The sequence below is a fragment of the Winogradskya consettensis genome (assembly GCF_018332715.1).
In the GTDB taxonomy this organism is placed as follows: Bacteria; Actinomycetota; Actinomycetes; order Mycobacteriales; family Micromonosporaceae; genus Actinoplanes; species Actinoplanes consettensis.
Genome location: NZ_BOQP01000006.1, coordinates 1 through 54099, shown reverse-complemented (window position 1 = coordinate 54099; position 54099 = coordinate 1). Strand labels below are relative to the sequence as shown.

Genomic DNA, 54099 nt, shown 5'->3' with positions numbered 1-54099 from the left:
CAAGTCCTGCTGCCCGCCGAACCCGGGCATCTGAAAGGGCAACTGATCGATGCGCACTGACTGGGCCACGTTGCCCGAGGCCGTCACGAAGAAGGTCGCCGACCGGGTCGGCGATTCCGACATCTCCCCCGCCGCGACCGGTGACCACGCGGAGATAGCCGCAACTGTCACCGGGACAGCCGGGAAGGTGTTCCTCAAGGCGGCTCATTCTGACTTCGGGGTTCGGTCGTTGCGCTTCGAGCTGCGGGTGAGTGAGGCCGTCAGCGGGCCGCACTCGCCCGCGGTCAGGTGGCACTTCGAGGCGGCCGGCTGGCTGGTCGTAGGCTTCCAGCACTGCGAAGGCGCACACGCCGACCTGTCGCCCGGCAGCCCTGACCTGGATCTCCTCGGCGAAGCGCTGACGGCGCTGGGCAAGACCCGGGCGCCAGATGTGGGACTGTTCAGCCCGAAGGGGCGGCTTGGGTTCGAGCATCCGGCGATGGACGGCGACACGCTCGTGCACACCGACCTCGGCCCGGCCAACCTCATCGTCACCGCGCACGGCCTGCGGATCGTCGACTGGGCCATGGCGACCAAGGCCGCGCCGTGGGTCGAGCTTGCCATCCTCGCCCAGTGGCTGATCGGCTGCGGCCACACACCCGAGCAGGCTGAACTATGGTTGGCGCGGTATCCCGCATGGCGCGAGGTCGGTCCTGACGTCCTCGACGACTTCGCGGCGAAAAACGCCGCGAAGTGGGCATCGAAGGCCCAGCCAAACTCGCCAGCTTGGATGCACGATCTCGCGGACTGGACCGGCCAGTGGTCGGATCATCGATGCAAAGGCGACCGTAGGACTCAACTCTTGCACCCCGGTGGAAACTCGAAGAAGTGCTCTGCGGAGTCGGAAGCGGCCGACCCAGGGGAGGCGCTGGCCTGTGGATTCTGAGTCCCGCCAGCCGTGCCGTTTGCAAGGTCGCCGGAGGCAGCCGGGATGAGCAACATCCCGGCCGCAGTCATCACCATCGCCGCCTCCGAGCACCGCTCCCAGCTCCGCAACCGCGAGGCCGGCCTCGGCGTCTACTGCTCCAGAGGAATCGCGACTGCGCCTGGGAATGCGGGGTTTTCGGCTTCGTCGAGCATGGCGGCGGCGACGGTTGCCCGGCTGACCCGGGCGGGGAAGAACCGTGCTGGTGCTTCGCTGAGGCCGACCGTGCGGCGGGTTTCGCTGAGCGGGCCGGTCGACAATGGGCCTGCGTGGAAGACCGTGCCGCCGGCCGCGAGGATGGCGGCGTCGGCCGCGACCTTGTCGGTGAGCTTGTCGCCCATCAGTTTCAGCAGGGTGCGGGTGGCGGGACCGGCCGCGCGGGCGGAGGGTCCCGTGCCGAACGCGCCGAGCCAGATGATGCGCTGGGGCAGGGCGGCGACGACCGATCGGGCTCCGGCGGTGAGGGCGCCCGGCTTGTCACCGCTGGCGATGCCGAGGCCGGAGAGGACGGTTTTCCGGCCGTCCAGGGCCGCCGCGATCGACTCCGGATCGCGGACGTCGGCGGTCAACCGGGTCAGCCGTGGTGAGTCCGCGACGGTGATGTTGGCGGGGGTGCGCGCGATCGCCGTGACCGTGTGGCCGCGCAGCAGCGCCTGGCGGGTGAGTTCGAGGCCGGTCGCGCCGGAGGCGGCGAGGATGGTGAGTTCCATGTCAGTGCACTTCTCCCGCTTGCAGCAGAGCCAACAATTCTTTGTGTACGCCCGGAGCGCCGGCAACGATGTCGCAGTGTCCCGGCCGCCAGGGTTCTCCCCGTAGATCCGTCACCACGCCGCCCGCTTCCGTGATGAGCAGGACGCCCGCGGCGACGCCGACCAGGTCGCACTCGTACTGCCAGTAGGCGTCGACGTGACCCGCGGCCACGTCCAGCTGCGGGAACGTGCTCGGCACCGTGGAGCGGACGAACAGCACCTCGTCGAGCAGGGTCGCCACGGCGTCACCGAAGCGGCGGTTCTGGGTGCGGGGCTGGGTCATGGTGACGATTGCGGCGTCGAGTTCCGTCTTGGCCGACACGGTCAGGGGCTTGCCGTTGAGGAGGGTTCCACCGCCGCGCACCGCGGTCCACGTCCGGTCGCCGACCGGCTGGTGGACGACCGCCAGCACCGGCACGTTGTCGCGGATCAGGGCCACGGTCACCGCCCACTCGTCCATGCCGTGCACGTAGTTGACGGCACCCTCGGTCGGATCGACGGCCCACCATTCGCCGGGTGGGAGCTTCGTCATCTCCTGGTCGTCGCCGGCCCAGCGCGCTTCGGGCCGGAGGTCGGCGAGGGCGGGTTGCAGGATGGCGGTGACGAGTTCGTCCAGGCGTCTGCCGGCTCGAGCCATGTCCGCTTTGGTCGCTGGTCGCGCTGTGGTGGCGTACCCGTCGAGCAGTGCCTCACCGGCCTGGAGAACGACGGCCTCGACCTGATTGAGCAGCTGTTCCATCGGGGTTCCTTTCACTTGAGGATGTCGAGTGCGGCCGCGTGCAGGCCCGGGGCGGCGGCAAGGTAGCCGGCACTGGAGATCTCCCACGGCTTGCCGTCGAGGTCGGTGACGGTCGCGCCGGCTTCTCGCACGATCAGCACGGGAGCGATGTGCGAGCGCAGGTTCTCGAACTGCCAGTGCAGGTCCATGCGGCCGGCGGCGACCTGGGTGAGCTGGTGACCGACCGGCACCGAGGCGCGTACGTAGAGGGCGTGACGCATCATCGCCGCGATGGCGGCACCGACCCGTTGCACGTGCGCCGGGTCGCGGTTGGGCTGGGCCTGCCCGGTGCCGGTCAGGGCCACGGACAGGTCGGTCTTCTCAGAGACATGGATGGGTACGCCGTTGAGCAGAGCCCCCTCGCCCGCGACCGCGGTGAACGTCTCACCGGTCGCCGGTGCGTGCAGGATCGCGAGGACGGGCCGGCCGTCGCGCACCAGGCTGACGCCGATGTTCCAGTCGGCCATGCCGTAGATGGCGTTGAGGTTGCCGCCGACCGGGTCGACGACCCACCAGTCGCCGCCGGGCATCGGGCCGGAGCCGTGCTCGTCGGTGTTCCAGCCGGAGCCGGGCAGCGCGGCGGTCAGGGCGGGCCGGAGCACCTCGGTGACGGCGTCGTCGTTGGCCTTGAGCGCGGCCATCAGGGCCTCGGAGTTCACGGGCCTGGAGTTGATGAAGCGCAGGTGCTTCCCGGCTTCCTGGACGGCTGTGGTCGCCGCTTCGAGCAGTTCGTGTGGCATGCACCAACCATCGAGCCCACCGACGATTAAGTCCAGTGCACTCTTGTTACGCTAAGATTTACCACCATGCAATTGGACCTGAATCTGCTGACGGTGCTCGACGCGCTCCTGGAAGAGGGCAGCGTGCTCGGCGCCGCCGACCGGCTGCGGCTGTCCTCGCCCGCGGTCAGCCGCTCGCTGGGCCGGATCCGCCGGCTGACCGGCGACGACATCCTCGTGCGCACGGGCCGCACGATGACCCCGACGCCGTACGCGCTGGGCGTCCGCGAGCAGGTCGGCGATCTCGTGCGGCAGGCCCGCGACGTGCTCGCCCCCAGCCGGGAATTCGACCCCGCGGAGCTCGACCGCACGTTCACGCTGCAATGCCACGACGCCCTCGCCACGTCGCTGGCACCGCCGCTGCTGGACGCCATCGCCCGGCTCGCGCCCGGTGTGCGGCTGCGCTTCCTGGCCGAGCCCGCCTCCGACAACGACGATCTGCGTCACGGCCGCATCGACCTGGTGATCGGGTCAGCCGCCCCCGACCTGCCCGAGTTCCGCTTCTTCACCTCGGGAACGGAAGGCCAGGACCGGGTCGTCGCGATCGTGCGCCGCGACCATCCGTACGCGGGCAGGCTCGACCTGGCCGCCTACGCCGCGCAGCCGCACATCCTGGTCTCCCGCCGCGGCCGGCTCACCGACCCGATCGACGAGATGCTCGCCACGCACGGCCTGCGCCGCCGCGTCCTCGCCTCGGTCGGCACCGCCGCCAGCGCCCTGCTCGTCGTCAGCCGCAGCGACGCCGTCCTGACCGCGCCCGAGGCGACCTGGCGTCCCCTGATCGAGACGTTCGACCTGAGGACCGAACCGCTTCCGCTGCCCGTGCCGCCCCCGACGATGATCTGCAGCTGGCACCAGCGCTACGACACCGACCCCGCCCACGCCTGGCTCCGCGCCCAGGTGCGCGCGGCCCTGGGTTAGGCGTTGTTGGGGGCGACGGCTTCCCTGTTCTCGGCGGCCAGGGCCGGGCCGAGAAGCTCTTCGCAGACGCGGATCAGGCGGGCGCGCAGGGCCGACGCGCGCCGGGCGAACTCGCGCTGGCGGGCTACGTACTCCTGCTTGCCCTCCGGGGTCTCGATCTTCACCGCGGGCTCGTCGTAGGACGTGAGGTCGTACGGGCTGGCCTGCATGTCGAGCAGGCGGATGTCGCCGGCCAGGGCGAAGCAGTCCAGGGCGAGCGCGCCCGGGACCGCGGGACCGAGTTTGGTCGCCCACTTGTGGCAATCCATGGCGGCGTGCAGGCAACCCGGCTGGTCGAGGTCGACCTGGGTGGCTCGAGTGGGCTGCAGCCGGTTGAGGCCGACCGCCTCCGGGGTGAAGAAGCGGAACGCGTCGAAGTGGGTGCAGCGGATCGGGTGCTGCTCGACGACCTTGTCCGTCTCGGCCTGTCCCAGGCGCAGCGGCAGCTGGTGGCGGCGGTGCTCCGGCTGGCGGTAGACCATCGCCCACTCGTGCAGGCCGAAGCAGCCCGAGAACGCCGGGCGGGACTCGGTCGCCGTGAGCAGGCCGTGGATGTAGCGGACGCTCTCGCCGCGGACCTGCATGTAGGCCTCGACGTTGAGCGTGACCACGCCGTCGGGCAGCGTCGCGTAGAACTTCCACGCCGCCTGCTCGGCGAGGCCGTCCGGCGCCTGGCCCAGCCCGGTGCCGACGCCGGGGTGCCAGCGGCGCAGCTGAGCCGGGCGGGTGCCGTAGTAGTCGTAGAGGAAATCCTCTATGGCGTGCTTCTCGCCGGCCGACTTGCGCGCGCGATGACCTGCCGTCATCTCGTCAGCACGCTCCGCATGGGCGCGGGCCAGCGGGATCCAGCTGACGCTGGGCAGCACGGTAGCCAGCGCCTGCCTCTCGCTGATCCCCATCGCACCAGCGTATCCAGCAAGTCCAGTCCTATCGAGCCCTGGCGCCGCCGGTTGTGAGGAACGCCCGAACGAGGTCCGCCACCTCCGCGGGCGCGTTCTCGTCCGGCGCGTTGTGGTTGAGTCCCGGCGAGACCGTGTGCGCCGACCCGGGAATGAGCGCGGCCAACTCCGACTGCACCTCGCGCAGCCACCGCGGGCTCCTGCCGCCGGCGATGATCAGGGTAGGCGCGGTGATGGCGGCGTACTCGCCGCCGCCGGAGTTCAGGGCGAGGACTTCCCGCAGCTCGGACGGGAGGGTGGCGAGCAGCGCGCGGGTCTCCCGGCCGTCCGCGGTGTGCAGCATCAGCCAGGCGACCGCGGTGAACACCGGCATGGGAAGCAGTCCCATCGGTGCCAGCCCCAGGCCGCCGATGAACGTCGTCATCGCCGCCGCCTCGCGCCCGGCGGCCAGTTTGCGCTCCATGCCGGACAGGATCCCGGGGTTGATCCGGCCGTCCAGATTGAGTCCTGCCTCATAGATCACAAGCCGGTCGAGCCGGCGGCCGAGGGCGAGCCGCAACGCGACCAGCCCGCCGTAACTGTGGCCGAAGACCTCGGCGGCGCCGGTGGCGTCGAGCACGGCCGCGGCATCCTCGACCTCACGATCCATCGAGTACGCAGGGCCTTGCGGCCCGCTGTCCCCGCGCCCGCGACGGTCGACGAGGTGGACCGTACGCACCTCGGCGAGCGCCGCCGCGAACCGCGTGTAGTGATGGGCCATCCGCAGCCCGCCCGGGATCACGACCAGCCCCGGCCCGGTGCCGGTGGTGGTCACGGAGATCGGGGTGCCGTCCCTGCTCTGAATAGTTGGCATGCTGAGAAATGTAGTACATCTGCTACATGATTGATAATGTGCTGGACATGACGACAGTGACGGGAGCGCTCGAGGCCGGCATGCCGATGCCGGTCGACGAGCGCGTGCTGGACGTCCGTGACCTGCGGATGCGTTACGGCACGACAGACGTGCTCCACGGCGTGACGTTCTCGGCCCGGCGCGGCGAGGTCATCGCCCTGCTCGGCCCGAACGGCGCGGGCAAGACCACCACCATCGAGATCCTCGAGGGTTTCCGAGGGCGCTCCGCCGGTGACGTGACCGTGCTCGGCGAGGATCCGGGCGTCGCGGGGGAGAAATGGCGCGCCCGGCTCGGTGTCGTGCTGCAGTCCTGGCGTGACCACGGCAAATGGCGCGTCCGGGACCTGCTCCACCACCTCGGCACCTACTACGCCGACTACTCGACGCCCGCGATCCCACGTCCGTGGCCGGTCGACGACCTGATCGAGAAGGTCGGCCTGACCGCGCAGGCCCGCCAGCGGGTCTCCCGGCTCTCCGGTGGCCAGCGCAGGCGCCTCGACGTCGCCATCGGCATCGTCGGGCGCCCAGAGCTGCTCTTCCTCGACGAGCCCACGGTCGGCTTCGACCCCGCCGCGCGCCGCGAGTTCCACGACCTCGTGCACCGGCTGGCCGATGTGGACGACACCACGATCCTGCTCACCACCCACGACCTCGACGAGGCCGAGAAGCTCGCCGACCGGATCCTCATCCTCGCCGGTGGCCGGATCATCGCCGACGGCTCGGCCGACCAGCTCTCGCTGCTGGTGGCGGGGGAGTCCGAGATCCGCTGGACCCGCGACGGCGCTCGATACGTGCATGCGGCCGTCGATGCCACCGCGTTCGTCCGCGAGCTGTTCCGGCAGTACGGCGACGCCATCGCCGACCTGGAAGTGCGCCGTTCCAGCCTGGAGGAGACCTACATGACCCTCGTCCGTGAGTCCGAGGCCGGCCGTGCGGCAACGGCGGCCAGCACGTTCCAGGAGGCGTTGTGAGCAGCATCTCCACGGCCGCGCGCACGGGTTTTGCCCGCGGTGGCTACGAGTTCCGCCAGACCCTGACGACCCCCGCCGACCTCTGGCAGTACATCTTCCCGACCGTCGCGCTCTTCGTCACGGTGTTCTTCATGCGCGGCGCGACGGTGCCCGGCACGGACATCTCGCTCGGCGCCCGCACCCTGCCCAGCGCGTTCGGCATGGGGATCGCCTTCACCGGGCTCATGACGGTGGCGATCATGCTGGTGACCGATCGCGAGGACGGCACCCTGCTGCGGGCCAAGGCCACCCCCAACGGCATGTCCGGTTACCTGGTCGGCAAGATCGTGCTGGTCGGCGGCATGACCGCGATCAGCTTCCTGTTGCAGCTCGTGCCGGGCCTGTTCTTCGTCGACGGGCTGCACGTCGACGCGGTCGGCTGGTTCACCCTGCTCTGGCTCGTGCCGCTCGGGTTCATCGCCACCATGCCGATCGGCGCGGTGCTCGGGTCACTGCTCGACGGGCCCCGCAACATGGGGCTGATGATGCTCCCGCTGATCGGCCTCATCGCCATCTCCGGCATCTTCTACCCGATCATGGCTCTGCCCGGGTGGGTGCAGGGCGTCGCACAGGTCTTCCCGATCTACTGGCTAGGGTTGGGTATGCGCTCCGTCTTCCTGCCCGACGCCCTCACGGCGGCCGAGCTGGGCCACTCCTGGCGGCACCTGGAGACCGTCGGGATGCTGGGCCTCTGGGCCGTCGCCGGCCTGGTCGTCGCGCCGATGATCCTGCGCCGGATGGCCCGCCGCGAGTCGGGCAGCGCGGTCGCCGCCCGGCGTGAGAAGGCCATGCAGCGGATCAGCTGAGAGACGGCACATGAGCTCCGAGATCACGTACAACCGCATCGCCATGCTGCGCGCCGAGCGGGGCATCTCCCGGCGGCAGCTGGCCGATGCCCTGGGCGTGCACTACCAGACCGTCGGCTATCTGGAGCGCGGCGAGTTCAGCCCGTCGCTGCACCTCGCGCTCCGGATCTCCACGTATTTCGAGGTGCCGGTCGAGATCGTCTTCGCGCTGGAGCCCTTCCCCCGGCTCGGGACGGATCCGGTGTCCCGTAGCGCGTAGCCTCGTTCCTGCGTACAAGCAAGTTCAAGGGATGGGGTTCACCCGTGCGTTTCGCTCGTTTTGTTCATGCCGGTGGCGTCTCCTTCGGGATCGTCGAGGGAGAGGCGCAGTCGGGTCTCACGATCGCCGAGATCGACAGCATCCCGTTCCAGAACGTCCGCCCGACCGGGAACCGCTGGGCCCTGGCCGACGTGCGGCTGCTCGCGCCGATCTTCTCCAGCAAGGTGATCGGCATCGGCCGCAACTACGCCGACCACGCCGCGGAGCTCGGCAACGAGCTGCCCAAGGAGCCGCTGATCTTCATCAAGCCGTCCACCTCGGTGATCGGCCCCAACGACGCGATCCGGATCCCGTCGGTCGCCAAGCAGGTCGAGCATGAGGCCGAGCTCGCCGTCGTGATCGGCGCCAGCGGCGCCCGCCGGGTCGACCGCGCCGGCGCCCAGAAGGCCATCTTCGGCTACACGGTCGGCAACGACGTGACCGCCCGTGACCTGCAGCGCAGCGACCCGCAGTGGACCCGGGCGAAGGGCTTCGACTCGTTCTGCCCGCTCGGCCCGTGGATCGAGACCGACCTCGACGTCAGCGATCTCGAGGTGCGCTGCGAGGTGGGCCGCAACCCCGACGCCATGGAGGTCCGCCAGCTCGGCCGCACCAAGGACATGGTCTTCGACGTCCCGACCCTGGTCTCCTACGTCTCCCACGTCATGACGCTGCTGCCCGGCGACGTCATCCTCACCGGCACCCCCGCCGGCGTCAGCCAGATCGTCTCGGGCGAGACCGTCTCGGTCAGCGTCCAGGGCATCGGCGAGCTGCGCAACCCGGTCGTCTCGCTCGACTAGGGCGTTTCATCACGACCCCCACTCCGCGCGGCAGGAGTGGGGGTTTTCAACTTTTCCAGCGCTGATCGATCGCCGTCGGTGGCGGGGCGGAAGATCAGCAACCACTGGTCCGGGTCGTGCGCGGGCGTGAGCGCCTCGAAGTTCAGGGTGATCTCACCCACGTCGGGATGGCGCATCACCTTACGGCCCCGGCCGTTGACGGTGACGTCCGGCTCGGCCCACAGCCGCGCGAAATCGGCGTCGCGGGTGCGAAACTCGGCGATGAGCTCGTTGAGCGCCCGATCCTCGGGGTGCGCGGCCCACGCGGTGCGCAGGTGGGCGATCCCGTCCCGCACGACGCTTTCGCGGTCCAGGTAGAACGCCCGGACCTGCGGGTGCAGCAGACACAGCCACACCAGGTTGCGCTGCGCCGGCGGCAGGGCGCCAAAATCCACCAACAGCGCTGCCATGTCGTCGTTCCAGGCGAGGATGTCGAAGCGGTGGTTGAGCAGCATGGCCGGCATCGGCGACAGCTCGGCGACGAGCCCGGCCAGGGACGGCGACGCGGTGGCGGCGGGGCTGTCCGCGGTGCGGGGGCGCTGCTGGGCCAGGTCGAACAGGTAGGCGCGTTCGTTGGGGGCCAGGCGCAGAGCTCCTGCCAGGGCTTCCACCACGTCCGCTGACGGGCGGAGACCACGGGCCTGCTCCAGGCGTACGACGTAATCGGTGCTGACCCCGGCCAGTTCGGCGACCTCTTCGCGGCGCAGACCCGGGGTCCGCCGGGACTGCCGGCGCCGGGGCAGGTCGAAGTCGCGCGGGTCCAGGCGTTCACGCCGGGACCGCAGGAACGTGGCCAGCTCCCGCGTCCTGTTCGTCCTTTCCGGTCCAACCGGAGGGTAGGACCGGTATTCCCAGGAACTCGCCTCCCTGACCCCCGCCTCCCCGCGATCGCAGACTCGTGTCCGCAAGGTTCTGCGACCACAGGAGGACACGATGGCACTCACCCTCGACACCTACCGGCTGCTGGGGCGCTCCGGGCTGCGGGTCTCACCGCTGGCGCTGGGGGCCGCCACCTTCGGCACCGACTGGGGCTGGGGCGCCGACCGGGACGAGGCACGCAAGCTGTTCGATCTGTACGTCGGGCGCGGCGGCAATTTCATCGACACCGCCACCACGTACACCAATGGCAGTTCTGAACGGCTGCTGGGCGAATTCAGCAAGGAGAACCGCGAGAGCCTCGTGCTGGCTACGAAATACACGACGCTGCGCCGGCCCGGGGACCCGAACTCCGGGGGCAGTCAGCGCAAGAGCCTGACCGGCTCGGTGGAGGCCAGCCTGCGCCAGCTGAACACGGACTACCTCGACCTGCTCTACCTGCACGTCTGGGACTTCCGGACCCCGGTCGAGGAGATCCTGCGCGGCCTGGACGACCTGGTCCGGCAGGGCAAGGTGCTCTACGTCGCGATCTCCAACACACCGGCCTGGCAGGTGTCGCGGATGCAGGCGATCGCTGACCTGCGTGGGTGGTCACCGTTGGTCGCGCTGCAGATGGAATACAACCTCATCGAGCGTACGGGCGAACGCGACCTGATCCCGATGGCACGCGAGATGGGCCTCGGGGTGGTCCCGTGGTCACCGCTTGCCGGCGGTGTCCTCACCGGCAAGTACAGCCGAGACGATCTGACCGTCGCGGACGACGGCACCCGCAGGAGCTTCACCATCGCCAACGGCGGCCTCACCGAACGCAACTTCGCCATCGTGGACGTCGTGAAGCAGGTCGCCGCGGAACTGGGCCGGACTCCCGCCCAGATCGGCCTTGCCTGGACCCTGCAGCAGCCGGGTGTGACGGCCCCGATCATCGGCGCCCGCACGCCCGCGCAACTGGAGGACAACCTCGGCGCCCTGGACGTCGAGTTCACTACTGCGCAGCTGGCCCGGCTCGACGAGGCCAGCGCGATCGACCTCGGCTTCCCGCACGCCATGCTCGCCGGCGACCACATCCGCGCGGTGACCGTGGGCGATCTGAAGGTCGAGACGCGCTAGGCCCCGGCGTCGGCTGCAATGCCGTTCAGGAGCAACCGCAGACCGTACGCGAAAGCCGCCGCAGCCTGCTCCTCGGTGCCCCCGCCATACCCGTCCGCGTGCCACAGGCGGGTCATGGTGGGGTGCTCCTCCGCGTCGAACCACTCCTCCCAGAAACCGCTCCGCGCCAGCCACCACGCGTCGTTGGAGAGCCCGCTCTCGCGGCGCAGGATCTCGTTCTCGCCCTCCTGCCGGGCCGCCGACGTGACGAACATCGCGATCGCGTTCGCCGCCTCGTTGACGCGGGTCAGGGGCAGTCCGGTGCTCGCTACGGCGGCGAGGACGAACTCCTTGCTCCGGAACGTGCCCGGGCCCAGCGGCGGGCGGACCGCCGGCACCCGGCTCAGCCAGGGGTGCTTCCGGTACGTCGTCAGGGTGCTCTCGGCGTACCCGAGAATGCGGTCCTGCCAGGATCCTTCGCCGGACAGCTCGGGACTCCGCAGGACCTGGTCGACCATGAGACCCACGAGCTCGGTGCGGGACGGCACATAGGTGTAGAGCGTCATCGTGCCCACCCCGAGCCGGGCCGCGACCTTCGCCATCGAGGCCGCCGCCAGGCCCTCGGCGTCGGCGATCGCGATGCCGGCGTCGATCACCGCGTCCACGCTCAGGCCCGGGCGGCGACCCGTGCGGGCGGCACCCGCCGGGCGGTTGCCCCGCCACAGCAGCGGCAGGATCCGATCCGGGTTCATGACTCTCCCCTCAGTTCTCGTATTCCCTACGGGAATGAGGATTCTGGTCACCGGAGCGACGGGCGGGGTCGGACGGCTCGTTGTCGACGAGCTGGTGGCGCTCGGCGCGCAGGACATCCGGGCGCTGACGGTTGATCCGTCGAAGGCCCGGCTGCCCGACGGGGTCGAGGCCGTGCGGGGCTACCTCGGTCGTCCTTCGACATTGCCCGCCGCGCTCGCCGGGGTCGACCGGATGTATCTCGCACCGCTGGTCAAGACGAACGCGGAGGTCTGCCGGCTGGCGGCCGCTGCCGGGGTGCGGCGCATCGTAGACCTCGCCGGCGCCAAAGGCGGTCACTGGCAGCCGATCGAGGACGGCGTCGAGGCCTGTGGTGTGCCCTACGTGCATCTCGAGCCGGGCGAGTTCATGAGCAACGCCGAGACGTGGGCTCCGCAGATCCGGGCGGGAGACGTCGTGCGCGACGGCTACGGGAAGTCGGGTGACGCACCCATCGCGCATGAGGACATCGCCACGGTGGCGGCTCGCTGCCTGGTCGAGGAGGGTCACGAAGGCTTGTCGTACGAGCTGAGCGGCCCCGAAACCCTCACCCGCCAGGACCGCGTCGCCCAGCTCGGGGCAGCGCTGGGTCGCGACCTCACCTACATCGACCTGCCCCACGACGAGTTCGTCGCCCACCTCGCGCAGACCATGGGCGACTTCGCCACCTGGTACGCCGACGGCATGGCCGCCATGATCGACCACCCCCAGCGTCCGGTCCCCACGATGCCCCAAATCCTGGGCCGGCCTGGGACGACGTTCGCCTCGTGGGCCCGCGACCACGTCGATACCTTTCGGTAATCGCGAGGTTACGAAAACGCGGGGTGGTGACCCGATTTGGTGGGCACCATGGGCTCAGGTAGAGTTTGTTCTCGGCGAGGCAAGCGCAAGCGGGCCTCACCAAATGGGGTATGGGGTAATTGGCAGCCCGACTGGTTCTGGTCCAGTTAGTCTAGGTTCGAGTCCTGGTACCCCAGCGCTACGATCTCCCCGCGAGATCGAGGCGCTGGACTTCTGATAGAGTTCGGCACCGTTAGTTAGTAACACGCAGTAAGCACCACGTAGTAACGGAAGTACTGGGTCCCGTCGTCTAGCGGCCTAGGACGCCGCCCTCTCAAGGCGGTAGCGAGGGTTCGAATCCCTTCGGGACTACCAGATTGAAACGGCTCGCCTCTTCGGAGGCGGGCCGTTTTGCTATGGGCAGAGTGGCGCATCCCCCGCTGGGTCCCGTGGGGCGTGACACTGTCAGTGTGGCGGATCACTTCGTGCGGCGCGTGGATTTTGGGTATTTCGTTCGGCCTGCTGAGGAGACGGGGACGGGGTCTTCACGGGTGGAGCCTTGTCTCGGGTATCTCATCGGGCATCCAGACGGGCTTGTGCTGGTGGATACCGGCATGGGGGTGCATCCCGAGGTTGATGCGCATTACCGGCCGCAGCGGGTTGGGCTGAATGAGGCGCTGGCGGCTGCCGGGGCCCGTCCCGATGAGATTCGGTACGTGGTCAACTGCCATCTGCATTTCGACCACTGTGGCGGGAACATGGAGTTGCCCGGCCGGCCGAATTTCGCGCAGCGGGCGGAGTTGGAGCTGGCGCGGACCAGTGATCAGTATTTGCCGGAGTTCGTCGACGTTCCCGGGGTTGCCTATGAGGAACTCGACGGGGAGGCGGAGATCCTGCCCGGGGTGGTGATCGTGCCCACGCCCGGGCACACCGCGGGGCATCAATCGGTGGTGGTGCGGCGCACTGATGGCACGGTCATCGTTGCCTGGGCAGAGCCATGACCATGCCGTCGGGTTTACCGGCGACGTGCTGGCGCATCGGGCCGCGAGCGACAAGCCGGCGGAGCCGCTGCCAGTCGCTCCCGCGTGGATTCCGCGGCTGCTGCAGTTCGACCCGGCGCGCGTGGTTTTCGCGCACGACAACGCGGTCTGGGAGCCCTGAGGACGACCGGCTATTGCCTCCTTACGCCCGCCGCGGACCTGTTGCCGGCGGCTGCCGGTTGGGGCTGATCCCTTTGCTTTCTGGGCGTCGCAGTCCGTTGCAGGCCGCTGCGAGGCTTACAGGCCGCTGAGGCGTTGGCCGGCGCGGACGACGGCCATGGCGTGGCGTTCGCCGGGGCGGCGGCCGAGGCGTTCGATCGGACCGCTTATTGAGATGGCGGCGATGACCCGGCCCGTGCGGTCGCGGATCGGGGCGGAGACGCTGGCCACACCGGGCTCGCGTTCGGCGACGCTCTGGGCCCAGCCGCGACGGCGGACCTCGGCGAGGGTGCGTCCGGTGAATTTGCAACGGGGGAGCAGGGGCATGACGGCTTCCGGGGGCTCCCACGCGAGCAGGATCTGCGCCGCGGAGCCTGCCACCATCGGCAGGACCGAGCCGACCGGGACGGTGTCGCGCAGGCCACTGGCGCGTTCTGCCGCCGCCACGCAGATGCGTTCGTCGGCGCGGCGCAGGTAGAGCTGGGCGCTCTCGCCCGTCGCGTCGCGCAACGCCGACAGCAGGGGCTCTGCCGCGGTCAGCAGGACGTCGGGTGCTGCGTTCGCCAGCTCGCCCAGCCGGGGCCCGGGGCGCCAGCGGCCCTGGGTGTCCCGTACCAGCATTCGGTGGATCTCCAATGCCTGTGCGAGACGGTGTGCGGTCGCCCGGGGAAGCTTCGTCCGGTCGACCAATTCGGCCAGGCTGGCGCCGTCGACGCAGGCCGCGAGGATGACTACCGCCTTGTCGAGAACGCCTACGCCGCTCATACTGTGTCCCACAAGCCGAAACATACCTCCCAGAATTTAGGATGTCCAGATGGTGGGAGTCACTCCGAATCCCAAATCAGAGGAGCCCAGGACCCTGGCCCAAAAGGTGTGGTCCGACCACGAGGTGCGGACCGCCGAGGGCGAGCCTGATCTGCTCTACATCGACCTGCACCTGCTCCACGAGGTGACCAGCCCGCAGGCCTTCGACGGCCTGCGCGTGGCCGGCCGCCCGGTGCGGCGCACCGATCTCACGCTCGCGACCGAGGACCACAACACCCCCACGGGGTACGCGGACCCGTCGTTCAACACCCGGCGCGGCGACCTCCTCACGATCGCCGATACGACCTCGCGTACGCAGATCGAGACGCTGCGCAAGAACTGCGCCGAGTTCGGGGTGCAGATCCGCTCGCTCGGTGACGCGCAGCAGGGCATCGTCCACGTGATCGGCCCGCAGCTCGGGCTGACCCAGCCCGGCATGACGATCGTCTGCGGCGACTCGCACACCGCGACCCACGGCGCGTTCGGCGCGCTGGCCTTCGGTATCGGCACCAGCGAGGTCGAGCACGTGCTCGCCACCCAGACGCTGCCGCAGTCCAAGCCGAAGACGATGGCGGTCACGGTCGTCGGCGACCTGCGCCCGGGCGTCAGCGCCAAGGACCTGATCCTGGCTCTCATCACGCAGGTCGGCACCGGCGGCGGCAACGGCCACATCGTGGAGTATCGCGGCGAGGCAATCCGCAAGCTCTCCATGGAGGGCCGGATGACCATCTGCAACATGTCCATCGAGTGGGGTGCCAAGGCCGGCATGATCGCGCCCGACGAGACCACGTTCGCCTACCTGAAGGGCCGCGAGCACGCGCCCCAAGGTGCTGAGTGGGACGCGGCCGTCGAATACTGGCGCTCGCTCGTGACCGACGAGGGTGCGGAATACGACACCGAGGTCATCCTCGATGCCGCCGCGATCAGCCCGTTCGTCACGTGGGGCACCAACCCGGGCCAGGGCGCACCGCTGAACGCGGCCGTGCCGGACCCGGAGGAGTTCATCGACGAGTCGGAGCGCAACGCCGCCCGCCGTGCGCTGGACTACATGGGTCTCGAGGCGGGGACCCCGCTCAAGGACGTGCCGGTCGACGTGGTGTTCGTCGGATCCTGTACCAACGGGCGGCTCGAGGATCTGCGCGCCGCCGCCGAGGTCATCCGGGGTCACCGGGTGCACCAGGACGTCCGCATGATGATCGTGCCGGGGTCCTACCAGGTGCGCGAGGCCGCCGAGCTGGAAGGCCTGGACAAGATCTTCGTCGACGCGGGGGCCGAGTGGCGCTTCGCGGGCTGCTCCATGTGCCTGGGCATGAATCCGGACACGCTCAGCCCCGGCCAGCGGGCCGCCTCCACGTCGAACCGTAACTTCGAGGGCCGGCAGGGCCGTGGTGGGCGTACCCATCTGGTCTCGCCCGAGGTCGCCGCCGCCACCGCCGTGGTCGGCAAGCTGGCCGCGCCCGCCGACCTGTAAAGACGGAGCCATCGCCATGGACAAGTTCACCACCCACAGCGGCACCGTGATGCCGCTGCGCCGTTCCGATGTGGACACGGACCAGATCATCCCGGCCGTCTATCTGAAGCGGGTCACCCGGACCGGCTTCGAGGACGGGCTCTTCAGCGCCTGGCGCGACGACCCGTCGTTCGTGCTCAACAACCCCGCGCACAACGGTGCCACCATCCTGGTCGCCGGCCCCAACTTCGGCACCGGCTCCTCGCGCCAGCACGCCGTCTGGGCGTTGCGCGACTGGGGTTTCAAGGTGGTCATCGCCGCGCGATTCGGCGACATCTTCCGCGGCAATGCCCTCAAGGAGGGTCTGCTGCCGGTCCAGCTCGACCAGAAAGCTGTAGAAGCGCTGTGGGATCTGGCCGACAGCGAGCCGGACAAGCAGATCACCGTGGACCTCGCGGAGCGCCAGGTGCGTCTGGACGACGCCGTCTGGCACTTCCCGATCGACGACTTCAGCCGCTGGCGCCTCATGGAGGGCCTCGACGACATCGGACTCACCTTGCGTCATGAGAGTGACATCACCTCGTACGAGGAAAGGCGTCCAACCTTCAAGCCGGCCGTGATCTGAGCGCAAAACCCTTCCAGCACAACGAATTTCGCCCTCGCCGGTTCTCCGGCGGGGGCGAATTCCGTTGCGACACAACGATTTTTTTTGAGGGAATGTTTGTGTCTGCTGGTCAGAGGGCATACGGTGCGCGCAGAATGGCTCGCATTGGGCCAGTTCTCACGTCCGGGAGGAAAACCGTGAACAAGGCCGAGCTCATTGAGGCGCTCGCCGCCCGACTGGGGGACCGGAAGACGGCGACAGCGGCGCTGGATGCGGTCATCAGTGAGGTGCAGACCGCCGTCACCAAGGGCGACCGTGTTGCCATTACCGGTTTCGGTGTCTTCGAGAAGCGGGCGCGAAATGCGCGCACCGCTCGGAATCCACGCACCGGCGAACCAGTCAAGGTGAAGAAGACGTCCGTCCCCGCATTCAAGCCCGGTACGGGCTTCCGGGAGATGGTCGCGAGCGGCAAGGTCGCCAAGGCGACAACCGCCAAGAAGACCACCGCGGCGGCGAAATCCACTACGGCGACCAAGGCCACTCCGGCCAAGGCGACCGCGACAAAGACAGCGGCGGCGAAGAAGACCACCGCTACCAAGGCAGCGCCGGCGGCCACCAAGGCCACCGCTACCAAGGCGACTGCCACCAAGGCGACGGCGACCAAGACCGCCACCGCCACCAAGGCCACGCCTGCGAAGACGACGGCCACCAAGGCGACGGCAACGAAGTCGACCGCCGCGAAGAGCACGCCTGCGAAGACGGCCGCCACCAAGACGGCGCCGGCCAAGAAGACTGCGACGGCCACGAAGACGGCGGCGGCCACCAAGACCGCCCCCGCCAAGAAGGCGACCGCCACCAAGACGGCGGCCACCAAGGCGGCTCCGGCGAAGAAGGCGACCGCCACCAAGACGGCGGCCACCAAGGCGGCTCCGGCCACCAAGGCGGCTCCGGCGAAGAAGGCGACCGCCACCAAGACGGCGGCGGCCACCAAGGCCACTCCGGCCACGAAGGCCACCACGGCACGCACCAGCGCGGCTCGTAAGACCCGCTGAGGCACGCTCAACGGCTCGTAGCAGCGAAGAAAGGCGTCCACCCTAAAGGTGGACGCCTTTCGCGTGTTCCGGCGCTGTGCGGGCCGCTGAGCCTACGGTCCGCAGCATGGAGCGTTATCGCGGCCGCAGTTTCCGGGCAAGGCCGCGCGGGCTCGTCGCGCGGGCGCTGATCGCCGCCGCCGTCTTCGCCGCCACAGTGGTGCCGAGCTGGACCCTGGGCGACGCGGCCGAACGCTGGACCGGCTGGGCGTTGCTGGACTGGCTGGTGACCTGTGCGCTGTCCGGCGTGGTCGTCTTCGCGCTCGCGCCCTACGGCTCCTATCGCCGCCGCGACGCGGTGCTCGGGCTCGTACCCTTCTACGGCTGGTATCTGACCAGCGTGCTGTCGTGGCGGGTGGCCCTGCTGCCGTTGCGCGACTGGGAGCCCCGCCAGGACGAGCTGTGGCGGGCCCGCTGGCTCACCGGCGACCTCATCGGTTTCTGGCGGATGGACCCGCTGCCGCCGCCGTCGCCGCGGCGGCAGGGGGTCAGATCCGGCTCAGCGCCACGAGTTCCCCGCCCGACCAGGTGAGGACCCAGCCGTCGCCCTTGGCCGTCTTGTAGGGCTGGTCGTCGCCGGCGTTCTCGAGGAGCGCGAGCAACCCCGGGATCACCTTTCCCTGACTGCAGACCGCGACGGCCGGACCGTCACGCAGCTCCGCCAGCCGGGCCGCGGCCAGCTTCACCCGGGCCGGCACCTGATCGGTGTCGTCGGTCTCGGCGAAGGCATTCTCCGTGACGATCGGCAGGCCGAGCCGCTCCGCGAGCGGTTCGAGGGTCTGCCGGCACCGCAGCGGGGTGGCAGCGACGAGCGACTCGGGATGGAACAGCTCGGCCACCGCGGCCATCGTCTGCGCCTGGGCCCGGCCCTTCTCGTCGACCGGGCGCAGGGCGTCGTCACCGGAGAAATGCTTGCGCTTTCCGGCGTTCGCATGGCGGATCAGCAACGTCACCGCGGTGACCGGCGGCAGGGCCGCGGCGTGCTCGACCAGCTGCCGGTCGTCCGGATAACTCAGCTTGGCCACCGCGTCGGCCGGCGACAACCACAGCACCTCGTCGACCTCGGTCGGGTCCTGGGGATCGGCTGCCGGGCCGTCGCCGGCCCGCATCAACCAGAAATCCACGGTCTTGGGTACGCCGTTGGCCATCGTGTAGGCGATCCCGGGCAGCCGTAACTGCGGCTGGGCACGCACCCCGGTCTCCTCGTGGACCTCCCGGACGGCGGCGACGAGCGTGTGCTCGGAGCCGTCGAGCTTTCCCTTGGGAAGACTCCAGTCCGAGAGGTACGGCCGGTGCACCACGCAGATCTCGATGCCTGCACTGCCGGGGCGCCAGACGACTCCACCGGCGGCGCGAACTGTCTTCGGCACCGGGTCAGCCCGCCTTGCCGATGATGCGGCGCAGCAGCGCCTCCTGCAGGTGGACGTGCGGGCTGGCGGGCGTCGACGCGCGCCGGTGCCAGGTGCCGTCGCCGGCGAGATCCCAGCCCTCGCTCTGCTCGCTCATCGACAGCTCGAAGACGTTCCGCAGATCCTGCTGCGCCGACGGCAGGGTCACGCGGACCAGCGCCTCGACACGGCGGTCGAGGTTGCGGTGCATGAGGTCGGCCGAGCCGATCCAATACTCCGCGGAATCGCCGACGCCGAAGCGGAAGACCCGAGAGTGCTCCAGGAACCGGCCCACGATCGAGCGGACCCGGATGTTCTCCGAGAGTCCGGCGACCCCGGGACGCAGCGCACACATGCCCCGGATCACCAGGTCGATCTGCACGCCGTCGTGCGAGGCACGGTAGAGCGCGTCGATGGTCTCCTCGTCGACCAGGGAGTTCACCTTGAACTGCACCAGGGCCTCGCCGCCCTCCCGGGCGATCTGCGCCTGCTCCTCGATGCGTTCGATCAGCCCTTTGCGTACGCCGTGCGGCGCGACCAGCAGCCGCCGGAACGCGGTCTGGCGGCTGTAACCGGTCAGCACGTTGAACAGGTCGGTGACGTCGGCGCCCACCTCGGGGTCGGCCGTCAGCATGCCGAAGTCCTCGTACAGCCGGGCGGTCTTGGGGTGGTAGTTGCCCGTCCCGATGTGGCAGTAGCGGCGGATCTGGTTGCCCTCCTGGCGTACGACCAGAGCGGTCTTGCAGTGGGTCTTGAGCCCCACCAGGCCGTAGACGACGTGGCAACCGGCCCGTTCCAGGGTGCGCGCCCAGCCGATGTTGGCGACCTCGTCGAAGCGGGCCTTGACCTCGACCAGCACCACGACCTGCTTGCCGGCGGCGGCCGCGTCGACCAGCGCGTCGACTATCGGGGAGTCGCCGCTGGTGCGGTAGAGGGTCTGCTTGATGGCCAGCACGTTCGGGTCCGCGGCGGCCTGCTCGATGAAGCGCTGCACGCTCGTCGAGAACGAGTGGTAGGGGTGGTGCACGAGGATGTCGGCCTCGCGCAGCCGGTTGAAGACGCTGCGCGGGACCTCGCCGTCGGCAAGCTGCGGGTGCGTCGCCGGCACGAACGGGCGGTCCTTGAGATCGTCGCGGTCGCACTCGCCGAAGACCTGCCACAGCGAGGACAGGTCGAGCAGGCCCGGCACCCGCAGGACGTCCTCGTCGTACATGTCGAGCTCGCGGGCGAGCAGGTCGAGGACGTGATCGCTGATGGAGGCGGCGACCTCGAGGCGCACGGGCGGACCGAACCGGCGCTGCGCCAGCTCGCGCTCCAGGGCCTGCAGGAGGTCCTCGTCGCGGTCCTCGTCGACCTCGACCTCGGCGTTGCGGGTGACCCGGAACAGGTGCCACTCGAGGATCTGCATCCCCGGGAAGAGCTGGTCCAGCTGCTCGGCGATGAGCTCCTCGACCGGCAGGAAGCGCGCGCCCCGGCTGTCGTTCTGCACCGTCACGTAGCGCGGGACGTTGTTGGGGACCTTTATCCGGGCGAAGAGCTCGCCGCTGCTGTCCTGCGGGTCACGCAGCACCACGGCCAGGTTGAGCGACCGGCTCGAGATGTAGGGGAACGGGTGTGCCGGGTCGACCGCCAGCGGCGTGAGGACCGGGAAGACCTGCTCCCGGAAGTACGTGCGGAGCCGCTCGCGCTCCGGGGCGTTCAGATCCGTCCAGCTGACCAGCTCGATGCTCTCGGCCGACAGCTTGGGCCGGACCTCGTCGGCGAAGCACGCGGCGTGCCGGGTGACCAGGTCCGCGGCGCGTTCGGTGATCATCTCGAGCTGGTTGCGCAGCGAGCTGCGGTCACCGCCACGCATCGGCAGGCCGGCCTTGAGCCGCCGCTTCAGCCCGGCGACCCGGACCATGTAGAACTCGTCGAGGTTGCTGGCGAAGATCGCGAGAAACTTGGCCCGTTCCAGCAGGGGCGTGCCGGGGTCCTCGGCCAGGGCGAGCACCCGGGCGTTGAAGTCCAGCCAGGAGAGCTCGCGGTTCAGGAAGCGGTCGTCGGGCAGTTCGAGCACGTCGTCCTCCTCCTCAGTAGGTTTTTCGATGCCGGCCGTTTCGATGGCAGCAGGCATGGGTGCCACCTCCGCGGTGCCGGAGCTCTCCCCTCGACGGAGGAATCGCCCGTTGGGGCCGCGTCGGCGAGAGGTCGCCGCGGGCACGGTTGTCTCGGGTGTCCGGTGCGGGGTGGTCATGAGTCCATCATTGCCCGTCGCAAGTGAACGGGAAATGAATGTGGCTCATGAGATTCCAGGAATTTGGACCTTGGTCACACCACCGTCGTCACCGGTGGCGATGTCGACGCGCTGACCGAGGCGGAGCAGGCGCAACCCGGAGGCCCGGAAGGCCTCGGCGGGGAACGCCAGCTCGCTGCCGTCATCGAGCAGCAACGTGCCGGAATGGGCCTGGGGGTCGAAGGTCGCGACGGTGCCCTGCATGACCCAGACGCTACCGGGGCCGCCCGGCGGTCATGCGCGAAGCATCACAGTCCGCTGTGAGTCCGACATCACGCAGTAGCCTGCAGGTGTGGTCGCCCGGACCGAGGATCAAGACGGCTCGCAGGTCGGCGGCCGTGTCGACGTCCTGCCGCAGACCCGGCCACCCGCCGGGGAGCGCGGCGGCTCCCGAGGCGGCGTGTGCCGCCGCCGACCCGACACCGAAATGCGGGGCGAGCGGGATGCCCGGAGCGGCCGCCAGCAGCACCGTCCCCGAGCCGGCCTCGTCCGCGACGAAGTGGCGACCCGGCCCGGCGGCGAGCAGCGCGGCTCCCAGCTCGTCCGGGCGCAGCGCCGGGAGATCGCCGGTCAGCACCGCCCGAGGCCGGCTCAGCCCCGCGACCGTGTCCGCGCCGAACCGCATCGCGGCGTTCAGGCCGCCACCCGGATCGGGCACCACCCGGGCGCCGAGCTTGGTCATCGCGGCGGTCACGCCGGGATCGTCGGTGACCACCATCACGTCGGCGACCTGCTCACACGCGCCGATCGCGGTCACGGTGTCCCGCAACATCGCCAGGACGAGCTCCTGGTGGCGGGCATCGGCCACCGCGCCGCGCAGCCGGCTCTTCGCCGTGCTGAGCTGCTTGACGGGCACGACCGCCGTCCAGTCCGCTGCTGACACGCGGACAATCCTGCCACCGACCCGGCGCGCCGGACCCGCCCTGGCTCCCGGGACCGGGAGCAGGCATGATTTCGTCGCAGGCGTGGGGGAAGAAGGGGTAACCGTGGCTCAGCGCAAGCTCGGGTTCTGGCGGCGGGTGGCGGTCGTGCTGGTCGTGTCGACGATGCGTGTCTGGACGAAGCGCACCTGGACGGGGATGGAGAACATGCCGCCCGGCGGTGGCTTCATCGTCACGCCCAATCACATGTCGCAGTCCGACCCGCTGGTGGTGGCCCACTACCTCTACGCGTCGGGACGCTGGCCGCGCTTCCTCGCCAAGGCGAGCATCTGGAAGATCCCGGTGCTCGGCTTCCTGCTCACGAAGACCCTGCAGATCCCGGTGGTGCGGGGCAGCGTCGAGGCGGCCCGGTCGCTGGACACCCTGGTCCACGCCATCCAGCAGGGCGCGGTGGTGGTGATCTACCCGGAGGGCACCACGACCCGCGAGCCCGACCTGTGGCCTATGCGGGGCAAGACCGGCGCCGCCCGCCTGGCCCTGGTGACCGGCGCGCCCGTCGTGCCGATGGCGACCTGGGGCACCCAGGGCCTGCACGACGTGCGTACCAACAAGGTCTCGCTGAAGCCCCGCCGCGAGATCAGCGTGACCGTGGGCAAGCCGGTCGACCTGGCCCGTTTTTCGGGTGAGGCCCCGACCCGCGCGGTCCTGGAGCAGATGACCGAGCAGATCCAGCTCGCCACCCAGGACCTGCTCGCCGACCTGCGCCACGAGCCGGCTCCGACGGGGATCTACAACGCGCCGGCCGCACGCCGCCACGACAACGGAACGACGGGACAGCCCTTATGAGCAAGGCCGCGATGCTGGGGGCCGGGGCGTGGGGGACGGCGTTCGCCAAGATCCTCGCCGAGGCCGGCGCCGACGTCACGATGTGGGCGCGGCGTGAACCCGTGGCGGCCGCGATCCGGGAAGGGCACGTCAACGAGGGCTCGCTGCCCGGTGTGAAGCTGCCCGCCCGGGTGACCGCGACCAGCGATCTGGCCGCGGCCGTCGCCGACGCCGAGCTGGTGTTCCTCGCCGTGCCGTCGCAGACGTTGCGCGGCAACCTCGCCGACTGGGCCCCGCACCTGCCGCCCGACTCGACGCTCATCTCCCTGATGAAGGGCATCGAGCTGGGTACGACCAAGCGGATGAGCCAGGTCATCGTGGAGACCGCGCGCGTCGACCCGAGCCGGGTGGTGGTCGTCTCCGGGCCCAACCTGGCCCCCGAGATCGCCGCCGAGCAGCCCGCGGCGACCGTGATCGCCGGCACCGATCCGGGCCGCGCCCAGCAGGTCCAGCAGGCGGTGGCGCTGCCCTACCTGCGGCCGTACACGAGCGACGACGTGATCGGGTGCGAGATCGGCGGTGCGGTCAAGAACGTGATCGCCCTCGCCTACGGCATGGCTTCCGCGATGGGCATGGGCGACAACACCAAGGCCTCGCTGATCACCCGGGGGCTCGCCGAGACCACCCGGCTGGGCGTGGCGCTCGGCGCCGACCCGATGACCTTCGCCGGGCTCGCGGGCCTGGGCGACCTGGTGGCGACCTGCTCGTCGCCGCTGTCCCGCAACCACACTTTCGGCGAGCACCTGGGCCGCGGCGAGTCGCTGGAGGAGGCGCAGCGCGCCACCAAGCAGACCGCCGAGGGCGTGAAGAGCTGCCTCGCGATCCGGGACCTCGCCCGGGCGCACGGCGTCGAGATGCCGATCACCGAGCAGGTCGAGCGGGTGTGCCACGAGGGTGTGGACCCGCGGGTCGCGGTGAAACTGCTGATGGGCAGGGAGATGAAGCCGGAATGAGCATCGACAAGGGTGACGGCACGCTCGTCGTGCACGCGGGACTGCCGGCGCCGGTGCCGGGGGAGCCGTTCCTACCGGGGCCGGTCTTCGCGGCGCCGTTCCACCTCGACCCGGTGACGGGACCGACCGAGAACGGCTACGGCCGCCCGGACAACCCGACCCGGCGCGCGCTGGAAGGCGCCATCGGTGAGCTCGAAGGCGGTTCGGTCCGCGCCTTCGCCACCGGTCAGGCCGCCATCACCGCGCTGCTGCTGTCGGTGCTGCGCAGCGGCGACACGGTTGCGCTGCCCTCGGACGGCTACTTCACGGTCCGCGCGTTCGCGGAGGGCACGCTGCGCGACCTCGGGGTCAGGACGATCCTGGTGCCGACGGCGGGGCCCTACCCGTCGTTCGAGGGCGTACGCCTCGTCCTGCTCGAAACCCCGGCCAACCCCGGCCTCGACGTCTGCGACCTCGCCGCGGTCTCCGCCCTCGCGCACGAGGCCGGCGCCCTGGTCGCCGTGGACAACACCACGGCCACGCCGCTCGGGCAGCGCCCCCTGTCGCTCGGCGCCGACCTGGTCGTCGCCTCCGGCACGAAGGCCCTGACCGGCCACTCCGACGTCCTGCTCGGCTATGTCGCCGGCAACGACGACGACCTGCTCGCCAAGGTCACCACCTGGCGGGCCCAGACCGGCGGCGTCCCCGGCGCGTTCGACTGCTGGCTCGCCCACCGCTCGCTGGCCACCCTGGACCTGCGCCTCGCCCGCCAGACCACCAACGCCGCCGCGGTCGCCGGCTTCCTGGCCACCCGCGCCGACGTGACCGGCCTGCGCTGGCCCGGCCTGCCCACGGACCCCTCCTACGCCGTGGCGGCCGCCCAGATGCGCCGCATCCCCGGCATCGTGTCCTTCGACCTGGGCAGCGCCGAACGGGTCGCCCGCTTCCTCGCGACCTCCGAGCTCGTCTTCGCGGCCACGTCCTTCGGCGGGCTGCACACCACGGCCGACCGGCGCGCACAGTGGGGCGACGACACCCCGCCCGGCTTCCTGCGTCTCTCCTGCGGCATCGAGGACACCCCCGACCTCCTCGCCGACCTGACAGCGGCTCTCGACGCGGCCTGACCCGGCCGGACTGTGACCCGGCCGGACTGTGACCCGGCCGGACTGTGACCCGGCTGGGCCGTGACCTGCCGACGGCCTTCGGCGTTGCCTGATCTACGTTTTTGGCATGGAGTGGAGCAGTTTCAACGGCACCGAGGTCACCGCGCTCGCGCAGGGGGAGAGTTTCTTCCTCGCCCCGGGGGAGCGGGAGTGTCCCGCGTGCGGTAGCCGCAGCGTCCGGGCGTACGTGAATGCTCCGGAGAACGCCCGCCGCCCGACCCTGGTGAGCTACGTCTGGTGCTCGGCCTGCCACCGGTTCGTCGGCACCCGGGCCAAGCACCCCGAGGGCCTGGTCTTCTCCGACCCGCTGGCCATGCTGGACGCGACGCAGCGCCGTGAGCTGGAGCGCAGCCTCGTGGGCTTCCTCGACCACCTCGACCAGCTCTGGAACGACGGCGTCCTTCCGCAGTCCTTCGCGGCCGCGTAGAACACTGACCGCTTGCGATCTTGGCCGCACTGGCTCTATGGTTCGTTACATGAGTAATGAACCACTGAAGTAGGGAGGCGGCGAAGTGTTCGACGACCGCAGCCCGATCTACCAGCAGATCGCCGAGAGCATCAAGGACGACGTCCTGCGCGGGACGCTCAAGGAGGACGACCAGGTCATGTCCACCAATCAGTACGCCGCCTTCTTCCAGATCAACCCGGCGACCGCGGCGAAGGGCTTCGCCCAGCTGGTCGAGGAGGGCGTGCTCTACAAGAAGCGGGGCATCGGGATGTTCGTCAGCCCCGATGCGCGCGCCAAGCTGCGCGGTCAGCGGCAGGAACGGTTCTTCACCGACGTGGTGGACCGGATGCTCGACGAGGCCCGGGTCATCGGGGTCTCGGTGGAAGAGATCAAGAAGCACATCGACGGGGGCAACCGATGATCTCGCTGCGTGACCTGACCGTGCGGTACGGCGCGACGACCGCTGTCGACTCGATCAGCGTGGACCTGGCGCCCGGCAAGATCTACGGGCTGCTGGGGCGGAACGGGTCGGGCAAGACGAGCCTGCTCAGCGTGCTCTCCGCGTACCGTAAGCCCTCCTCCGGAAGCGTGACCATCGACGGCTCGGACCCTTTCGAGAACCGTGAGCTGATGCGGGACATCGTTTTTGTCCGTGATGCCCTGGACGCGGTCGAGGGTGATCGGGCCGGCACCCTGCTCGACCTGCACGCCCGGATGCGGCCCTCCTGGGACGCGGAGCTCGCGGCGAAGCTGGTCGCGACGTTCGAGCTCGACCTGCGCAAGCGCGTCGGGGCGCTGTCCCGGGGCCAGCGCTCCAGCCTCGGCGTGGTCATCGGGCTCGCCTCCCGCGCGCCGCTGACCATCCTGGACGAGGTCTACCTCGGCATGGACGCGGCCGCCCGCACGGCTTTCTACCGCGAGATGCTCGCCGACTACCTGGAGCACCCGCGGACGATCATCCTCTCCACCCACCTCATCCAGGAGGTGGCCGACCTGCTGGAAGAGGTCGTCATCATCGATCGCGGCCGGCTGGTCGTGCACGAGGACACCGACACGTTCCGCTCGCGCGGGGTGGCGGTGACCGGGCCCGCCGATGTCGTCACCGTTTTCGCCGAAGGGCGCACCGTGCTCGCCGAACAGAGCCTCGGTCGCACCCGCCAGGTCACCCTCTACGGCGGTCTCGACGCCGATGATCGGGAGCGGGCCGAGTCAGCAGGGCTCACGCTGACACCGGTCGGCATCCAGGACCTGTTCGTTCACCTCACCTCGCCCGAGCACAACCTGGAGGCAGTCCGATGAATCCCCGGCGTCAGGTCACCGAGCACCTGCTGCGGACGTACAAGTCGGCCCTGATCGGGTTTGCCGGCGTCTTCGTCGTCGGTGTCGTGATCGCCGACATCGTCGCCGCCCGGGTCGCGGATCCGGCACCCGGCATCTGGATGTACGTCGCCATCGCGTTCCGCTACTGGGTCGGGATCATCGCTGTCATCTTCATCAGCAACAACCTGCGCCAGTTCGTCGCCGTCGGCGTGACCCGGCGCGACTTCATGGCCGGGGCGACCGCCGTGGGCGTCCTCGCGTCGGTGGCGTTCGCGGTGTTCGTTCCGCTGGGCCACGGCATCGAGTACGCGATCCACGGCGGCTCCGGCTTCTCGGCCGCGACGGGGTTCCGGGAGTTCGCGGCGACGCTGGTGTCCTGTCTCGCGTCCTTCGTCGCCGGGTCAGCGGCCTGCGCCGGCATCTACCGTTTCGGGGCGTGGGGCGGGCTCGCGCTGGTGATCCCCGCGCTGCTCCCGGCGGCCGCTGCCACGATCTTCCTCACCACGGACAGCGACGGCCAGATCGCCGCCGACCACCTGTCGTTCCCGCTGGCGCTGGTGGTCTGCCTGGTGGCGACGGCGGCAGTCGCGGTGCTCAGCCACTGGGAGCTCAAGGACGTGACGATCCGCCGCTCGGCGCTCGGTTAGCGATCGCGAATTCCAGGAGCCACACCCGCTGGGCCTCGTTGTCGGGAACCGGTAGACCCCGGGCCTCGGCGACGAGCGCCAGCGAACGCTCCGCCTCCACACCGAGCAGCAGCAGCGTCACGCAGGCCAGCAGCGTCGACCGGCCGATCCCCGCGAAGCACTGCGTCACCACGAAGCGGCCCGCCCGGATGTGCGCGGACAGCCGTATGCCCAGCTCCAGGACGTCGCCCGGGACACCCCGGTCGGGAATCGGCACCGAGAGGTATTCGATCCCGGCGGCCGCGGCGGCGTCCGCGACCCCGAGCAGACCGAGCCTGCGCTCCTCACCCGGCGTCAGCGCGGAGACCAGGACGTCGACGCCCGCCTCGGCCAGGCCGGCCATCTCGTCCTTCAGCCGGTCGCCGCCGCGGGGGTGTGCCATGGTCGCGAGCCGGCCCGGCCCACCCCAAGCGACTACATGCAGTGCTGGTTTCATCGACTCCCTGTCTCGTTACCCCGTGCTGGCGCCTGCCGCCACCGCAAACTTGTCTACGGAGAGTAGGGTCACCCCCGTCGCGAACCGCGGCCCTGCAGAAGTCCGGCAACGAGAGGCCATTTCCATGACGACCCCTCGCAAAACCCGTGTGGCGATCGTGTTCGGCGGCCGCAGCACCGAACACGCCATCTCGGCGGTCAGTGCCGGCAGCCTCATCGCGGCCCTCGACCCCGACGAGTACGAGGTGGTGCCGGTCGGCATCACGCGTGACGGCGCCTGGGTCCTGGCGGACGGCGATCAGCAGAACCTCGCCATCGAGGGCGGCAAGCTCCCCGAGATCACCAGCGCGTCCGGGAAGTCCGTGGTGCTCCCGGCCGACCCCACCGCCAACGGTCTGCTGGTCGTCGACCCGGCCGGCGGGGTCGCCGCACTCTCCGGCGTGGACGTCGTCTTCCCGGTGCTGCACGGTGCGTACGGCGAGGACGGCACGATCCAGGGCATGCTCGAGATGGCCGGGATCCCGTACGTCGGCGCCAACGTCTTCGCCTCCGCGGCCGGCATGGACAAGGAGTTCACCAAGAAGCTCGCCGCCGCCGAGGGCATCCCCACCGGGCCCTATGTGGTGCTGCGGGCCGGTGTCTCGCTGAGCGAGGCCGACAAGGAGCGGCTCGGACTGCCGGTCTTCGTGAAGCCGTCCCGGGCCGGCTCGTCCTACGGCATCAGCAAGGTCTCCGACTGGGCCGACCTGGACGACGCGATCGCCGAGGCCCGTCAGATCGACCCCAAGGTGCTCGTCGAGGCCGCCGTCGTGGGCCGCGAGATCGAGTGCGGCGTGCTCGAGGGCGAAGCCGGTGGTGCCCCCGAGGCGTCCCTGGTCGCCGAGATCCTGGTCAACGCGACCGGCGACGACTTCTACGACTTCGAGGCCAAGTACCTCGGGGCGGGCACGCCCTACCAGCTCCCCGCCGACCTCAAGCCCGAGGTCGCGGACAAGGTCCGGGAGTACGCCTGCCGCACCTTCACCGCGCTCGACTGCGCCGGCCTGGCCCGCGTCGACTTCTTTGTCACGGCCGACGACGAGATCTACCTCAACGAGATCAACACGATGCCCGGCTTCACGCCGACCTCGATGTTCCCGCTGATGTGGGCCGCGACCGGCCTGGAATACCCCAAGGTCGTCGACCGGCTGATCCGCAACGCGCTACGCCGCGGCGTCGGCCTGCACTAAGCGCATCCGTTGGGCACGCCCTGGGCGAGCGACTTGTCCGTCTCCACGACGATGTCGGAGAATTCGTTCGCCCACTGGGCCGCCTGGTCGTACTGCTTCGGCACCGTCACGGTCACCGGGACCTCGCGGTCCATGGTGGTGAACGAGGTGACCTCGGCCTGCTGATCGGCGTACCAGCAGACCCTGTTCATGTTCATCAGCTCGGAGTCCATCGGCACGCAGCCGGAACCCGCCGCGTCCATGGTCTCGCAGGTCTTCGGTTGCGTGCCGCCGCAGGCGACGGTGATCGCCGGCTCGCCGTAGGCGGCGTTCTGCTCCGGCCCGGCGCTGACCTTGCGGCTGACCAGGTCGCGCACCTTCGCCGGCAGCTGCGACGTCACCGCGAGACAGACCTCCGCCTGCCGCGCGGAGAGCTTTGGCGCGGCCATCTCAACCGCAGCACTGGGTACGACGGCGGGCTGCGACGCCACCGGATCGGCAGCCTTCTTCGCATCCGGGACGATCTGGGAGAAGATCCCGAACGCGACAAGAGCCGCCACCGGGACGGCGACAACCGTGGCCCAGAGCGCGGCCTTGCGCGTCGTCCTGTCCTCTGCGGGGCTTTCCTCGGTGCGGGACTCCACGTCGACCATGGGTCAGAGATTTACCACGGAGCACGTCACCGTCCGGGTGATACCCGGCACCAACTGGATGTTGCTCACAATCATCCGGCCGAGCTCGTCGACCGTGTGCCCCTCGGCGAGCACGACGACGTCATAGGGACCCGTCACCGCGTCCACCCGGACGACACCCTGAATTTTGTCGATCGCGGCGGCCACGTCACGGGCCTTTCCGACCTCCGTCTGGATGAGGATGTATGCCTGGACCACGATTCGACTCCTATCCGCCACACCGGCGACTCGAACGTGAAACTACAGTACGGAGCGCGGTCCTTGCGGGGCGCATCGCTGGCACCGCTCACCTGAGCACCTGATCACGAAGGGGACGGTAGACAGTTGAGCATCGCGGAGGCCGGAGAATTCGGACTCATCGCCCGGATAACCGCGCGCCTGGAGTCCGGCCCGGCGAGCCTGCTCGGGCCCGGTGACGATGCGGCCGTGGTCGCCTCGCCCGACGGCCGGACGGTGGCGTCCACCGATGTCCTGGTCGAGGGCCGGCACTTCCGCCGCGACTGGTGCAGCGCCGCCGACGTGGGACACCGCGCCGCCGCCGCCAACCTCGCCGACATCGCCGCGATGGGCGCGCGGCCCACTGCGTTGCTGGTCGCGCTCTGTGTGCCGCCGGATCTGGACACCACCTGGGCCGAGGACCTCGCCGGCGGGCTGTCGGCCGAAGCCGCCCGGGTCGGCGCGAGCGTCGTCGGTGGTGACATGTCGTCGAGCCCCACCCTGACGATCGCGGTCACGGCGCTCGGAGACCTCGGTGGTCAGGCCCCGGTGGTCCGCAGCGGCGCCCAGCCGGGAGACGTGGTGGCACTTGCGGGGCGTACGGGCTACGGCGCCGCCGGCTACACGGTGCTCTCGCGCGGGTTCCGTACGCCCAAAGTGCTGGTCGAGGCCTACCGCCGCCCGGAAGTCCCGTATGCCGCGGGCCCCGAAGCGGCCCTGCTCGGCGCGACGTCGCTGATCGACATCTCGGACGGCCTCCTGCAGGACCTCGGCCACGTGGCAACCGCCAGCGTGGTCGGCATCGACATCAACCGGGACGCGTTCGAGGTCCCCGGCCAGATGCGGGACGCGGCGTCGGCGCTCGGCGTGGACCCGTACGTCTGGCTGCTCGCCGGCGGTGATGATCATGCTCTGGCCGCGACCTTCCCACCCGGGGTGACCCTGCCGGACACCTGGCGGATCATCGGCAGCGTGCACGAGGGCACCGGCGTCACCGTCGACCGTAAGCCCTGGCAGGGCGGCATGGGATGGGATCACTTCCGCTGAGATAGTTTTCCCCCGTGGAAGAAATCGAGATCCGCGAGGCTCGCTTCGACGAGCCCGCGGTGCAGGCGCTCATCGCCCTGGCGATGGCAGAGCTCAGCAAAAGGTACGGCGGCAGCGGCGACGACACCCCGGTGGCACCCGCGGACTTCGCGCCGCCGAACGGGTCGTTCTGGGTGGCGGCAGCGTCCGGGCGGCTCGTCGGGTGCGCGGGGTGGCGCTCGCACGAGGACGACGCCGAGCTCAAGCGGATGTTCACCATCACCGCGGCCCGGGGGCAGGGCATCGCCCGGCGGGTGCTCACCGCGATCGAGGAATCGGCACGCGCGCAGGGGCGTAAGCGGGTGATCCTCGAGACCGGGGACAAGCAGCCCGAGGCGATCGCGCTCTACGAGAAGTGCGGGTATGTCCGGATCGAGGACTTCGGGTTCTACAAGGGCGAAGAGGGCGTGCTGTCGTACGCGAAAGTCCTGTAACGCACTTAACCCCCGGGTCGTGGTGACCCGGGGGTTAGGAAAGTGCGGAACTTAGGCGCGGACGACCTTGCCGGCCTTGATGCACGAGGTGCAAACCTTGAGCTTCTTGGTGTTGCCACCACCGGCAGGGGTGCGCACCGACTGGATGTTCGGGTTCCAGCGGCGGTTGGTCCGCCGGTGCGAGTGGGACACGTTGTGGCCGAAGCCCGGTCCCTTGCCACAGACGTCGCACACGCTAGCCACGGGGTACTCCAAGGATTGATACGCCAGCATCGAAATTTCACACCGGCTGCGAACTGAGGGTGCTACGAAATCAAAGGTGCCTGGGACAGATTGCGCCCGGGCAACCCAGCCAGGCTACCTGATGTCCCGGGCTCGCTGCCAATCGGCTCTTGTCAGCAGCGCGACCCGGCAAATGTCAGAGGTGGTTAGTAGGCTTTTCGCGTGCTGGAGACGCTGGATGCCGCCGCCGTACGCCGCTGGTGCGGTGCTGGGCTGGCCGCGCTCCGGGCCCACCAGCACGAGATCGACGAGCTGAACGTCTACCCCGTGCCGGACGGTGACACCGGCACCAACCTTGTCCTGACGCTCGCCTCCGCCGAGCAGGCCCTCTCCGAGCCCGACTCCCTGGCCCTCACTTCGGACGCCGGCCGCGAGACGCTCGTGGGGCGGATGATGCGGCGGATGGCCCGCGGGGCGCTGCTGGGTGCCCGCGGGAATTCCGGGGTGATCGTCTCGCAGATCCTGAGGGGGATGGCCGATGCGTTCTCGACCACGGTCTCGGTCCGGGGCAGCGAGCTGGCCCGGGCGTTGAAGACGGCGAGTGAGGCGGCTTACGCGGCGGTTGCCCGGCCGGTGGAGGGCACGGTCCTCTCCGTGGTGGCCGCGGCGGCCGAGGGGGCCGGGCGGCTCAAGTCCGACGACCTGCTCGCTGTCGCGCGGGAGGCAGCCCGGTCGGCGGCAGAGGCTCTCGCCCGCACCCCTCAGCAACTGCCGATCCTGGCCCGCGCCGGCGTCGTCGACGCCGGCGGCCGCGGCCTCGTCGTCCTGCTCGACGCCCTGGTCGAGTCGCTCGGCGGCTCCCCCGACACCCCACCCGCCCGGCCGGCGATCACCGCCGCTCCCACCTCCGCGCCGGACCCGGCGCGGCAGGACGTCGCGCCGGGCTTAGCCGGGCAGGGCGTTGCGCCGGAGCTGGCCGGGCTCTCCGCGGGGCAGGGCGTGGCGCTGGATTTTGTCGGGCCTTCCGTGGGGCCGGACGCCACGTTCACCTATGGGCCGTCGGCGGGTCCGGCGGTGGCACCGCCGGATCTGGGGTTCGGGTATGAGGTGCAGTATCTGCTGGATGCCGAGGCGGAGGCGGTCGACCGGCTGCGGGTGACGCTCGACGAGCTGGGGGATTCGCTGGTCGTGGTGGGGGCCGGTGAGGGTGACCCGCCGACCTGGAACGTCCACGTCCACGTCGATGACATCGGTGCGGCTCTGGAGGCGGGTGTGGTCGCCGGGCGGCCGCACCGCATCACCGTGACCCGGCTGGCCGACCAGCTCCACGCGCATGAGCCGCCGCCCGCGTCGTCCGAGCGCGGCACGGTGGTCGTCGCGGCGGGGGAGGGGCTTGCCGAGTTGTTCGCCGCGGAGGGCGCGGTTGTTGTCGGGCGTAATCCGTCGATCGCGGAGATGCTCGCCGCGATCAGGAGCGCCCGGGCACGGGAGGTCGTGCTGCTGCCCAATGACGCGAACACGCTGGCGGTGGCCGGGACGGCTGCTCAGGAGGCGGCTTCCGGGGGCGTGCGGGTGAGTGTCGTGCCCACCCGCTCGCCGGTGCAGGCGCTGGCGGCGCTGGCGGTGCGGGATCCGCGGCGGCGGTTCGACGACGAGGTCATCGGGATGGCCGAGGCGGCCGGGGCGTGCCGCTACGGCGAGGTGACGACCGCCGCGCGGGAGGCGCTCACCGTTGCCGGGTGGTGCCGGCCCGGTGAGTTGATCGGGCTGGTGGACGGCGAGGTCAATGTGATCGGCGGGGTGCTCGACGAGGTGTGCCGGCGGTTGCTCGACCGGATGCTCGGCGGCGGCGGGGAGCTGGTGACCCTGGTGCTGGGTGCCGACGCACCCACCGATCTGGAAGAAGCGTTGCGTGGCCACCTCGCCCAGACGTGGCCGTTTGTCGAGTTGCAGTGTTATGCGGGCGGACAGCCTCGTTACCACCTGCTGGTTGGAGTGGAATGACCGACACGACCACCAAGGCCGGGACCACCGAGGCCGGGGCCACCGAAGCCGTGCCCACCGTGACGACGACCAGCACGCCGCTGGCCGAGGTGCTCGGGGCGCGGGCTGCGAAGGCCCTCGATACCCACCTCGACCTGAAAACGGCCGGGGATCTGATCTACCACTTCCCGCGCCGTTACGACGAGCGGGGCGAGCACACCGACCTGCGGGAGCTCCAGGTGGGCGAGCAGGTCACCCTCCTGGCCCAGGTGAAGAGCCTCACCGTACGACCCATGCGTCAGCGCCGTGGCACCATGCTGGAGATCACCATCGGGGACGGTTCCGGGGCGACGCTCACCTGCACGTTCTTCAACCAGGCGTGGCGGGAGCGGGAGCTGCTGAAGGGCCGGTGGGGGCTGTTCGCGGGGAAGGTGACCGACTTCCGGGGCACGCGTCAGCTCAACGGGCCCGCCTACCAGCTACTCAAGGCCGACGCGACGCAGGACGAGGCGGCGGAGGAGATCGAGGAGTTCGCCGGGGCACTGATCCCGGTCTACCCGGCGGCGGCTGCCATGCCGACGTGGACGATCGCCAAGCACGTGCGGACGGTGCTCGAGAATTTCCAGGCACCCGATGATCCGCTGCCGGGCACCGTGCGGGCCAACCGCAACCTGGTCGGCATCGGTAAAGCGCTGCACGAGATCCACCGGCCGACGTCGCAGGAGGAGTTGTACAAGGCGAAGTACCGGCTCAAGTGGGACGAGGCTTTCGCCGTACAGCTGACTCTGGTGCAGCGTAAGGCTCGCGCGGCCGAGTCTCCCGGACGGTCCCGGCCCCGCAGCGACGCCGGGCTGCTGGCGGCTTTTGACGCTTCGCTGCCCTACGAGCTGACCGAGGGCCAGGCGCGGGTGGGCGAGGAGATCGCGGCGGATCTGGCGCGCTCACATCCCATGCACCGGCTGCTGCAGGGTGAGGTCGGTTCCGGCAAGACGCTCGTCGCGGTGCGGGCGATGCTCCAGGTGGTCGACGCGGGCGGGCAGGCGGCCCTGCTGGCACCCACCGAGGTGCTCGCCACCCAGCACCATCGCAGCATCGGCGCGCAGCTCGGGGCGCTCGGCAGGGCCGGCGAGATCGACGGTGACCCCGCGGGCACCCAGCTCACCCTGGTGACGGGGTCGCTCGGGGCGGCCGCTCGCCGGGCCGCGCTGGCCAAGGTCGCGGACGGCACCGCGGGGATCGTCGTCGGCACGCACGCGCTGCTCTACGAGGGCGTCGACTTCAAGGATCTCGGCCTGGTGGTCGTCGACGAGCAGCACCGGTTCGGCGTGGAGCAGCGGGACGCGTTGCGGGCCAAGGCCGCCCAGCCGCCGCATGTGCTGGTCATGACGGCTACGCCGATTCCGCGTACGGTCGCGATGACCGTCTACGGCGACCTGGAGACGTCCACCCTGTCGCAGCTGCCGCGCGGGCGGTCGCCGATCGCCTCGCACGTCGTGCCCCCGGAGCGGCCCGCGTTCCTCGACCGGGCCTGGAAACGGGTCCTGGAAGAGGTGAAGGCCGGCCATCAGGCCTACGTGGTGTGCCCGCGGATCGGTGACGCGGCCGGCACCGAGGAGGACGGCGAGCCGCCGAGCGACAACGAGCCCGCCCGCCGCCCGCCGCTCGCGGTCATGGACGTGGCGCCGATCCTCGAGGAGGGGCCGCTGCACGGGCTGCGCATCGGGATCCTGCACGGGCGGCTACCCGCCGACGAGAAGGACGCTGTGATGCGCCGGTTCGCCGCCGGGGACCTGGACGTGCTGGTGGCGACCACGGTCATCGAGGTCGGCGTGGACGTGCCGAACTCCACCGTCATGATCATCATGGACGCCGACCGGTTCGGGGTCTCCCAGCTGCACCAGCTTCGCGGCCGGGTCGGCCGGGGCTCGGCGCCGGGCATCTGCCTGCTCGTCACCGAGGCCATGGAGGGCACCCCCGCCCGCGAGCGGCTCGACGCGGTGGCCTCCACGACGGACGGCTTCAAGCTGGCCGAGCTCGACCTGGAGCAGCGCCGCGAGGGTGACGTGCTGGGCGCGTCGCAGTCCGGCAAGCTCAGCCACCTGCGCCTGCTGTCGCTGCTGCGGGACAGCAAACTGATCCACGAGGCCCGGGCGGAGGCGATGGAGCTGGTCGGCGACGACCCGAGCCTCGCCAGGTTCCCGGCGCTGGCGGCCTCGGTGGCCGCCCTGGTCGACGAGGAACGAGCCGAGTATTTGGAGAAGGGTTGATCCTGCACTTCTGCCCGCGCGCCGACTGGGAAGCGGCGCTCGAGACGGGCACATATCGCGCGGAGTCCCTGGAGAAACAGGGGTTCATCCACTGCTCGACCCCGCAGCAGGTGCACATCCCGGCGACCTTCCTCGCCCGGGGACGCACCGATCTGCTGCTGCTGGTGCTGGACGAGGCGCTGCTACCCGTACCCGTCGTCTGGGAAGACGGTGACCCACCGGATCCTGGCGGCATGCAGTTCCCGCACCTGTACGCCCCGATCCCGGTCGCGGCCGTGACCTCGGTGCACGAATGGCTTCCCGAACCGGACGGCAGCTTCGAGCCGCCGACCCACCTGGAGGCATGAAAAAAGCGGGGGGCGTGTGCCCCCCGCTTTTTCGATGCTGTCCTACGCGGTGAACTTCACCTTGCGGCGCCGGGCCACGAAGAAGAGCACCCCGCCCGCGACCAGCAGCGCCAGCGCGCCGGCCGCGATACCACCGGCAGCCGCACCGGTGACCGGAAGGCCGCCACCGTCGTCGTCGCCACCGCCGGAGCCACCGTTGCCGTTGTCCCCACCGTTGTTGCCGTTGTCGTCGCCGCCGCTACCGCCGCCGTTCTCGTCGCACTCCTGCTTCGGGACGGACACGGTCACCGGCTCCTCGCCGTCGAACGCGACGGTCGCCTCGGTGGCGTCGTCAGCCGGGAAGGTGACCTTCTCGGAGGAGCCCGGAGCAACCTTCACGGTCTTGGTCTCGCCGTTGTAGACCACGGTGGCCGTGGCCGGCGTGACACCCTCGGGGTTGGTCACCGTGACGGTCACCGTCCGGCAGTCGTTCTCCACGGTCAGCGTCGGACGCGGGCAGTCGGCGGGCCGCTGCCACTCGTACTTCACGTCGTCCATGCCGTCCGCGGTGACCGTGATCGGGCCGGCACCGGCCGGGACCGTCACCGTGTCACCCTTGCCCGGCGCGACGGTCACCGTCCTGCTGAAGTCGCCGGCCTTGACCGTGAAGTCCACCGGGTACTTGCTCAGGTCGCCGGTGTTGCTCAGGTTGATGGTGACCGTGCCGTCGCAGCTGGACAGCGGTTCGACGGCCGGCGTCTGGCAGGCCTTGCTGCCGCCGTTGTACCAGCCCTGCGGGCCCTTCGACCGGTTACCGGGCTTGCCGGCGCTGCCGAGCTTTTTGTCGTTGTAGCGGGGGCCACCCTCGGTGATCTCCGGGATGATGTCGCCCTCGTCGCCGAAGAAGAGGTCCACCTGGGCGTTACAGGCGGGCAGATCGGCAGTGAGCTCCACCGAGCGGTTCTCGTTGGTGATCGTGCCGCTCTGGTGGGCGAACGCGTACTGCGGGACCGAGAAGTTCGTCTTCGGCGCGAAGTAGGTGACCAGCGTGACCGGCTCGGCATCGCAGAGCTTGACGTCGTCGTCGAGCGTCACCGTCGCGGTCGACTTGCCGTCAGCCACGGCGAACGTGTGGTGGAACTTCGCGTCGTCGGCGCCGACACACGGCGTCTCGGCCGGCTTGCAGTCGCCGAGCTGCACGCTCGCCTTGTTGTCGGCGTCCTTGGTGTTGTCGGCCCAGATGCCGACGAAGGAGACCGAAGCCGCTGCGACTCCGCCCTCGACGGTCTGCTTGAAGATCTGCTTGCCGTCGACCCCGCTGGGATTGCGGCGCGGGATCAGGGTGCCGTTGGTCAGCTCGGGAACCGGGACCGGCGAGGTCTGCAGCTTGTCGACCCGCGCGAGGGAGTCACCGCTGTTCGTGACCGTCCAGGTGACCAGCCACTGACCGGCCGCGGGGTTGCACTCGGCCGAGCCGGTGATCGTGATCTGGGGACCGGCGGCGCTGGCCGGCGCGGCGATCGCCACGAGGCCGGTCAGGCCGACAAGGGCGCCTGCGGCGATCGCCGCGACGCGATGGAACAGCGTTTTCAACAGAGCCGCCTTCACGGACCGAAGAAGCAAGATTGAGCAGCAGGAGGGGCGACGTCGAGCCGATGGCGTCTCGTCGGCTCGGTGACCTTATCGAGACAGGGGAATCTGTGGAATCCCTCAGCCGTACCTAAGGTCGATGTTGCGAATTCGAGACCATCGACTGTGGAAAGCCGAAGGGCGCGCCGACCGATGGTCGACGCGCCCTCGTTGTTCAGGCGTTACGCGCTAGGCGCGGCCGGGTCAGGCGGTGAACTTGACCTTGCGGCGACGGGCGATGATGAAGAGCGCGATACCGGCACCGAGCAGGACAACCGCACCTGCGGCGATGCTGCCGGCGGCCGCACCGGTCAGCGGCAGCGAGCCACCGTCCTCGTCGCCACCCGCACCACCGGCGGAGCAACCGTCAGGGGCTTCCCAGGCGACGGTCTCGGAGTCGTCCTCGTAGCCCTGCAGGTAGATCTTGACCGAGAAGCCCTCGGACGCGTCGAACGTGTGGCTCTTCTTCTCGCCCGGCTTGACGTCGAGCGTGACCTTGTCGCCCTTGCTGGGCTCGAGGACCAGCGGGATCTCGACACCGTCGGCCGGGTTGTCCAGGCCGATCGTCATCGAGTCACAGGTGAGATCGAAGATCGGCTGGGCCTCGCCGTAGCTGGGGGTCGGCTCCGGGGTGGGCTCGCCGGACGGCTCGGTCGACGGCGGGGTGCTGGGCTCGTCCGACGGCGGGGTCGACGGCTCGTCCGACGGCGGCGTGCTGGGCTCGTCCGACGGCGGGGTCGACGGCTCGTCCGACGGCGGCGTGCTCGGCACGTCCGACGGCGTCGGCTGGGTCGTCGGGGGCTCGGTCGTCGGCGGGACGACGACGCTGCACTCGCCCGGCTTCGCGATGGTCTTGGTGAGCCCACCGATGTAGTTGTCGGTCCACTTCAGCGTGACCTTGAGGCTGGCGGACTGGTCGCCGGCGCCGTAGGTGGTGCTGCCGAGCAGCGGGTTGCTGTAGTTCGGGGCGACCTGAGCGCCGTTCTTGATGGCGCCGATCTCGGTGGCGCCGTTCGAGGACTCGACGCCGCGGACGGTGGCCCACAGGCGGAAGTCGTTGGCGACCGACCAGTCGACCTTCCACTTGCCCCCTTCGACACAGGAGGTCGTGCCCTTGATTTCAGGCGCGTGGGCGCTGGCGGGACCGGTGATGGCCACAGTGCCGATCAGGCCGAGGAAGGCACCGGCCGCGATGGCCGTTGTGCGCCTAAGCGGGGACTTGAACAGGTTCACGCCAAAACTCCTGTGGTGAGGACCGAGGGGGACTGCACAGGAAGGCGGTTCTGCAGACGATCGCGTCGTGACATGGGTGTCCGCGAAGGCCTACGACGACACCTCCCCGCATCGTCGAGCCGACAGCGTTTCGTCGGCGGCGGACCGACCATAGCGACTGTGGCGAATCTGAAAAACATCTCAGCGCGCGCAAAGGTGACTGATGCATATCTGTGATCTTCGTTGAACACAGAGCATCGAGATCAATGCTCACGGTGGTGGATACGGACAGAAGAGGAGGTAAAAGTTCACTCCGCAGTGGTCGGTCGGAGGTGTTGGCGTAGCGTCGGATCGTGCTACTTCGACAGCCGGACAGGGTCGGATGACCAGGATCATCGCCGGGGCGCACGGTGGACGCCGGCTGGCCGCTCCGCCGGGGGACAAGACGCGACCCACCTCGGATCGGGTGCGTGAGGCGTACTTCAGCGCGCTCGACACCATGATCGATCTGAGTGGCGCCCGATTCGCTGACCTTTACTCCGGTTCGGGGGCGGTCGGGCTCGAGGCGCTGTCGCGCGGTGCCGCGTACACATTGCTCGTTGAGGCCGACGCCAAGGCGGCCCGGGCCATTCGTGACAACATCGTCACACTCCGGGTCGGAAATGCTGCGCGGTTGATCACCGGAAAAGTGGGTCAGGTGCTCGCCGGTCCGCCCGAGGGTGGCCCCTTCGACGTGATCTTCGCCGACCCGCCCTACGCCGTCACCGACGACGAGGTTGAGCAGGTCCAGCAGGCCCTGGTGGCCAACGGCTGGCTTGCCGGCGACGCGGTCGTGACCTTTGAGCGATCGTCGCGCACCGCGGTGCGGGGCGAGCCGATGGCTTGGGTCGAAGGGATCACTGCGGACCGCAGCCGGCGTTACGGCGAGACCACTCTTTGGTACGGTCGCCGCTCATGAGGCGTGCGGTCTGTCCCGGTTCCTTTGATCCGGTCACCAACGGTCATCTCGACATCGTCGGGCGGGCCAGCCATCTCTTCGACGAGGTCATCGTCGGCGTGCTGATCAACAACTCGAAGACGGGGCTCTTCACGATCGAAGAGCGCATCGAGATGCTGCGGCAGGCCACGGCTGTGTACGGCAACGTGCGCGTCGAATCCTTCCACGGCCTGCTGGTCGACTTCTGCCGGGCCCAGGGCGCCGCGGTGGTGATCAAGGGTCTCCGGGCGGTCAGCGACTTCGACTACGAGCTGCAGATGGCGCAGATGAACATCGGGCTTTCCGGTGTGGAGACCCTGTTCATGCCTACGAACCCGACATATTCGTTCCTCTCGTCCAGCCTCGTGAAGGACGTCGTGAAGTGGGGCGGCGACGCGTCGCCCTATGTGCCCGACTTCGTCCGGGAGCGGCTTGTTACGAGGTTGCGGCAAAACTGACGGCGTGGCCTATGCGGCTGCGCCGGGGGGCTCGGCAGTAACGTGATCGCACCACTCAGCGTGAGTGCGAGCTGTGACAGGAGTGAGGCGCCGGTGGATCCGCTCGACCGCATCGACGAGATCATCTCCCTGGTGGAGCAGGCACGGTCGGTCCCGATGTCGCGGACCAACTTCATGTTCGAGCGTGCCGAGATGGTCGCCCTCCTCGACGAGTTGCGTTCGGAGCTTCCGGGCGACCTGCGCCGGGCTGTCGCGCTCCTGGAGGAGCGCGACAAGATCATCGACGCCGGCAAGCGCGAGGCCGACCGGATCGTCAGTGAGGGTGAGACCGAGCACGCCCGGCTCGTGTCGGTGAACGAGATCACGGTCTCGGCCGAGCACGAGGGGGCCCGGATCATCTCCGAGGCCCGGGCCGAGGCTCAGCGCCTGCGTGAGGAGGTCGACGACTACGTCGACACGGCGCTGGCCAACTTCGAGCAGTTCCTCACCCGGGCGCTATCGTCGATAGAGCGCGGCCGCGACAAGATGCACGCGCTGCGCGAAATCGGGACGTTCCAGGGCGAAGAGAACGAGCGACCGTTGCCGTTCTGAGCACCCCAGGCCCGATTCGACGCTACGCCCGCTGCTCAGGTAACCTTTCCTGTCGGCCTTCCCATGGCTGAGAGTTCATGATGCCCAAGATTTCGCAGAACCACCTCGATCCCAGGAAGCCGCTGGTCGTCGACACGACGAAGCTCCCGCGGCAGCCTGGTGCGACGCGTGCCCTGAAGCGGGTCATTCCGGCACCGAAGGACCTCGGCCTTGAGTTGATCTCGGTGCCCGAAGGTTCCGACGTCGAGCTCGATCTGAGTCTCACGTCGGTCTCCGAGGGCGTCTATGTCAGCGGCAACGTGCGTGGCTCACTCTCGGGTGAGTGCGGGCGCTGCCTCGACGAGATCGATCAGTCGTTCGACGTCACGATCGCGGAGCTGTTCGCCTACGAGGACAGCACCACGGAAGAGACGACGGACGAGGACGAGGTCGGCCGGATGCACGGCGACCTGTTCGACCTGGAACCGGCAGTGCGGGACGCAGTGGTCCTGACTCTGCCGACCAACCCGGTCTGCCGGCCGGACTGCCCAGGGTTGTGCCCCGACTGCGGGGTGCATCTCGACGATCTTCCGGCTGACCACAGCCACGAGGTCGTCGATGCTCGCTGGGCCGCTTTGCGCAACATTTCGAACACTGAGGAGTAGGTACCGTGGCTGTCCCCAAGCGCAAGATGTCGCGCAGCAACACCCGGTCCCGCCGGGCGAACTGGAAGGCGACCGTGGTGCAGACCGTGGCTTGCCCCCAGTGCAAGTCGCCGCACCTGCCGCACACTGCGTGCGGGGTCTGCGGCACCTACAACGGCCGTCAGGTCGTCGAGGTCTGAGCCTCGCGGAGTGACACGCCCGATTATCGGGCGGGTCGAGTCCGGGCAACGGCGATCGCCCGGTGCCCCGGATCCGGAGCGGAACGGCCCGCAGGCCGGCACCGCCCCGGTTCCGGGCACCGCGCGGATCGCCGTCGACCTCCTCGGCGGGGACCAAGCTCCCGCCGTCGTGGTTGACGGCGCTCTGCGCGCCTGTCAGACCGACCCTGCCCTTACGCTGCTGCTGGTCGGCCCGGTCGAGGCCGTCGGCACCGTTCTGGCTGCCCTGCCAACGGACGAGCATCATCGCGTGCGGTCGCTGCCGGGCCCCTACCCGAGAGACACGACCCGCGCGGCTGTCCACGCCGTCGCCGAGGGTCTGGCCGACGCGGTCGTCTCCGCGGGCGACACCGGCGCCATCGTCACCTCCGCCGCACTCGCCATGGGCCGCTGGCCCGGAGTGCGCCGCCCCCCTCTCGCCGCCGTGCTGCCGAGCGCTGCCGGCCGTCTCCTCCTGCTCGACGTGGGTTCCTCCGTCGACCCGGACGAGCGGACCCTCGCCATGCACGCCCACCTGGGCGCCGCGTACGCCGCCTCCGTGCACGGCGTCGCCACCCCGCGAGTGGGCCTTCTCACCATCGGCACCGAGCCCGGCAAGGGTGACCGGCTGCGCCGTGCCGCGCCGGAGCTGCTCGCCGGGCTGGACCTGCCCGCGGATGCCCGCTACGTCGGCCTGGTCGAGGGCGACGACGTCGTGTCCGGCGCGGTCGCCGACGTCGTGGTGACCGACGGCTTCAGCGGAAACATCCTGCTCAAAGCGCTCGAAATGGCGTACGCCACGATCGGCACCCCCGGCCCCGGCGAGCCGCCCCCGCGCGCCGCCGTGCTGCTCGGGGTGGGCGGCACCGTAGTGGTCTGTCACGGCGCCGCCTCCGGCCGGGACATCGCCGCCGGAATCGGGCTGGCCGCTAACCTGCACCGCCGAGGGGCCATACCGGTCATCGCCGGGCTGATCCAGGGCAAAGAGATTCCCCGAACGCAAGAGGTGGTTCATGAGCAGTAGCAACATGCGGCGGTATCGGCCCTCGACCGAGCCCCTCGAGGAGGCGTTCGGCGTCCCCTTCGAACCTGATCTGCTCGAGCGCGCGCTCACCCACCGTTCGTACGCGTACGAGAACGGCGGCCTCCCCACCAACGAGCGCCTGGAATTCCTGGGCGACTCCGTGCTCGGCGTCGTGATCACCTCGGCGCTGTTCCACAATCACCCCGACCTGCCCGAGGGTCAGCTCGCCAAGCTGCGCGCGAGCGTCGTCAACATGCACGCGCTGGCCGACGTGGCCCGCACGCTGGGCCCGCAGGGGCTCGGCCCGCACCTGCTGCTCGGCAAGGGCGAGGAGACGACGGGCGGGCGGGACAAGGCCAGCATCCTGGCCGACACCCTGGAGGCGCTGCTCGGGGCGATCTACCTGGAGCACGGGCTGGACATCGCGGGCGAGGTCATCCACCGGCTGTTCGATCCGCTGATGGCCGAGTCGGCGGGTCGCGGCGCGGCGCTGGACTGGAAGACGAGCCTGCAGGAGCTGACCGCCGCGCTGAGCCTGGGCGTGCCCGACTACGTGATCGACGACGCGGGCCCGGACCACGCCAAGACGTTCACCGCGTGGGTGGTCGTGGCCGGCGAGCGCTACGGCGGTTCCGACGGGCGCAGCAAGAAGCAGGCCGAGCAGCGCGCCGCCGCCGCGGCCTGGCGGATCCTCACCGATCGCGCGGAAGCCACGACGCCGCCACCCGCGGTCGCCGGCGGCGGGCACACGGACACCCCCGACGACGAGAAGCCGTCGGACGTCGAGTGAGTGCGACGGAGCAGGAGACGAAAGCGCCTGCCGTTCGTCTCTGGGATCTGGCCGGGCGCTGGGAGGGCGTGGGCACCGCGGTCGGGCTGCTCGCGCTCACGCGTACGGTGCAGATCCTGTTGCTCGTCGTTCTGGACCGGTCCATCCCGGAGCCGGCCGGTCTGCGAAGCAACCTGCTGATCTGGGACGGTGGCTGGTTCCAGCGGGTCGCCGCCGGCTACCCGCACGGCTACACGTACGGCCAGAGCGGCGCGCTGGAAGGCAACGAGCTGGCCTTCTTCCCCCTCTACCCGATGCTGATCCGGCTGCTGTCCACGCTGGGGCTCGACCCGGGCACCGCCGCGCTCACGGTCAGCTGGGTGGCGTCGATCGGGGCGGCCGTGGCCCTGCACCTGCTCGGGACCAGCCTGTTCAGCAGTCGCCGGGCGGGCTGGGCGCTGGTGGCGATCTGCTGCGGCGCGCCGATGTCGGTGGTGCTGTCCATGGCGTACTCGGAGAGTCTCTTCCTGGCCCTGGTGGCGGGGATGTTCGTGGCCGCGCACCGAAGGGTGTGGTGGGCTGCCGGGCTGCTCGGGCTCGCGTGTTCGCTGACCCGGCCCACGGGTGCCGCCGCCGCGGTGGGGCTCGCGGTCGCGGCGATCATGGCTGTCCGCGCGGACCGGTCCCGGATCTGGCCGCCGCTGGTGGCTGCGGTTGTGGCGCTGGCGGGCGTACCCGCATATCTGGCCTGGGTCGGTCTTCGGGTCGGTGAGCCGGACGCCTGGTTCAAGATCCAGACGGCGGGGTGGGGTACGTCGTTCGACTACGGCAGCAGCACGATCAAGTTCCTCAAGGACACGCTGACCGTGGCGGACGGCTGGGTGCCCATGAGCGTGGCGTTGATCCTGCTCGCCGCGCTGGCCGCCGCCGGTGTGGCGCTGGCGGGCCGGCCGTGGCTGCCGATCGCGGTCTACGGGCTGGTCGCCATGGTGCTCGTGTATGGACAGGCGGGGTATTACCACTCCAAGCCGCGGCTGCTGCTGCCCGTACTCTTGACGCTGCTGCCCGCGGTCGCCGCCGCGGCGAAAGCCCGCCCTCGCGTAGCCATCCTCGCGATCAGCGCCTGGGCCGCGTTCGGCCTCTGGTACGGCGCGTATCTGGTGGCCGTGTGGCCGTACACAATCTAAGAGGGGTTTCTCGTGCCGGAGCTTCCCGAGGTCGAAACGGTCCGTCAGGGCCTGGCCAAATGGGTGACGGGCCGTCGCATCGAGGCGGTCGCCGTGCTGCACCCGCGGGCGATCCGCCGGCACCTGCCCGGTGACGTGCACTTCGCCGCGGTGCTGGCCGGTCGCACGATCACCGACGTCGCGCGCCGCGGCAAATACCTGTGGCTGCCGCTCGACTCCGGCGACGCGATCATCGGCCACCTCGGCATGAGCGGGCAGCTGCTGATGCAGCCCCCGGAGGCGCCCGACGAGACCCACCTGCGGGTCCGGTTCGAGTTCGCCGACGACGGCCCCGAGCTGCGCTTCGTCGACCAGCGCACGTTCGGTGGCCTGTCCGTCTCCGAGGGCGGCGCCGAGCTGCCGGACGAGATCGCACACATCGCCCGCGACCCGATCGACCCGCTCTTCGACGACGAGCTCTTCGTCACCGCGATGCGGCGCAAACACACCGAGGTCAAGCGGGCCATCCTCGACCAGACCCTGATCTCCGGGGTGGGCAACATCTACGCGGACGAGGCGTTGTGGCGCGCTCAGCTGCACGGCACGAGGCCGACGGACGCACTGACCAAGCCACAGGTACGCAGATTGCTCGCCGACATCCGCGACGTGCTCGGTGCGGCCATCGTGGCCGGGGGCACCAGCTTCGACGCGCTGTACGTCAACGTCAACGGGGAGAGCGGGTACTTCGACCGGTCACTGGACGCGTACGGCCGGGAGGGCCAGCCGTGTCACCGATGCGGCACAGCGATCCGCCGCGAGCAGTTCATGAACCGCTCCTCCTTCAGCTGCCCGCGCTGCCAGCCACGCCCTCGGAAACCTTTGCGGTGACGTACGGGCTGGTGTCGGTCGCCAGCCCGAACCCCGCGCCCCGGCGCCCCATCAACCGGCGCGCGGCCGTCAGCATGTCCTGCGGTACGCCGTGCACCAGATGCCCGTCCCCGGCGACGACCCCGTCCCCGGCCCACCCCTGGTACGCCGACCACGGCCCGTCGAACGTGCAGATCCGCACGCCCAGCTCGCGGTAGAGCGGATGGGTCGGCACGCCCGGGTTCAGCACGATCCGGTGCAGGCCCCGCCGCGCCGCCAGCCGGACGGTCAGCGCCACCGGCCCGACACCCCCCGACCCGGCCGGCGCCCGGTCGAGGAAGAGCCCCTCGACGCCCTCCTCCCGCCACAGATCGACGTCGGCCAGCACATCGGCGAGGGAGCGCCCGCCCCAGTCGAGGTCGACGCGGCCCAGGATCTGGTGCTCGGTGCGGCGCGGGCCGGGGCGTTCCTGCACGACCCAGGTGTCCTGGTCGGCGGGCAGGTCGGGCGACGGGCAGGCGTACGGCGGGAACAGGGTCCTCACGGCGTCCTCCAAAGGTCGGTGTGGGCCAGGGCCAGTTCGTAGGTCGGAGCGGGCGGTGGCGCTGACAGGTCCTGGTAGAGCGCGCCGTACGCGCGTACGACGTGATCGCTGGTGAAGTGGGCGAGTGCCCGGCGCCGTGCCGCGTCACCCAGGGCGCGGCGGCGGGCGGGGGCTCTGAGCAGGGCGATGCAGGCGGCGGCGAGCGCTGCGGGGTCGTCCGGCGGCACGCACACCCCGCTGTCGCCCAGCGTCTCCGCGACCGGGCCGGTGTCGGCGCCGACCACCGCGCGGCCGGACATCATGGCCTCCACCAGCCGGGACGGCGGGTCGGACGGGCCGGGCAGGTGCACGACGAGGTGGCCCAGCGCGTACCGGTGCCGGGGGTCCGCGGGCAGCGGGTGCACTCTGACCGCGCGGTCCAGTCTCTCCCTGGCGGTGTGCTCGTCGCCGAACAGATGCAGCACCGTCTTCGGGAGCGCCTCCAGGATCTGGGCGAACGCCTCCAGCAGGCACGTCAGCCCACTCTCCGGACCGCTGCCGCCGGCCCAGACAATCGCAGGAGGGGTACGCGCCTCAGGTGCCGCGGGAAACTCCTGCGGATCGACACCGGCGGGTACGGGGACGAGCCGCTCGGGGGCAGCGCCGTGCCGCAGCGCCCAGGCGTGGTGGTAGTCGCTCAGCGGCGCGACGAGTCCGGCTTCGGCGTACCCGGTGCGGGCCACCGCGCGGCGGAATCTGCGCAGCACCGTGCGGACGGCCGGCGACAGCCGCTCCTCACCGGCTCGTAGCCGCGCCACCGGTGCCCGTGCCTCGGTCAGCAGCAGGGGAGTGCCGGTGCGCCGGCGGGCGGCGAGTGCGGTGAGCAACGGCGTGGTGCCGCCTACGCAGTGCACGAGGTCGCTCGGCGGCAGCGGCACGGCCAGGGCGCGCATGGCGTGCCGGAGCAGTGTCGCCGCCGTACGCGCATCCCGCAGGCTCAGCCGCATTCCTGTGCCGGCCCGCCATGCCTCGGAGAGCAGTTCGGCGAGCGGTACGGCGCTGAGCGGTGCCTCGGCTACCGCGCTCACTTTGAGCGGAGCCTCGGTCGTCGCGTTCAGCTTCACCAGCGCTTCGGTCGTCGCGGTCAGCTTCACCAGCGCTTCGGTCGTCGTGGTCAGTTTCACCAGCGTGTCGAGGCCCAGGGCGAGGTCGTCGCCGGTGTCGTCGATCAGTCCCTGGCAGAGCAGGACGGCCGCCAGTGTGGCCTGCTCGTCGCGGCCCTCGCGCCGGGCGCTCTCCCGGGGCAGCGTGACGGCCGTCGCCGAGTCGACATGCTCAGGCAGCGGGTACGCGGGTCCGGACGCCGATTCCCGATCGCCGACCGTGACGAGCTCGAACCGGTGGGCGTCGAGGCCGTCGACGAGGGTGCGGCACCAGCCGCCGAGCGCGTCGCGCCGGAACGGGTAGCCGCCGCCGGTGAGCAGACAGATGCGCATGCGGTCAGCACCGCGGGTGCGGCGGGGGCGAAATCACGTTGGCTGCAACGAAGCAGGCGCGGAGAGTAGCGGGACGGTGTCACCTAGGCGACACTACTTAGACCCATTTGCGCGCTTTGCCGCTTTTCAATTCACCGCCCAGCGCCGGGTGCCCCGCCACCGGCACCCGGCACCGGACGGCGGCCCATGGTTGCTCGCACGAGAACATGCATCGAGCGGCTTCGACGGGTCACGGTAAGCAGCCACGTGAATACGCGGCAAACCAGCTAAGCAAGACATAAGGCCCCGTTCAGGGAACCTGCCTCCGAACCCTGCGCTACGTGGTCGTTAGGTAGCCGGAAGTGCGTAAGGGGGTATTCCTCGTCATCTCACGAGGGAATTAGCTTGATCCAATGGAGGTCCGCGTGCCAGGGTGGCGTGATTCACTGGCTGACGGGGGTCGGCGCGGTGGCCCACGGCTTGACGGAGCCTGGACATCGGCGCACCATAGAAGTGTCGCCAGTCGCGCCCGTCTGTGCTCAGTCCAAGCTTCCAAGTCCCGAGCTTCTCTTGAGTTGCCTAGCTCGCTTTGGTCGCAGCGCTGAGTCCGGATAAATCTGCATCTCGTGCAAGACCTTGAGGTCAGATCTTTGTGCCTACGCGTGTCTGTGGGTGCAGGTGTGCCTACCGCTGCGCGCGCGTCTGGTCCGGCTAGTCCGGCAGCGCTTTACAAAGAGACCTGATGTCTCACAAGGAGAAGTCATGGCTAAGGCCCTCTATGGCCACGTAGGTGCAGCGCCCGATCGGCGGCTGCTCGACGAGGTCACCCGACTGCGTTCCAGGGTGCAGGCTCTGGAGTTCGAGATCACCCGTCTGCGGGCGGAGAACGATCGTCTCGCGGCTGCCGAAGCCGACGATCTTCTGCGGCTGACCGAGCCGGCGCTGACCTGAGCTTCACGCTGACCTGAGTCTCCCCGCTGACCTGAGCTTTCTCCCTTGTGCTTCGGATCCGAGCGCTCGACATCCCCTCGCATCCGACGCTCAACCTGAGAGAACTCAGCACCAGAACGCCGCACCACAGAGCTCAGCACTGAAGACGACGCTCAGGATCACCACGCGCGCCTCCACGTAATCAGTGGTGGCGCGCATTTTTTTGTCGGCTTGGGCGGTGCAATGCCGGTTTTTGCAGACTGAGCGTGCCAATTCTTTCGCTTTTGTATTGCTGAGCACGCCGCGTATTGCTGACGGCGCTCGCCGTATTGCGAAACGCGCGCCACTGGGCGCCCATCGCCGACAAAAGCCCCACCAGGTAAAATACGGGTCGTAACGGGACGCGCGGCGTGCGCGGACATGGCGTGTGCGGGCGGGTAACCTGCTGGCCAGAGCAAACCGCCGACCCTCGGAGATCCGTGCACCTCAAGAGCCTGACGGTCAAGGGCTTCAAGTCCTTCGCCTCCGCTACGACGCTGCGGCTGGAGCCGGGCATCACCTGTGTGGTGGGTCCGAACGGCTCCGGCAAGTCCAACGTCGTCGACGCCATCGCCTGGGTGCTCGGTGAGCAGGGAGCCAAGGCGCTGCGCGGCGGCAAGATGGAGGACGTCATCTTCGCCGGCACCGCCGGCCGGGCCCCGCTGGGCCGCGCCGAGGTGACCCTCACGATCGACAACGGCGACGGGGCTCTGCCCATCGACTACACCGAGGTGTCGATCACCCGCCGGATGTTCCGGGACGGCGCCAGCGAGTACGAGATCAACAACAATCAGTGCCGGCTGCTCGACATCCAGGAGCTGCTCTCCGACTCCGGCATCGGGCGCGAGATGCACATCATCGTCGGGCAGGGCCGGCTCGACGCGATGCTGCACGCCAAACCCGAGGACCGCCGCTCGTTCATCGAGGAGGCGGCCGGCGTTCTGAAGCATCGCAAGCGCAAAGAAAAAGCCGTGCGCAAGCTCGACGCGATGCAGACCAACCTCAACCGGCTCAACGACCTCACCGCCGAGCTGCGCCGCCAGCTCAAGCCGCTCGGCAAGCAGGCCGAGGTCGCCCGGCGCGCCGCGGGCATCCAGTCCGACCTGCGCGACGCCCGGCTGCGGCTGCTCGCCGACGACCTCTACACGCTGCGCACCACGCTCGACAAGGAGATCGCCGACGAATCGGCGATGCGCGACCGGCGTCAGCAGGTCGAAGCCGAGAACCGCGAGATCCAGCGGATGCTCGCCGACCTCGAGGCCCAGCACGCCGAGGACGCGCCGCTGCTGCAGGCCGCGCAGGACACCTGGTACAAACTCTCCGCCCTGCAGGAGCGCTTCCGCTCCACCGAGCAGCTCGCCTCCGAACGGGCGCGGCACATGGCCGCCGCCCCCGAGGACGAGCGGCTCGGCCGCGACCCCGACCAGCTCGAAGCCGAGGCCGAGCGGGTCCGGGAGCAGGAAGAGGAGCTGCGCGAGGCCCTGACCGAGGACCAGATGCGCCTCGCCGAGGCGGTCGAGCACCGCCAGGAGCTGGAAAGGCAACTGCTTCAAGCCGAAGGCGCTCTGCGTACGGCTGCCAAGGCCATCGCCGACCGCCGCGAGGGCCTCGCCAAACTGACCGGCAACGTGAACGCCGCCCGGGCCCGCACGGGAAGTGCCGCCGAGGAGATCGAGCGCCTCGCCGCCGCCCACACCGACGCGCTGACCCGCGCCGAGGCAGCGCAGGCCGAGGTCGACGCGGTCTCTGCGGAGTCCACCGAGGCCGACCGTGACAACGTCGAGCTCGACGACCGGCACGCCGAAGCCGTCGCGCTGCACGACCAGGCCGCCGCCGTGGTCCGGGAGCTCTCCGACGCCGAGCGCACCGCGGAGAAGGACGCCGCCAGCTGGAAGGCCCGCGAGGAAGCCCTCGCGATGGGTCTCAAGCGCAAGGACGGCGCCGGTGCGCTGCTCGGCCGGGCCGACCAGGTGCCCGGTCTGCTCGGCAGCCTCGCGTCGATGCTCACGGTCCGCCCCGGGCACGAGGCGGCGCTGGCCGCAGCCCTGGGCGCGCTCGCCGACTCGGTCGCCCTGAGCGGAGTGGACGAGGCCGTCGAGGCCATGCGTACGCTCAAGATCGCAGACGCCGGCCGGGCCGCCCTGGTCGTCGCGAGCCCCGCCGGGCCGGGCATGCAGGGATCGCTCGACTCCCTGCGGCCCCAGCTGCCCGAGGGCGCTGTCTGGGCACCCGACGTCATCGAGTGCCCCGACACGATCCGCCCCGCACTCAACCGTGCGCTGCGTGACGTCGTACTCGTCCCGGATCTCGCCGCCGCCACGCAGCTCGTCGCGCACAACGCCGAGCTGCGCGCGGTCACCCCCGACGGCGACGTGCTGGGTTCGCACTCCGCAGCCGGTGGCTCGGGCAAGCAGACGAGTTACATCGAGGTCCAGGCCGCCGTCGACGAGGCCCGGACCAACCGCGAAACCGCCGAGCAGGCGATCGGCGAGCTCAAGGCGCAGCTCGCCGACGCCCGGGCCGAGGTCGCCGAGCACAAGGAAGCGGTCAACGTCGCGGCCGCCGCCAAACGCGCCGCCGAGGGCGAGCGCAACGCCGCCGCCCGCCGGCTCGCCGAGCTGGGCGCTGCCGCCCGATCCGCCAAGGCCGAGTCCGAGCGGCTCGGCGCCTCCCGGCAGAAAGCGGAAGGCAACCGCGACCGCGACCTCGCCGGGCTCCTCGAGCTGGAGGAGCGGCTGCGGCTCGCCGAAGCCACCCCGATCGACGAGGAACCCTCCACGGAGGAGCGCGACACGCTCTCCGCGCTGGTCCCGCAGTCACGCCAGAACGAGATGGAGGTACGGCTCGCGGTCCGCACGGCCGAGGAGCGGGTCTCCTCGATCTCCGGTCGCGCCGACTCGCTGCTGCGCCAGGCCACCGCCGAACGCCAGGCCCGCGAACGAGCCGCCGCCCGGCGTGCGGCCCGGGTCCGCGGCGCCGAGATCGCCAAGGCGGTCGCGCTGGGTGCCGGCGCGGCGCTGGCCCGGGTCTCGGTCTCGCTGACCGCGGCCGTCGAGGTCCGCGACCAGCTGGCCCGTGCGCGTACGGGCCGGGAAGCCGAACTCTCCGAGGTCCGCGCGACCGCGAAGCGTCTGGTCTCCGAGCTGGAACGGCTGACCAGCGAGGTGCACCGCGACGAGGTCGCCCGCGCCGAGCAGCGGATGCGCATCGAACAGCTCGAGGCGAAGGCCGCCGAGGACTTCTCGCTGGACACCGACACCCTGGTCGCCGAGTACGGCCCCGAGCAGCTCGTCCCGCCGACCCAGGCCGAGGTCAACCTCGCCGAGAGCAACGGCAAGGAACCCCCGGAGCCGGTCCCGTTCCACCGCCCCACGCAGGAGAAACGCGCCAACAAGGCCGAGCGCGACCTGGCCCTGCTCGGCAAGGTCAACCCGCTCGCGCTGGAGGAGTTCGCCGCCCTCGAAGAGCGCTTCAAATTCCTCTCCGACCAGCTCGAAGATCTCAAGGCGACCCGCAAGGACCTGCTCACCGTCGTCAAGGACGTCGACGAGCGCATCCTCGAGGTCTTCTCCTCCGCCTTCGAGGACACCGCCCGCGAGTTCCAGACCGTCTTCCAGGTCCTCTTCCCCGGCGGCGAGGGCAGACTCGTCCTCACCGACCCGGAGGACATGCTCACCACCGGCGTCGAGGTCGAGGCCCGCCCACCCGGCAAGAAGATCAAGCGCCTCTCGCTGCTCTCCGGCGGCGAACGCTCGCTGACCGCCGTCGCGATGCTCTGCGCCATCTTCCGCGCCCGCCCCAGCCCCTTCTACATCATGGACGAGGTCGAGGCCGCCCTCGACGACGTCAACCTGGGCCGCCTGATCACCCTCTTCCAGCAGCTCCGCGAGAAGAGCCAGCTCCTGATCATCACCCACCAGAAACGCACGATGGAGGTCGCCGACGCCCTGTACGGCGTCACCATGCGCGCCGGCGTGACCCAGGTGATCAGCCAGCGCCTCAACCGCGAGGAAGAGGACTGACCGACCCGGCTAACCTTGCAGCGTTCCACCGAGCGCTGAGAAGCGTTCCACCCGAGCGCTGAGAAGCGTTCCCACGAGCGCTGAGAGAGGACCGCGGACCGGATGCTGCGCCAACCCGCCAGGGCCATGCTGATCGACCTCGACGGCGTCGTCCGCCGCTGGGACCCCACCGTCGCAGCCGGCGTCGAATCCACCTACGGCCTCGACCCCGGCACCCTGATGAAGACAGCATTCACCTGGGAGCTCCTGCGCCCCGCCGTCGCCGGCGAGATGACCGACGCCGAGTGGATGGGCCTCATCGCCCAGCGCCTCCCCCTCGACGAGGACCAGGCCCGCGCCGCAGTCACCGAATGGCAGAAACACCGAGGCACGGTCGACCCCGACGTCCTCACCTTCATCCGCGAGGTCCGCGCCGCCGGCCGCCCCGTCGGCCTCGCCACCAACGCCACCGACCTCCTGCGCGGCGACCTCGAAACCCTCGGCCTCACCCACGAGTTCGACGCGATCATCAGCTCCACCGAACTCAAAATCCACAAACCCGCCCCCGAATTCTTCACCCAAGCCGTCGAAGCCCTCAACGAACAGCCCCCCTGGGTCCTCTTCGTCGACGACGACGACCGCGTCATCCGAGGCGCCCGCGCCGCGAAGCTCCCCGCCTTCCGCTGGACCGGCCCCCAGGACATCCCCTACCTGAAAAAGGCCCTCGGCCTCCACTAGCCCATGGCCGGCAGCCCAGGGCGCGGCCGGCTGAGGTCAGCCCCCGGGGTGGCCGGGCGAGTTGTGGCCTCGGTTCGTTCGAGAGGCGTGGTCCTGGGCTGGTTGCGGTGAGCTTGGGCTGCTTGCGGTGAGCTTGGGCTGGTCGAGGTGAGGCTTTGGGCTGGTCGGGGTGAGGCTTGGGCTGGTCGCGGTGAGGGTTATGGCTTCAAGGCCGGTCCGGGCGAAGTTGTGGGCCGAACTGGGAGAAGTGATGGCCGTAGACCGGCCGGGGTGGAGTGATGGCGCCGGGTCGGCCGGGTGCCGGGGTGAAGCTGCGGGCCCTGGCAGAAGCGATGATCTCCGACCGACCGACCGACCGAC

The 54099-nt window shown here is 70.0% G+C and carries 60 protein-coding genes and 2 tRNA genes (1 of these 62 only partly in view); 41 read left to right on the top strand and 21 right to left on the bottom strand.

The window, feature by feature from the left end; genetic code table 11:
* Both Aco04nite_RS05985 and Aco04nite_RS05980 read left to right on the top strand, forming a co-directional pair.
* On the top strand, window positions 1-34 hold the final stretch of the coding sequence (locus tag Aco04nite_RS05985) for a glycine-rich domain-containing protein (protein WP_212996172.1). The gene continues 443 nt to the left of window position 1, outside the view; only the last 34 of its 477 coding nucleotides appear in the window; the start codon falls outside the window, past its left edge; the stop codon is at window positions 32-34.
* Between the two features lie 15 nt (window positions 35-49).
* A complete protein-coding gene (locus Aco04nite_RS05980; RefSeq protein ID WP_212996171.1) occupies window positions 50-925 on the top strand; it encodes a phosphotransferase in 876 nt (291 codons plus the stop codon).
* Between the two features lie 131 nt (window positions 926-1056).
* Here Aco04nite_RS05980 and Aco04nite_RS05975 read toward each other — a convergent pair whose 3' ends face one another.
* The 3 genes from Aco04nite_RS05975 to Aco04nite_RS05965 are packed head-to-tail and all read right to left on the bottom strand — an operon-like array spanning window position 1057 to window position 3231.
* On the bottom strand, window positions 1057-1674 hold the full coding sequence (locus Aco04nite_RS05975) for an NAD(P)-dependent oxidoreductase (protein WP_212996170.1): 618 nt from the start codon (window positions 1672-1674) through the stop codon (window positions 1057-1059).
* A 1-nt stretch (window position 1675) separates the two neighbouring features.
* Window positions 1676-2452, bottom strand: coding sequence for an inositol monophosphatase family protein (locus Aco04nite_RS05970; protein ID WP_212996169.1), 777 nt, complete (start codon window positions 2450-2452; stop codon window positions 1676-1678).
* 11 nt (window positions 2453-2463) lie between these two features.
* A complete protein-coding gene (locus Aco04nite_RS05965) occupies window positions 2464-3231 on the bottom strand; it encodes an inositol monophosphatase family protein (RefSeq protein ID WP_212996168.1) in 768 nt (255 codons plus the stop codon).
* 66 nt (window positions 3232-3297) lie between these two features.
* On the opposite strand from Aco04nite_RS05965, the gene Aco04nite_RS05960 reads away from it, so the two are divergent.
* On the top strand, window positions 3298-4191 hold the full coding sequence (locus Aco04nite_RS05960; RefSeq protein WP_212996167.1) for a LysR family transcriptional regulator: 894 nt from the start codon (window positions 3298-3300) through the stop codon (window positions 4189-4191).
* Here the strand turns inward: Aco04nite_RS05960 and Aco04nite_RS05955 are convergent.
* Window positions 4188-5129 (bottom strand): 3-methyladenine DNA glycosylase, encoded by a 942-nt coding sequence (locus tag Aco04nite_RS05955; RefSeq protein WP_212996166.1) that lies wholly within the window; start codon window positions 5127-5129, stop codon window positions 4188-4190. The two genes, Aco04nite_RS05960 and Aco04nite_RS05955, sit on opposite strands and share 4 nt — an antisense overlap.
* Before the next feature lie 28 nt (window positions 5130-5157).
* Complete coding sequence (locus tag Aco04nite_RS05950; protein ID WP_212996165.1) at window positions 5158-5982, bottom strand: alpha/beta fold hydrolase; 825 nt, start codon at window positions 5980-5982, stop codon at window positions 5158-5160.
* A gap of 47 nt (window positions 5983-6029) precedes the next feature.
* Here Aco04nite_RS05950 and Aco04nite_RS05945 point away from each other — a divergent pair, with 47 nt between their 5' ends.
* The 4 genes from Aco04nite_RS05945 to Aco04nite_RS05930 are packed head-to-tail and all read left to right on the top strand — an operon-like array spanning window position 6030 to window position 8935.
* Complete coding sequence (locus tag Aco04nite_RS05945) at window positions 6030-6992, top strand: ABC transporter ATP-binding protein (protein ID WP_212996164.1); 963 nt, start codon at window positions 6030-6032, stop codon at window positions 6990-6992.
* The gene (locus Aco04nite_RS05940) at window positions 6989-7837 is read left to right on the top strand and encodes an ABC transporter permease (protein ID WP_212996163.1); all 849 of its coding nucleotides are present in this window, start codon (window positions 6989-6991) and stop codon (window positions 7835-7837) included. The genes Aco04nite_RS05945 and Aco04nite_RS05940 overlap by 4 nt, the downstream gene beginning before the upstream one ends.
* Window positions 7838-7847: 10 nt before the next feature.
* Window positions 7848-8096, top strand: coding sequence for a helix-turn-helix transcriptional regulator (locus Aco04nite_RS05935; RefSeq protein ID WP_203838542.1), 249 nt, complete (start codon window positions 7848-7850; stop codon window positions 8094-8096).
* Between the two features lie 44 nt (window positions 8097-8140).
* Window positions 8141-8935, top strand: a complete 795-nt coding sequence (locus Aco04nite_RS05930; RefSeq protein ID WP_212996162.1) for a fumarylacetoacetate hydrolase family protein — start codon at window positions 8141-8143, stop codon at window positions 8933-8935.
* Here the strand turns inward: Aco04nite_RS05930 and Aco04nite_RS05925 are convergent.
* Window positions 8932-9882: a helix-turn-helix transcriptional regulator gene (locus tag Aco04nite_RS05925; protein WP_212996161.1), complete on the bottom strand. Its 951-nt coding sequence runs from the start codon at window positions 9880-9882 to the stop codon at window positions 8932-8934. The genes Aco04nite_RS05930 and Aco04nite_RS05925 overlap by 4 nt on opposite strands.
* Window positions 9883-9907: 25 nt before the next feature.
* Here Aco04nite_RS05925 and Aco04nite_RS05920 point away from each other — a divergent pair, with 25 nt between their 5' ends.
* Window positions 9908-10957 (top strand): aldo/keto reductase, encoded by a 1050-nt coding sequence (locus tag Aco04nite_RS05920; protein WP_212996160.1) that lies wholly within the window; start codon window positions 9908-9910, stop codon window positions 10955-10957.
* On the opposite strand, the gene Aco04nite_RS05915 is transcribed toward Aco04nite_RS05920, so the two are convergent.
* On the bottom strand, window positions 10954-11688 hold the full coding sequence (locus Aco04nite_RS05915; RefSeq protein WP_212996159.1) for a TetR/AcrR family transcriptional regulator C-terminal domain-containing protein: 735 nt from the start codon (window positions 11686-11688) through the stop codon (window positions 10954-10956). The two genes, Aco04nite_RS05920 and Aco04nite_RS05915, sit on opposite strands and share 4 nt — an antisense overlap.
* Before the next feature lie 34 nt (window positions 11689-11722).
* Between Aco04nite_RS05915 and Aco04nite_RS05910 the strand changes: the two genes are divergently transcribed.
* The 4 genes from Aco04nite_RS05910 to Aco04nite_RS05895 all read left to right on the top strand — a co-directional run bounded on the left by Aco04nite_RS05910 (window position 11723) and on the right by Aco04nite_RS05895 (window position 13506).
* Window positions 11723-12526: an NAD(P)H-binding protein gene (locus Aco04nite_RS05910; RefSeq protein ID WP_212996158.1), complete on the top strand. Its 804-nt coding sequence runs from the start codon at window positions 11723-11725 to the stop codon at window positions 12524-12526.
* Window positions 12527-12630: 104 nt separating this feature from the next.
* Window positions 12631-12702, top strand: a tRNA-Gln gene (locus tag Aco04nite_RS05905).
* Window positions 12703-12804: 102 nt separating this feature from the next.
* Window positions 12805-12880 (top strand) — tRNA-Glu (locus Aco04nite_RS05900).
* Window positions 12881-12975: 95 nt separating this feature from the next.
* The gene (locus tag Aco04nite_RS05895; protein ID WP_308161621.1) at window positions 12976-13506 is read left to right on the top strand and encodes an N-acyl homoserine lactonase family protein; all 531 of its coding nucleotides are present in this window, start codon (window positions 12976-12978) and stop codon (window positions 13504-13506) included.
* A 276-nt stretch (window positions 13507-13782) separates the two neighbouring features.
* Here the strand turns inward: Aco04nite_RS05895 and Aco04nite_RS05890 are convergent, their stop codons facing one another.
* Window positions 13783-14469 (bottom strand): IclR family transcriptional regulator, encoded by a 687-nt coding sequence (locus tag Aco04nite_RS05890; RefSeq protein ID WP_127497394.1) that lies wholly within the window; start codon window positions 14467-14469, stop codon window positions 13783-13785.
* A gap of 49 nt (window positions 14470-14518) precedes the next feature.
* On the opposite strand from Aco04nite_RS05890, the gene leuC reads away from it, so the two are divergent.
* The 4 genes from leuC to Aco04nite_RS05870 all read left to right on the top strand — a co-directional run bounded on the left by leuC (window position 14519) and on the right by Aco04nite_RS05870 (window position 18185).
* Window positions 14519-15979, top strand: coding sequence for a 3-isopropylmalate dehydratase large subunit (gene leuC, locus Aco04nite_RS05885; RefSeq protein ID WP_212996157.1), 1461 nt, complete (start codon window positions 14519-14521; stop codon window positions 15977-15979).
* A gap of 16 nt (window positions 15980-15995) precedes the next feature.
* Entirely contained in the window at window positions 15996-16583 is a 588-nt protein-coding gene (gene leuD, locus Aco04nite_RS05880; RefSeq protein ID WP_212996156.1) for a 3-isopropylmalate dehydratase small subunit, read from the top strand.
* Window positions 16584-16759: 176 nt separating this feature from the next.
* Window positions 16760-17614 carry an HU family DNA-binding protein gene (locus Aco04nite_RS05875; protein ID WP_212996155.1) on the top strand — a complete coding sequence of 285 codons (855 nt, stop codon included), beginning with the start codon at window positions 16760-16762 and terminating at the stop codon, window positions 17612-17614.
* Between the two features lie 106 nt (window positions 17615-17720).
* Window positions 17721-18185: a hypothetical protein gene (locus tag Aco04nite_RS05870; protein WP_244875773.1), complete on the top strand. Its 465-nt coding sequence runs from the start codon at window positions 17721-17723 to the stop codon at window positions 18183-18185.
* Here Aco04nite_RS05870 and Aco04nite_RS05865 read toward each other — a convergent pair.
* The 4 genes from Aco04nite_RS05865 to cofC are packed head-to-tail and all read right to left on the bottom strand — an operon-like array spanning window position 18142 to window position 22199.
* Window positions 18142-19023, bottom strand: coding sequence for an NUDIX hydrolase (locus Aco04nite_RS05865; protein ID WP_212996154.1), 882 nt, complete (start codon window positions 19021-19023; stop codon window positions 18142-18144). The genes Aco04nite_RS05870 and Aco04nite_RS05865 overlap by 44 nt on opposite strands.
* A 4-nt stretch (window positions 19024-19027) precedes the next feature.
* Entirely contained in the window at window positions 19028-21277 is a 2250-nt protein-coding gene (locus Aco04nite_RS05860) for an RNA degradosome polyphosphate kinase (RefSeq protein WP_212996153.1), read from the bottom strand.
* Window positions 21278-21322: 45 nt separating this feature from the next.
* On the bottom strand, window positions 21323-21520 hold the full coding sequence (locus tag Aco04nite_RS05855; RefSeq protein ID WP_212996152.1) for a cold-shock protein: 198 nt from the start codon (window positions 21518-21520) through the stop codon (window positions 21323-21325).
* A gap of 10 nt (window positions 21521-21530) precedes the next feature.
* On the bottom strand, window positions 21531-22199 hold the full coding sequence (gene cofC, locus Aco04nite_RS05850) for a 2-phospho-L-lactate guanylyltransferase (RefSeq protein ID WP_212996151.1): 669 nt from the start codon (window positions 22197-22199) through the stop codon (window positions 21531-21533).
* A 103-nt stretch (window positions 22200-22302) separates the two neighbouring features.
* On the opposite strand from cofC, the gene Aco04nite_RS05845 reads away from it, so the two are divergent.
* From Aco04nite_RS05845 to Aco04nite_RS05815, 7 genes are all read left to right on the top strand, one after another.
* Entirely contained in the window at window positions 22303-23043 is a 741-nt protein-coding gene (locus Aco04nite_RS05845) for a lysophospholipid acyltransferase family protein (protein WP_212996150.1), read from the top strand.
* Window positions 23040-24035, top strand: a complete 996-nt coding sequence (locus Aco04nite_RS05840; protein ID WP_212996149.1) for an NAD(P)H-dependent glycerol-3-phosphate dehydrogenase — start codon at window positions 23040-23042, stop codon at window positions 24033-24035. The genes Aco04nite_RS05845 and Aco04nite_RS05840 overlap by 4 nt, the downstream gene beginning before the upstream one ends.
* A complete protein-coding gene (locus tag Aco04nite_RS05835; RefSeq protein ID WP_212996148.1) occupies window positions 24032-25138 on the top strand; it encodes a cystathionine gamma-lyase in 1107 nt (368 codons plus the stop codon). Before Aco04nite_RS05840 ends, Aco04nite_RS05835 begins: the two co-directional genes overlap by 4 nt.
* Before the next feature lie 106 nt (window positions 25139-25244).
* On the top strand, window positions 25245-25604 hold the full coding sequence (locus Aco04nite_RS05830) for a hypothetical protein (RefSeq protein ID WP_212996147.1): 360 nt from the start codon (window positions 25245-25247) through the stop codon (window positions 25602-25604).
* Window positions 25605-25689: 85 nt separating this feature from the next.
* Window positions 25690-26046 (top strand): GntR family transcriptional regulator, encoded by a 357-nt coding sequence (locus Aco04nite_RS05825; RefSeq protein ID WP_212996146.1) that lies wholly within the window; start codon window positions 25690-25692, stop codon window positions 26044-26046.
* Window positions 26043-26924 (top strand): ATP-binding cassette domain-containing protein, encoded by an 882-nt coding sequence (locus Aco04nite_RS05820; RefSeq protein WP_212996145.1) that lies wholly within the window; start codon window positions 26043-26045, stop codon window positions 26922-26924. Before Aco04nite_RS05825 ends, Aco04nite_RS05820 begins: the two co-directional genes overlap by 4 nt.
* Window positions 26921-27592, top strand: a complete 672-nt coding sequence (locus tag Aco04nite_RS05815) for a twin-arginine translocation signal domain-containing protein (protein ID WP_212996144.1) — start codon at window positions 26921-26923, stop codon at window positions 27590-27592. The genes Aco04nite_RS05820 and Aco04nite_RS05815 overlap by 4 nt, the downstream gene beginning before the upstream one ends.
* Here Aco04nite_RS05815 and Aco04nite_RS05810 read toward each other — a convergent pair.
* Window positions 27555-28067: a protein-tyrosine phosphatase family protein gene (locus tag Aco04nite_RS05810; protein ID WP_212996143.1), complete on the bottom strand. Its 513-nt coding sequence runs from the start codon at window positions 28065-28067 to the stop codon at window positions 27555-27557. The two genes, Aco04nite_RS05815 and Aco04nite_RS05810, sit on opposite strands and share 38 nt — an antisense overlap.
* 124 nt (window positions 28068-28191) lie before the next feature.
* Between Aco04nite_RS05810 and Aco04nite_RS05805 the strand changes: the two genes are divergently transcribed.
* Window positions 28192-29295, top strand: coding sequence for a D-alanine--D-alanine ligase family protein (locus Aco04nite_RS05805; RefSeq protein ID WP_212996142.1), 1104 nt, complete (start codon window positions 28192-28194; stop codon window positions 29293-29295).
* Here Aco04nite_RS05805 and Aco04nite_RS05800 read toward each other — a convergent pair.
* Both Aco04nite_RS05800 and Aco04nite_RS05795 read right to left on the bottom strand, forming a co-directional pair.
* Window positions 29292-29927 (bottom strand): DUF3515 family protein, encoded by a 636-nt coding sequence (locus Aco04nite_RS05800; protein WP_212996141.1) that lies wholly within the window; start codon window positions 29925-29927, stop codon window positions 29292-29294. The two genes, Aco04nite_RS05805 and Aco04nite_RS05800, sit on opposite strands and share 4 nt — an antisense overlap.
* A gap of 3 nt (window positions 29928-29930) precedes the next feature.
* A complete protein-coding gene (locus Aco04nite_RS05795; RefSeq protein ID WP_203838564.1) occupies window positions 29931-30164 on the bottom strand; it encodes an Lrp/AsnC ligand binding domain-containing protein in 234 nt (77 codons plus the stop codon).
* Window positions 30165-30290: 126 nt separating this feature from the next.
* Between Aco04nite_RS05795 and Aco04nite_RS05790 the strand changes: the two genes are divergently transcribed.
* Entirely contained in the window at window positions 30291-31229 is a 939-nt protein-coding gene (locus Aco04nite_RS05790) for a thiamine-phosphate kinase (RefSeq protein ID WP_212996140.1), read from the top strand.
* A 14-nt stretch (window positions 31230-31243) separates the two neighbouring features.
* Window positions 31244-31702: a GNAT family N-acetyltransferase gene (locus Aco04nite_RS05785; RefSeq protein ID WP_212996139.1), complete on the top strand. Its 459-nt coding sequence runs from the start codon at window positions 31244-31246 to the stop codon at window positions 31700-31702.
* A 51-nt stretch (window positions 31703-31753) separates the two neighbouring features.
* Here the strand turns inward: Aco04nite_RS05785 and rpmB are convergent, their stop codons facing one another.
* Window positions 31754-31945 (bottom strand): 50S ribosomal protein L28, encoded by a 192-nt coding sequence (gene rpmB / locus Aco04nite_RS05780; protein ID WP_023561910.1) that lies wholly within the window; start codon window positions 31943-31945, stop codon window positions 31754-31756.
* A gap of 201 nt (window positions 31946-32146) precedes the next feature.
* On the opposite strand from rpmB, the gene Aco04nite_RS05775 reads away from it, so the two are divergent.
* Genes Aco04nite_RS05775 through Aco04nite_RS05765 form a run of 3 tightly spaced genes read left to right on the top strand, consistent with a single transcriptional unit; the run spans window position 32147 to window position 36521 of the window.
* The gene (locus tag Aco04nite_RS05775; protein ID WP_212996138.1) at window positions 32147-33928 is read left to right on the top strand and encodes a DAK2 domain-containing protein; all 1782 of its coding nucleotides are present in this window, start codon (window positions 32147-32149) and stop codon (window positions 33926-33928) included.
* On the top strand, window positions 33925-36174 hold the full coding sequence (gene recG, locus Aco04nite_RS05770) for an ATP-dependent DNA helicase RecG (RefSeq protein WP_244875772.1): 2250 nt from the start codon (window positions 33925-33927) through the stop codon (window positions 36172-36174). The genes Aco04nite_RS05775 and recG overlap by 4 nt, the downstream gene beginning before the upstream one ends.
* On the top strand, window positions 36171-36521 hold the full coding sequence (locus Aco04nite_RS05765; protein WP_212996137.1) for a DUF952 domain-containing protein: 351 nt from the start codon (window positions 36171-36173) through the stop codon (window positions 36519-36521). The genes recG and Aco04nite_RS05765 overlap by 4 nt, the downstream gene beginning before the upstream one ends.
* 42 nt (window positions 36522-36563) lie before the next feature.
* Here Aco04nite_RS05765 and Aco04nite_RS05760 read toward each other — a convergent pair whose 3' ends face one another.
* Both Aco04nite_RS05760 and Aco04nite_RS05755 read right to left on the bottom strand, forming a co-directional pair.
* Window positions 36564-38093: a cell wall anchor protein gene (locus Aco04nite_RS05760; RefSeq protein ID WP_212996136.1), complete on the bottom strand. Its 1530-nt coding sequence runs from the start codon at window positions 38091-38093 to the stop codon at window positions 36564-36566.
* A gap of 240 nt (window positions 38094-38333) precedes the next feature.
* Window positions 38334-39362, bottom strand: a complete 1029-nt coding sequence (locus tag Aco04nite_RS05755) for a PT domain-containing protein (protein ID WP_212996135.1) — start codon at window positions 39360-39362, stop codon at window positions 38334-38336.
* A gap of 361 nt (window positions 39363-39723) precedes the next feature.
* Between Aco04nite_RS05755 and rsmD the strand changes: the two genes are divergently transcribed.
* From rsmD to mutM, 9 genes are all read left to right on the top strand, one after another.
* Entirely contained in the window at window positions 39724-40299 is a 576-nt protein-coding gene (gene rsmD / locus Aco04nite_RS05750; RefSeq protein WP_212996134.1) for a 16S rRNA (guanine(966)-N(2))-methyltransferase RsmD, read from the top strand.
* Window positions 40296-40775: a pantetheine-phosphate adenylyltransferase gene (gene coaD / locus Aco04nite_RS05745; protein ID WP_212996133.1), complete on the top strand. Its 480-nt coding sequence runs from the start codon at window positions 40296-40298 to the stop codon at window positions 40773-40775. Before rsmD ends, coaD begins: the two co-directional genes overlap by 4 nt.
* Before the next feature lie 93 nt (window positions 40776-40868).
* The gene (locus Aco04nite_RS05740; RefSeq protein ID WP_203838573.1) at window positions 40869-41366 is read left to right on the top strand and encodes a hypothetical protein; all 498 of its coding nucleotides are present in this window, start codon (window positions 40869-40871) and stop codon (window positions 41364-41366) included.
* A gap of 80 nt (window positions 41367-41446) precedes the next feature.
* Window positions 41447-42010: a YceD family protein gene (locus tag Aco04nite_RS05735; RefSeq protein WP_212996443.1), complete on the top strand. Its 564-nt coding sequence runs from the start codon at window positions 41447-41449 to the stop codon at window positions 42008-42010.
* Window positions 42011-42015: 5 nt separating this feature from the next.
* A complete protein-coding gene (rpmF, locus tag Aco04nite_RS05730; protein ID WP_203838574.1) occupies window positions 42016-42189 on the top strand; it encodes a 50S ribosomal protein L32 in 174 nt (57 codons plus the stop codon).
* 127 nt (window positions 42190-42316) lie between these two features.
* The gene (locus Aco04nite_RS05725; protein WP_244875808.1) at window positions 42317-43231 is read left to right on the top strand and encodes a phosphate acyltransferase PlsX; all 915 of its coding nucleotides are present in this window, start codon (window positions 42317-42319) and stop codon (window positions 43229-43231) included.
* Window positions 43221-44021, top strand: coding sequence for a ribonuclease III (gene rnc, locus Aco04nite_RS05720; RefSeq protein WP_244875771.1), 801 nt, complete (start codon window positions 43221-43223; stop codon window positions 44019-44021). Before Aco04nite_RS05725 ends, rnc begins: the two co-directional genes overlap by 11 nt.
* The gene (locus Aco04nite_RS05715) at window positions 44018-45187 is read left to right on the top strand and encodes a mannosyltransferase family protein (protein ID WP_212996131.1); all 1170 of its coding nucleotides are present in this window, start codon (window positions 44018-44020) and stop codon (window positions 45185-45187) included. Before rnc ends, Aco04nite_RS05715 begins: the two co-directional genes overlap by 4 nt.
* A 12-nt stretch (window positions 45188-45199) precedes the next feature.
* On the top strand, window positions 45200-46054 hold the full coding sequence (mutM, locus tag Aco04nite_RS05710; protein WP_212996130.1) for a bifunctional DNA-formamidopyrimidine glycosylase/DNA-(apurinic or apyrimidinic site) lyase: 855 nt from the start codon (window positions 45200-45202) through the stop codon (window positions 46052-46054).
* Here the strand turns inward: mutM and Aco04nite_RS05705 are convergent.
* Together Aco04nite_RS05705 and Aco04nite_RS05700 are read right to left on the bottom strand one after the other, a co-directional pair.
* On the bottom strand, window positions 46008-46577 hold the full coding sequence (locus tag Aco04nite_RS05705; protein WP_212996129.1) for a putative glycoside hydrolase: 570 nt from the start codon (window positions 46575-46577) through the stop codon (window positions 46008-46010). The genes mutM and Aco04nite_RS05705 overlap by 47 nt on opposite strands.
* On the bottom strand, window positions 46574-48052 hold the full coding sequence (locus tag Aco04nite_RS05700) for a DUF3492 domain-containing protein (RefSeq protein WP_212996128.1): 1479 nt from the start codon (window positions 48050-48052) through the stop codon (window positions 46574-46576). The genes Aco04nite_RS05705 and Aco04nite_RS05700 overlap by 4 nt, the downstream gene beginning before the upstream one ends.
* A gap of 741 nt (window positions 48053-48793) precedes the next feature.
* On the opposite strand from Aco04nite_RS05700, the gene Aco04nite_RS05695 reads away from it, so the two are divergent.
* Window positions 48794-48982 (top strand): hypothetical protein, encoded by a 189-nt coding sequence (locus tag Aco04nite_RS05695; protein WP_203838580.1) that lies wholly within the window; start codon window positions 48794-48796, stop codon window positions 48980-48982.
* Between the two features lie 105 nt (window positions 48983-49087).
* On the opposite strand, the gene Aco04nite_RS05690 is transcribed toward Aco04nite_RS05695, so the two are convergent.
* On the bottom strand, window positions 49088-49261 hold the full coding sequence (locus Aco04nite_RS05690; RefSeq protein ID WP_212996127.1) for a hypothetical protein: 174 nt from the start codon (window positions 49259-49261) through the stop codon (window positions 49088-49090).
* 179 nt (window positions 49262-49440) lie between these two features.
* Here Aco04nite_RS05690 and smc point away from each other — a divergent pair, with 179 nt between their 5' ends.
* Entirely contained in the window at window positions 49441-53022 is a 3582-nt protein-coding gene (gene smc / locus Aco04nite_RS05685) for a chromosome segregation protein SMC (protein WP_212996126.1), read from the top strand.
* A gap of 102 nt (window positions 53023-53124) precedes the next feature.
* Entirely contained in the window at window positions 53125-53739 is a 615-nt protein-coding gene (locus tag Aco04nite_RS05680; RefSeq protein ID WP_212996125.1) for an HAD family hydrolase, read from the top strand.
* Window positions 53740-54099 lie beyond the last annotated feature (360 nt).

Excerpts from the sequence above, each read along its gene's own strand:
- Aco04nite_RS05980 (WP_212996171.1), top strand. The coding sequence starts at position 50 with ATGCGCACTGACTGGGCCACGTTGCCCGAGGCCGTCACGAAGAAGGTC.
- Aco04nite_RS05975 (WP_212996170.1), bottom strand. The coding sequence starts at position 1,674 with ATGGAACTCACCATCCTCGCCGCCTCCGGCGCGACCGGCCTCGAACTC.
- Aco04nite_RS05970 (WP_212996169.1), bottom strand. The coding sequence starts at position 2,452 with ATGGAACAGCTGCTCAATCAGGTCGAGGCCGTCGTTCTCCAGGCCGGT.
- Aco04nite_RS05965 (WP_212996168.1), bottom strand. The coding sequence starts at position 3,231 with ATGCCACACGAACTGCTCGAAGCGGCGACCACAGCCGTCCAGGAAGCC.
- Aco04nite_RS05960 (WP_212996167.1), top strand. The coding sequence starts at position 3,298 with ATGCAATTGGACCTGAATCTGCTGACGGTGCTCGACGCGCTCCTGGAA.
- Aco04nite_RS05955 (WP_212996166.1), bottom strand. The coding sequence starts at position 5,129 with ATGGGGATCAGCGAGAGGCAGGCGCTGGCTACCGTGCTGCCCAGCGTC.
- Aco04nite_RS05950 (WP_212996165.1), bottom strand. The coding sequence starts at position 5,982 with ATGCCAACTATTCAGAGCAGGGACGGCACCCCGATCTCCGTGACCACC.
- Aco04nite_RS05945 (WP_212996164.1), top strand. The coding sequence starts at position 6,030 with ATGACGACAGTGACGGGAGCGCTCGAGGCCGGCATGCCGATGCCGGTC.
- Aco04nite_RS05935 (WP_203838542.1), top strand. The coding sequence starts at position 7,848 with ATGAGCTCCGAGATCACGTACAACCGCATCGCCATGCTGCGCGCCGAG.
- Aco04nite_RS05920 (WP_212996160.1), top strand. The coding sequence starts at position 9,908 with ATGGCACTCACCCTCGACACCTACCGGCTGCTGGGGCGCTCCGGGCTG.
- Aco04nite_RS05915 (WP_212996159.1), bottom strand. The coding sequence starts at position 11,688 with ATGAACCCGGATCGGATCCTGCCGCTGCTGTGGCGGGGCAACCGCCCG.
- Aco04nite_RS05910 (WP_212996158.1), top strand. The coding sequence starts at position 11,723 with ATGAGGATTCTGGTCACCGGAGCGACGGGCGGGGTCGGACGGCTCGTT.
- Aco04nite_RS05890 (WP_127497394.1), bottom strand. The coding sequence starts at position 14,469 with ATGAGCGGCGTAGGCGTTCTCGACAAGGCGGTAGTCATCCTCGCGGCC.
- leuC (WP_212996157.1), top strand. The coding sequence starts at position 14,519 with ATGGTGGGAGTCACTCCGAATCCCAAATCAGAGGAGCCCAGGACCCTG.
- leuD (WP_212996156.1), top strand. The coding sequence starts at position 15,996 with ATGGACAAGTTCACCACCCACAGCGGCACCGTGATGCCGCTGCGCCGT.
- Aco04nite_RS05870 (WP_244875773.1), top strand. The coding sequence starts at position 17,721 with ATGGAGCGTTATCGCGGCCGCAGTTTCCGGGCAAGGCCGCGCGGGCTC.
- Aco04nite_RS05860 (WP_212996153.1), bottom strand. The coding sequence starts at position 21,277 with ATGACCACCCCGCACCGGACACCCGAGACAACCGTGCCCGCGGCGACC.
- Aco04nite_RS05855 (WP_212996152.1), bottom strand. The coding sequence starts at position 21,520 with ATGCAGGGCACCGTCGCGACCTTCGACCCCCAGGCCCATTCCGGCACG.
- Aco04nite_RS05840 (WP_212996149.1), top strand. The coding sequence starts at position 23,040 with ATGAGCAAGGCCGCGATGCTGGGGGCCGGGGCGTGGGGGACGGCGTTC.
- Aco04nite_RS05835 (WP_212996148.1), top strand. The coding sequence starts at position 24,032 with ATGAGCATCGACAAGGGTGACGGCACGCTCGTCGTGCACGCGGGACTG.
- Aco04nite_RS05830 (WP_212996147.1), top strand. The coding sequence starts at position 25,245 with ATGGAGTGGAGCAGTTTCAACGGCACCGAGGTCACCGCGCTCGCGCAG.
- Aco04nite_RS05820 (WP_212996145.1), top strand. The coding sequence starts at position 26,043 with ATGATCTCGCTGCGTGACCTGACCGTGCGGTACGGCGCGACGACCGCT.
- Aco04nite_RS05815 (WP_212996144.1), top strand. The coding sequence starts at position 26,921 with ATGAATCCCCGGCGTCAGGTCACCGAGCACCTGCTGCGGACGTACAAG.
- Aco04nite_RS05810 (WP_212996143.1), bottom strand. The coding sequence starts at position 28,067 with ATGAAACCAGCACTGCATGTAGTCGCTTGGGGTGGGCCGGGCCGGCTC.
- Aco04nite_RS05805 (WP_212996142.1), top strand. The coding sequence starts at position 28,192 with ATGACGACCCCTCGCAAAACCCGTGTGGCGATCGTGTTCGGCGGCCGC.
- Aco04nite_RS05800 (WP_212996141.1), bottom strand. The coding sequence starts at position 29,927 with ATGGTCGACGTGGAGTCCCGCACCGAGGAAAGCCCCGCAGAGGACAGG.
- recG (WP_244875772.1), top strand. The coding sequence starts at position 33,925 with ATGACCGACACGACCACCAAGGCCGGGACCACCGAGGCCGGGGCCACC.
- rsmD (WP_212996134.1), top strand. The coding sequence starts at position 39,724 with ATGACCAGGATCATCGCCGGGGCGCACGGTGGACGCCGGCTGGCCGCT.
- coaD (WP_212996133.1), top strand. The coding sequence starts at position 40,296 with ATGAGGCGTGCGGTCTGTCCCGGTTCCTTTGATCCGGTCACCAACGGT.
- Aco04nite_RS05735 (WP_212996443.1), top strand. The coding sequence starts at position 41,447 with ATGCCCAAGATTTCGCAGAACCACCTCGATCCCAGGAAGCCGCTGGTC.
- rnc (WP_244875771.1), top strand. The coding sequence starts at position 43,221 with ATGAGCAGTAGCAACATGCGGCGGTATCGGCCCTCGACCGAGCCCCTC.
- Aco04nite_RS05700 (WP_212996128.1), bottom strand. The coding sequence starts at position 48,052 with ATGCGCATCTGTCTGCTCACCGGCGGCGGCTACCCGTTCCGGCGCGAC.
- Aco04nite_RS05695 (WP_203838580.1), top strand. The coding sequence starts at position 48,794 with ATGGCTAAGGCCCTCTATGGCCACGTAGGTGCAGCGCCCGATCGGCGG.
- Aco04nite_RS05680 (WP_212996125.1), top strand. The coding sequence starts at position 53,125 with ATGCTGCGCCAACCCGCCAGGGCCATGCTGATCGACCTCGACGGCGTC.